This window comes from Amaricoccus macauensis, from assembly GCF_014201905.1.
In the GTDB taxonomy this organism is placed as follows: Bacteria; Pseudomonadota; Alphaproteobacteria; order Rhodobacterales; family Rhodobacteraceae; genus Amaricoccus; species Amaricoccus macauensis.
Map to the genome: position 1 here is coordinate 1179994 of NZ_JACHFM010000001.1, position 55291 is coordinate 1235284.

Genomic DNA, 55291 nt, shown 5'->3' on the forward strand with positions numbered 1-55291 from the left:
GCCTTCACGCTCGTGGTCTGGCCACTGCTGACGCCGGAACTGCTCCGCACCGATCCCGCGCGGCCGTTCCTCGCCATGCTGATCATCGAAGCGACGATCGGCCTGATGCTCGGCCTCGCGATCCGGCTGATGGTCATGGCCCTGCAGATCGCGGGCGTCATCGCGGCACAGTCGACATCGCTGTCGCAGATGTTCGGCAGCAGCCTGACGCCGGAGCCGATGCCGGCGATCGGCAACATCCTGATGCTCGCGGGCGTCACCCTCGCGCTCGCCATGGGGCTGCACGTCAAGATCGCCGTCACCGTGGCGCGGAGCTACGAGATCCTGCCCATTGGCCTGCCGGTCCCGGCGGAAGACGTGGCGCGCTGGGGCACGGCGCGCATCGCCGAGGCGTTTGCCCTCGGCTTCTCGCTCGCCGCGCCGTTCGTGATCGCGGCCTTCGCCTACAACCTCGCGCTCGGCGTCATCAACCGGGCGATGCCGCAGCTCATGGTCTCCTTCATCGGCGCGCCCGCGATCACCGCGGGCGGCATCCTGCTGCTCATGCTCGCCGCGCCGGTCATCCTGCACTTCTGGGGGCACCGGCTGGACCTCACGCTCGCCGATCCGCTGGTGGCGCCGCGATGAGCGAGGGCAGCGAGGGCGCCGGCGAGAAGACCCACGACCCGACACCGCAACGGCTGACCGAGGCGCGCAAGCGCGGCGACATCCCGCGCTCGGCCGACGTGAACGTTGCCGTGACCTATCTCGGGCTCCTCGCCGTGGTGATGACGGTCGGCGCCTACGCCGTCGATCATGCGGGCTCGATCCTCATGTTCTTCATCGACCAGCCGGACCGGCTCGAAGGGCGCATCCTCGGCCCGGGTGGCCCGGGCCTGCTCGGCGCGATCCTCGGTGAGACCGCCTTCGCGCTCGGCCCGTTCTTTCTCGCCCCGATTGCCGCCGTTCTCGTCGGCCTCTTCGCGCAGCAGGCGATCACCTTCTCGGCCGAGAAGATCCAGCCGAAGCTCTCGCGGCTCTCGATCCTCGACAACGCCAGGAACAAGTTCGGCGTCTCGGGGATCGTCGAGTTCGGCAAGGCGGTGGTGAAGCTCGCGGCCGTCACCGCCGCGCTCACCCTCTACCTCAGCCATGACGCGGACCGGATGATCGGCGCGGCCACCGCCGAGGCGGGCGTGGTCGGAGCCATCATGCTGCAATCGCTCGTCGTCCTGCTGTCGGTCACCTGCATCATCGCCGTCGTCATCGCCGGCATCGATCTCGTCTGGCAGCGCTTCGAGTTCCAGAGGCGCAACCGCATGACCTTTCAGGAACTGCGCGAGGAGACAAAGCAGAGCGAGGGCGACCCGCACGTGAAGTCGCAGCGGCGCAGCCGCGCGCACGCGATCGCCACGAACCGGATGCTGCTCGACGTGCCCAAGGCCGATGTGGTGATCGTGAACCCGACCCATGTCGCCGTGGCGCTGAAGTGGAGCCGCGCCCGCGGATCGGCACCGATCTGCGTCGCCAAGGGCGAGGACGAGGTGGCGCTGCGCATCCGCGAGGTGGCGGCGACGGCAAACATCCCCCTGCATTCGGATCCGCCCACCGCGCGCGCCGTCAACGCGACCGTGCAGATCGGCCAGGAGATCCGGCCCGAGCAGTACCGCGCGGTGGCCGCCGCGATTCGTTTCGCCGACCGGATGCGGCGGCTGGCAAAGGAGCGTGGTCGATGACACCCGCAGAACTGCGTGACCTCGGGCACCTGATGGAGGCGCGGCGCGCGCGCGACCTCGCGCGGCTTGAGCGTCTGATGACCGAGGCCCGGACGCTCGACGCCGAGCTCGCGACCCTCGCCGCAACCGCGGCTTCGGACGTGGCAAGCGGCGAGACCCTGCCACCCGACCGACAGGCGGCGCGCCTTGCCTGGATCGACCGGCAACTCACCATCGTCCGGCGCCGGCGCGCGGAACTCGCAGGCGAAATCGACCGGGCGCGGGCGGCGGCGGTGCAAAGCCTTGGCCGGGAGAAGGCGCTCGACCGGGTGGCCGAGGTCGCCATCCGCACCGAGGCGTCTCGCAAGACGGCCCGGACCGAGCGCGAAGCCCCGCCCGCACCCGCCGGGAAAGAGTCGCCAGATGTTGCCTGATTGGCACATGTCAACTGTTTGCGAACAGAGCTCTTGGCAGGCGGCGAAAATTCGCCTATTGCTTCGGACGTACTGATTGAGGGGTGTCCCCGCGGGACTACAGTTCAGAGCGTAACGGGTGTCGTGTAAACTGGTTCGAAGGGTGTAATCGCGGGGGGTTGGGGATGGCCGGGGCCGCCAGCACGTGAGGGTGCTGGCGGCCCCGGCTTTTTGGGGACCATTCGCCTCTCAGGCACTCGTTTCTATTCGTATTCCGTCCAGATCTATTCCTTCGAGTTCAGTCGACCATGTTTCGCCCGCTACAATCGGGTGCCCGTCGGTCAGCGTGCCGGTGGTGACGGTCTCGCCCGCCCGCAGTGGCGGCGACCCGGGGTAACGTTGAAGCTCCTCGACCAGGAAGCCGAGCGCCCGCAGCGGCCCCCCGAGCACATCGCGTGCATGACCCGTGGCAAACGGCACGCCATCTTTCGAAAGGCTTATGGCAAAGTTTTCCAGTGCCACGTCCCACCCGCTTCCGGGCCGGACCGCATGAACCGGACCGATTCGCAGCGCCCCGTGCAGCCCGAAGGCCGCAGCTGATTCGGCGCCGGTGAAACGCCATCCCGGGAAAACCGACTGCACCACCTCGAAACCGTGCGCCACCCAGGCGATGCACCCGAGAAGCTCTCGTGGTTCCATCCCCGGCCGGGGCGCGGCCGCCAGATGCAGCACGATCTCGGGCTCTATGCGCGGCTCGGAAAAGCCCGCCACCGACATCACCGGCTCGTCTTCGAGATCGGCGACCGTGCTCGCCCACATGTAATTCCACATCGGCCCGCTGATGCCGTAGAGCGGCCATATCGTCGTGTTGGTGAAGCCGATCTTGCGCCCCACAACCCGCTCGCCACGCGCCTCCCGCATCTCGCGGACCCGCTCGGCGATCCGGTAGGCCGTGTCCATGTCGAGATCGGGGATGCGCTCCGCCGGTACGCCGGTGCCAAGCGAATGCAGCAACGCCTCGGCGATGTCCGCAATCCTGCGATCGTCCATCCTGACCTCCCGTTTTCACGCGAGGATGGGACGGCCGACTCCGACAGGCAAGTCAGCTCTCCTGACGGGCGATCTCGGTGATGAGCACCGCATCGACCGGGGCGCCGGGGACCACCTCGCGCGCCGCGCCGAGCAAGGCGGACTTCAGATCCTCGATCTTGCGCCCGGTGGTATAGCTGCCGTCGAAGCCGCCGGAGTTCGCGTGACGGAACATCACCTTCAGGAAGCTGTCGCGCAAGCGGGGCTCGACCGCCTCGAACTCGGTCGCGGCCTTCGGGCCCTCGGCCGCGATCGAGACGGACATGACCACCATCGCCACGGTCTTGTTGCCGGCGAAGATCGGGACGACGAAAGGCTTCTCGATCGGCACGTAGGAGACCTCGGCCGCCTTCCCGCTGCCCGCCTCGGCCACCTCGGGCGCAAACGCGTCCGGCGCGGCACAGGCGGCCGCGTCGTCCTCCGCCACGTCGCCGACCGGCGCGACGCAAACGTCGGCCATGGCCTCGGGAACAGGCTTCAGGGCCATGCCGCCGCCGATCCCGACACCGAGACCAAGGACCGCGATCAGGACCGGGACCAGCTTCTTCACGGACACATCTCCTTCAGTAGGGCATGTACCGGTCGACCACCTGCTGCCCGTAGCGCGGCTGCTGCGCGCTCGAGACCTGGCCACGGCCGCCGTAGATGATGCGCGCCCCGGCGATGCGATCGTACTCGACCTCATTGTGGCGCGAGATGTCCTCGGTCCGCACGATGCCGGTGACCTGAAGGTCGCGCAGCTCGTAGTTCACCCGGACCTCCTGATCGCCCTGGATGACGAGCTGGCCGTTCGGCAGAACCTGCACCACCGTCGCCGCGACCCGGAGCTCCAGCTTTTCGTTGCGCTTGATCGAGCCCGAGCCGTTGAACTGCGACTCCGAGTTGATGCCGACGTTCGGATTGAGCTTCATCGCACCGGGCGGCAGGATGTTGCCCACCCCGAGGAAAGCTCCGACGCCGGCGTCCTCGCTGCCGCTGCGCTGCCGGTCGGTGGTGTTCTTCATCTCGGCCTTGTCGTCGATCTCGATGACGACGGTGAGCAGGTCGCCGACGTTCCTCGCCCGCTTGTCGCCAAGCAGCCCCGACGGGCCGGTGTTCCAGAGCGACCCCTGCTGATAGGCGTAGCGCGCCGCCTGTGGCGGCGGCACCGCAAGGGCGGCGCGGTCGGGCGTCAGGATCGGCTGCGCGTCCTCCGCCGCCTGGCCGATCGACGTCATCCGCGGTTCCTTGCCGATCGAGCCGATGTCGCAAGCGGCAAGCCCGATCAGCGCCGCAAGAGCGAGTTTCCGCTTCATTGTCCGACCTCGACGCTGCCGTCCGCCGCGACCGTGCCGGTGACCGTCTGGCGCGACTGGAGGTTCATCACCCGGACCGCCTCGCCCAGCCCCGCCCGGTCGAGCGCCCGGCCTTCGGTGACGATGGAGAGCGGCCCCTTCAGGTAGCCGAGTCGGACCAGCGCATTGCGCTCGACCAGCGCCGGCGTGCCGATCTGGCTCGCGAGGATCGGCCGGCCGGGATAGAGCGCCACCTTTGCCTCCATCCCCACCGCCGCCTCGATCGCGTCGATCCCGCCCGGCGTCGCACCCACCGTCAGCACCAGATCGTCCGCCTCGATGACGCTCTGGCTCCGCAGCGCGCGCACCACCGTCACCGACTGGCCCTCCGGCACGAGGTCGGCGAGCGTCGGCTCGGGCGGCGCGACGGGCGCGGGCGCGGGCGCAGCGGCCCGCCGGCCGATCTCGCCGAGGGTCTGGGCAAACACCGTCCCGGCGGACAGCAGCGCGACGAAGAGCAGGAATAGCGTGGCGGCGCGGGCCATCCCGAAACGCATCTCAGCGGATCTGCACCGTGGCGGCCAGCATCTGGTCGGCCGCAGTGATGACCTTCGCGTTCATCTCGTAGCCGCGCTGCGCCTCGATCAGCCCGGTGATCTCGTGCACCGCGTCGACGCTCGACGCCTCGAGATAGCCCTGACGGAAGGTGCCCCGCCCGTCCTCGGCCGGAGCGCCGACGTTCGGCGCGCCGGAGGCCTCGGTCTCCTTGTAGAGGTTCGAGCCCAGCGCCTCGAGACCCTTGTCGTTCGAGAACGTCGTGAGGCTGAACTGCCCGAGCAACTGCGCCTGCACCTGCCCGTCGAAATAGGCGTAGACCTCGCCAACGGCGTTGATCTCGATGGTCTTGGCGTCCTCGGGAATGGTGATCCCCGGCGCCACCGCGAAGCCCTCGGACGTGACGATGAGCCCGTCGCCATTCCGCTTCAGCGCGCCGTCGCGGGTATACGCCGGCTCGCCGTTCGGCAGCGTCACCTCCAGATATCCCTTGCCGTCGATGGCGAGGTCGAGCGAGCCGCCGGTCTCGGTGAGCGAGCCCTCGGCGACCTGCACCGACACCGCCGCGGTCCGCACGCCGAGGCCGAGCTGCACGCCCGCCGGCAGCACGGTGCCGTCCGCCGAGCTGATCGTCCCCGGCCGCGCCGCCTGCTGGTAGTGCAGGTCGGCGAACTCCGCCCGGCGGGCGTTGTAGGCCGTGGTGCTCATGTTCGCGAGATTGTGCGAGATCACCTCGACGCGCATGTTCTGCGCCGCCATGCCGGTCGCGGCAATGTTCAGGGCACGCATAGACGGGTTACTCCTTAACCGAGCTGGCCGAGCGTCTTCACCACCAGGCGGATCCGCTCGTCCTCCTGATCCATCAGCTTCTGGCCGTACTCGTAGGCCCGCTGCACCTCGATCATCCGCGCCATCTCGGCGATCGGATTGACGTTCGACTGTTCGAGAAAGCCCTGCACCACACGGGGCGCCTCCACCGGCTCGGTCGCCGCCGCCCTGAAGAGCGTCCCAGCCTCGCGCGAGACCTTCGCCGGATCGACCGGCGTCACCAGCCCGATCTTCGCCACCGGCGCGCCATCGGCCGACAGCGTGCCGTCCGCCGCGACACCGATCGCCTTCGCCTCGGGCGGAATCGCGATCTCGCCGCCGCCCTCGTCGAGGAGCGCGTGGCCGTCCATGGTGACGATGGTGCCCTCGCCATTGCGCGTGAAGGCGCCCGCCCGCGTCAGCCGCTCGCCCTGAGGCGTCATCACGGTGAAATAGCCGCCCCCCTCAATCGCCAGATCGAGCGAGCCGCCGGTCTCTTCCAGCGCGCCCTGCATGTCATCGGTGAACCGCGCCCGGGCGGCAGTCATCGCGACACTGCCCCCCTCGATCGGCAGCGCCCGCACCTCTTCCGCAAAGATCACGCCCTCACGGCGATACCCCGTGGTCCCGAGGTTCGCGATGTTGTTGGCGACGGACTGCATCTCCTTCGCCAGCCCCGAAGCCCGGGTAAGAGCGACATAACCAGCCAGATCCATCCGTCCCTCTCCCGCGCTTCTCGCGTTGCCCGCGTCAGAGACGCGCGAGGGGACACTGCGCCGGGGAGGGTAAAGGAAGGGTCAATGGGGGAGGAGAGGGCGGGGGGATTTTGGCATTCACGGGGGTGGCACAATGTGCGCACATCGTTTGCGCCGCGCACCCCAAGCCTATATGCAGAACTCATGATATATTTCACAAACTGACGAAGGCGCCAGGAGTCAATGAAGGTGGACAGACCGCCCTCGCGTCGGCGACAATCTGCCCATCCACCAGCAAATAGCCGTCCGCGACGTGCATCGGAGGCGGCGGATCGAGAGGCATGCCGCAATTCTCCAGCGCAGATGCGCGACAGGGAGAACAGCACCTCTCGAAGCTGAAATGACGATAAGGACGGCACCCAGACAGGCAAGAATCAAGTGAAACGTCGTCTTGATTGGTTCCAGATTTCTTCATACGCTGTGGGGACGGCCTAAAGGGTAGCCTTGGATGCTCGAACTTTTAAAGAAGAACTGGGGCAGAGCGTGCAGTGAAGTACTATCTTCAGTAGTAGGATCTTTAGGCTTCATCTATGTTATAGCAATAATACTGTCTATACAAAATCCCCCCTCTTCTATTGGAAATCAATTTAGCAAATACTTTGCAGGTGGTCAGATCACAATGTCCATACTTCCAGTTGCGGGAGTAGCATTTATGGCATTGCTGCGCCACAAGGCCACACATCAAGTTTTAGCATTAATTTTGCTTATTACGCTGGTATTCCCGATCGTAGCCACTTCTTTTATAATCGGTCTTAATCCGGGATTTGAGACGGGAGGGCTAAAATCCCCATTGTTAACGTGGCTATGGGTTCAATTTTTTGGGCTGCACGTGCTTTGGTTTATTATCCTACTATTAGAGCCAAAAATACCAACAGCCCAGCAAGCCGGGGAAGATCAAGAAAACCGCGTAAACAGCATCAAGCTCGGAGCCAATCGCCGTGCAGAATAGTATCCATCTGCCAATTAACATTCCTGTATCAAAAGTATCTCAGCCAATAGGTGATTTCTACGTTGGATGCATTGACGCGCGGACCCTGGTTGGTATCTCATATACGGAGATCCGCGCCTTTATTAGCGGAACGCAAGGCAAGATTGCAGGGATACAGCGAGAGAGATCCGAGAAAAGAATAAAGAGCATCGAGAAGTATGTAAACTTGGACTATGCTACATTCCCAACCTCAGTTATTATTGCTGTTGCAGCAGAATGCGTCGAGTTGACACCATATTGTACCAATGCCACAAAGAGCAACTCTAAGGGTATATTCAATCTAGAGCTCACGACGTATGGCTCGCCCGGAGACAATGATTACATTCCCGTAGAGAAAATTGCATTCATTATCGATGGTCAGCATCGAGTTGCTGGACTCGAAGGCTTAGACAATCATCGAAATTTTGACGTTAATATTTCAATCTTCGTTGGCGCCTCCGAAGCGGACAAAGCCGAGATCTTCGCGCGAGTAAACCAAGCTCAGACGAAGGTGAATCAAAGCCTAGTGGTGGACTTGGCATCGTACTATGAGGAGAGAGGCCCAGTAAAATTCGCTCATGAGGTAGTATTAGCCATGAACAGAGATGTTGAAGGCCCGCTTCATGATAAGATAAAGCGACTTGGAAAGGCTGAGCCCGGCAAAGGCATGGTTCAGACGCTCGCTCAGGCAACGGTAGTGAAGCCAATCGTGGAGTACATCACGCCTGATCCAGAGTCTGAGAGGAACAAGCGCTACAAAGGACTCTTTGGACTGAAGAGGAATCCAGATGATTGGAGAACATTTATCTTCCAGCCCTTCTTTGACAAAAATGATGATAGCGGACTGTTCTTATGTCTGACAAACTTCTTTAACGCTGTGAAGTATAAATGGCCTAGTTGTTGGGATAACGCTCCAACAGGATCTATCTTGAATCGAACAACCGGCTATGTCGCACTGATGCGATTTTTTCGCCCCCTCTACTTGAAACACTGTGAGCGCGGAGAAGTTCTGCCGTTTGAAGTTTGTAGAAAGACATTTGAGCGCATCAGTATTGAAGACGGGGAGCTTACGCGTGATTTATTCGTTCCGGGTAGTTCTGGGATCTCGGCGCTTTATCGTCGACTGATCATCGACGCAGGGCTCGAGCAGTAAGGTAATTGAAGCGCCACCCCTGAATGCCTCGCGTCACCCCCGCGTCCGCGTCTTCAGCCACCGGTCGAACGCCACCGCGAGGATCAGGATCAGGCCAATGACGATCTGTTGGGTGTAGGAGGAGACGTTGTTGAGGACGAGGCCGTTCACCAGCACGCCGATCAGCGCGGCGCCGACCACCGTGCCGCCGACGCTGCCCACGCCGCCGAAGAGCGAGGTGCCTCCGATGACCACGGCGGAGATGACGGTGAGCTCGTAGCCCATGCCGGCGACGGCTTCCGCCGAGTTCAGGCGCGCGGCGAGGACGAAGGCGGCGAGGCCGCAGAAGAAGCCGACGATCACGTAGACCGAGACGAGGATGCGGTCGACGCGGAGCCCTGAGAGCCGCGCCGCCTCGGCGTTGCCGCCGACCGCGTAGACCGAGCGGCCGTAGCGGGTGTAGCGCAGCACGAGGTGGCAGAGGAGTGCCGCGCCGAGGAAGATGATGACCGGCACCGGCACCGGGCCGACGAGCCCCGTCCCCCACCAGCGCATGTCGGCAGTGAAGCCCGAGATCGGCCCGCCGTTCGAGATGGTGAGCGTCAGGCCCCGGAAGATCGTGAGACCGCCCAGCGTCACCACGAAGGGCGGCACCTTCAGCCGGGTGATCGTCAGCCCCTGGATGAGGCCGGCGAGGCAGCCGGTGGCGATCGCCGCGAGGAGTGCCGCGAACCAGCCGTAGCCCGCGCCCGCCGCGGACTCGAGCGCCAGCGTGTTCGCCGTGCCGCCTTTCGCCACCACCGCCGCGATCATGCCGCAGAGCGCGAGCAGCGAGCCGACCGAGAGGTCGATCCCCGCCGTCAGGATCACGAACGTCATGCCGAGCGCGATCAGCCCGGTGATCGAGATCTGCCGGAGCACGTTGAAGAGGTTGATCGGGTTCAGGAAGTTCGGGTTCATGATCGTGAAGATCACCATCAGCACCGCGAGGAACAGCAGCGGCCCGAACCGCTTTAGGAGGCCAAAGGCGTTCACGCCGGGGCGGGTGTCGTCGGAGGTGGTCATGCGGTGGCTTCCTCGCGGGTCTCGAGCGCCATCAGCGCCATCAGCTTCTCTTCGGTGGCCTCGGAGGCGGGCATCTCGCCGGTGATGCGGCCCTGGCGCATGGTGACGATGCGGTCGGAGACCGCGAGGATCTCGGGCAGCTCCGAGGAGATGACCAGAACGGCGATGCCGCGCGAGGCGAGCTGCACGAGGATCTGGTGCACCTCGGCCTTGGCGCCCACGTCCACGCCCCGGGTCGGCTCGTCGACGATCAGCACCTTCGGATCGCGCGCCAGCCAGCGGGCGACGATCACCTTCTGCTGGTTGCCGCCCGACAGCCCGTCGATGCGCTGCTCCGGGCTCGCCATGCGGATCGAGAGGGCCTTGCGGTATTCCGCGAGGACGCGGCGCTCCTCGCGCTCGCGCATGATCCCGAGCGGCCCGGCGAAGCGCGACAGCGCCGCCACGGAGAAGTTCGTGAGGATGCCGAGGGCGGCGAAGATCGCCTGATGCTTGCGGTCCTCCGGCACGAGGCCGATGCCGCGCGCGATCGCGTCATGCGGCGAGCTCGGCGCATAGGCCGCGCCGTCGAGGGTCATGCTGCCCGACGCCACCGGATCGGCGCCGAAGACCGCCCGGGCAAGCTCGGTGCGGCCGGAGCCCACGAGGCCGGCGAGGCCGAGGATCTCGCCGGCGCGGATGTCGAGATCGACGCCGCCGAGGGTGATGGCGTTCGGCGCCTCGGGGTTTCGCGGCGTCGTCAGCCCCCGGATCGCCAGCCGGGTGTCGCCGGGCGCATGGCGCTCGGTCGGACGGGCGTAGAGCTCGGAGGCGGCGCGGCCGACCATGCGCTCGATGATCGCCGGGATCGGGATCGGCCCCGCGTCGCGCGCCATGTGTCCGGCGAGGCGCCCGTCGCGCAGCACGGTGACGCGGTCGCAGATCTGCGAGGCTTCCTCCAGGCGGTGCGTCACGAACATGATGGCGACGCCCTCGCCCCGCAGCCGGCTCATGATCGCCAGCAGCCGCGCGACCTCGGCCTCGGTCAGTGCCGACGTCGGCTCGTCCATGATGATGAGCCGCGACGAGAGCGAGAGGGCGCGGGCGATCTCCACCAGCTGCTGCTCGGCGACCGAGAGTGCCGAGACCGGCGTCTCCGGGTCGGTGGTGAGCCCGACGCGAGCGATGATCGCCCTGGTCTCGCGGCGCATGGCCCGCCAGTCGACGAGACCGAGCCCGCTGAGCGGCGCGCGGCCGATGAAGATGTTCTCCGCCACGCTCAGCGTCGGGATGAGCGAGAGTTCCTGATAGATCGTGACGATGCCGCGCGCCTTGGCCTCGATCGGCGAGGCCGGCGCGTAGGGCGCGCCGTCGAAGGTGATCGTGCCGGAACTCGGCGGCTGGGCGCCGGAGAGGATTTTCAGGAGCGTCGACTTGCCGGCGCCGTTCTCGCCGAGCAGGCCCAGCACCTCGCCGGCGCGGACGTCGAGCGAGACGCCGTCGAGGGCGGTGACGCCGACGAAGCGCTTGCCGAGATTGTCGATGACGAGCAACGGCTCTGCCGACGCCGCTGGGGAGGCGGTGGGAGCAACCAAGGCGGTGTCCTCCGGGAAGGGATCCGGGCGGCCCGTCGGGGACCGCCCGGCCAGCGTCAGCCGGTCTCGCCGATGCGTTCGGCCTTGTCGAGATTTTCCTTGGTGAGGACGATCGGGGTCAGGAGCACCAGCGCCTGCTCCGGGTCCTTGCCATCGCGGGCCTTGGCGACGGCGATGCGGACCGCGGTGCGCGCCTGCTCGCCCGGGAACTGCTCGACCGTTCCCGCGAGCACGCCGTCCCGCACGGCGACCAGCGCCTCGGGCAGCGCGTCGAAGCCGTAGATCTTCACGTCCTTCATCCCGGCGGAGGCCACCGCCTCGGCGGCACCGAGCGCCATGTCGTCGTTGGCGCAGACGATGACGTCAGGCTTGCCGTTCGCGGTGAGGCCCGCCTCGGTGACCGAGAGCGCCTCGGCACGGGCGAAGTTCGCGGTCTGCTCGAAGACGATCTGGTACTTGTCCTTGAGCGGATCGAGGATGTCGTGGACGCCCTTGTTGCGGTCGATCGCCGGGCCGGCGCCGGGCTGGCCCTGCAGGTGGAAGATCTTCGCGCCGTCCGGGAAGGCCGCGATGATCGCGTTGGCCTGCGCCTCGCCGCCCTTGGTGTTGTCCGCGCCCACGTGCGCGAGGATCCCTTCGACGCCGTCGACTCGGCGGTCGATGGTCACGACCGGGACGCCCGCCTGCACCGCCTGCTCGACCGCCGGGGCGAGCGCGTTGACGTCGAGCGGCGAGATGACGATCGCCTTCACGCCCTGCACGAGCGCCGCCTCGATGTCGCCGGTCTGCTTCGGCGCGGAGTTCTGGCCGTCGCTCTCGATCAGCCCGACCTTCTGCGCCTCGGCCTCGACCTTGATCTGGTTCAGCATGTGGACGAAGAACGGGAAACTGAGGCTCGGCACCGATCCGAGAATAGTGATGTCGGCAGCAAACGCCCCGCTCGGCACGATCGCCAGCGCGCCCACGGCCACCGTCGATTTCAGGAAGCTGCGTCTGTTCATCGGTCCCTCCCCTGGGATGTCTTCGCGGCTGCATGTTTGCTCTGACGGCTGCAACCTCCTCCACGCTAGCCAGTCGCGGAGCGTCTCACAACGGGGAAGTCGCGAGATTTTCCGGGGGCGTCCGGGGGATACCAACCGGTCGCGGGAGCGGGGACGGCTGGCGGCCCGGGGACCGCCGGCACGCCGCGCCGCGGCCACCGGCGATGCCTCGTCAGTGTGGCACGGACTGCCCGAGGGTTGCGGAATTCTCCTCCTCCTGCCGATCGTCGCCCTCGTCCGGCGCCTTGTCGCCGGTGATCGCCGAGGCGACGTCGGCGGCGAGTTCGTTCAGGAGTTCGATCTCCTCGTCCGCGAGCTCGCGCGGGCTCGTATCAAGGATACAGAGCGCGCCGAGGACCTTGCCGTCCGAAGTCCTGATCGGTGCCCCGGCGTAGAAGCGCGTATCCCAGAGCCCGATCGCGGGGTTGTCGGCGAAGCGCGGGTCGCGCTTGGTATCCTCGATGACCAGCGTCTCGTCGCCGGAGACCACATGATCACAGACCGCGTCCTCGCGCGGCATCACGATCATGTCGGTGCCGTCACGGGTGCGCTCGCCCGGCAGGTCGCGGCTCTGGCCAACGATGAACTCCCGGTCGCCGGCAATCGCGGAAATCACGGCGAACTCGACGTTGAAGACATCCGCCGCGCGGGCCGCAAAGGCGTCGAGGTCCTCGCGCGCATGGCCATCCAGAACCCTGGTCTCCTCAAGGGCGGCGACACGCTCGGCATCGTTCTCCGGCCGCTCGGCGACGAGGTGCTCGCTCGCCTGGGCGGGCGAAAGCATCTGCCCGATCCGGTGCACCGCCTCATGGATCGACGTGACGATGGAGTCCGCGCCGAGATCGGCCTCGGCGTCGGCTTCGGCCAGTGCCTCCGGCGCGTTCCAGAGCGCCAGCACGATCCGCACGTCCGGCCAGCGCTGCCGCAGGCGACGGCAGAAGCCCCGCGCCGACAACTCCGGCTCGCGGCTGAAGTAGCTGAGGCAGACGATTTCGATGCCGTCGAGATCGAGCTTGTCGAGATAGCGCGCGGTCACCGCACCGGACGGACGCTCGACGGCGGCCACACCGGCGAAGCCGAGCGCATGGACCAACATCTCGCAGGCAACCGAATCGATCTCCCACTTGCCGCCGATGCAGGCGACGCGGGGCTCGCCCGCGACCACCGGCGCGGGATGATCCTCGCGCAGGTCCGCCAGCATGATGTCCATGCCGTTCACCACGCGCAGGCGATGCTCCGCGCGAGCGGTGGTGAGGAAGTCCTCGCTCGCCTGCCGCAGGACCTCGATCCCGTATTCGTCGTAGAACTCGGTGACCGAGGTCGCCTCGATCGACTCATCTGCGATCTCTATCGCCTCGTCGGGATCGTCCGCGATCAGCCGCTGATAGATGCGCGTCGGTATGTCGAGAACCGGTGTCGATCCGAGCAGCGTATCGAAGAACTGGAGCTGCGGCAGGTTGCGCCCGACCACCAGCAGGCAGACGGTCAGCGGCGTCGACAAGATAAGCCCGACCGGCCCCCAGAGCGCCGTCCAGAACGTCGCGGCGGCGATCAGCGACAGGGCTGACAGTCCGGTGCTCGACCCGTAGAGCAGCGGCTCGACAATGTTGTTGCTGATGAGCTCGAGGAAGATGATGAGCCCGCCCGTCATCAGCACCATGTGCCATCCCGGATCGACGGCGAACGCCAGCGCCAGCGGGAAGACCGACGACAGGACCGGCCCGACGTAGGGGATGAAGCGCATGAGCGCCGCGAGCGTGCCCCAGAGGATCCAGCCCGGCACCCCGATCGCCCAGAGACCGAGCGCCATGGGGATGCCGTAGGACCTCCTCCATCGCGTCGGTGGAGCGGTGCAGGTTGCCGCCCAGCAGCCGGATCAGCCGGTCGCGCAGGTCGCCGCGGTCGAGCAACGCCAGGAAGACGAAGACGAGGACGATACCGGCCGTGGCAACCGGGGCGAGCGCCGGCACGACCCACTCGGTCGCCGTCTTGAAGGGCGAGGTGGGTTCCGGGACGACTTCGACCTTCGTGGCGGGCGGCCCCTGATCGCTGCCCACCGCCTGCTGGACCTCGTCCTGCACCGCGGTCACCGTCTTCCACGCACCGTCGAACACCCCGGGCCCGGACATGCTCTGCCCGAGGTCGGCGATCTTGGTGCGGATCGTGCTCTGGTAGGTCGGGATCTCGGCACCGAGCGTGCGCACCTGCGAGCCGATGACGAGCCCGAGCATCAGCACGAAGGTCACGACGACGATGAGCACCGCAATGACCGAGAGGACGCGCGGCAGGCCGCGCCGCGCAAGCCAGGTGACGAGCGGGCTGAGGGCGAAGCTGATGAGAAACGCAATCGCCAGCGGGATCAGGATGTCCTTGCCGACGTAGAGGCCGAGCAGGACGAGCGCACCGACCGTCAGCCACGCCGCAAGCCTCACGACGTCGGGCTGCTGCCCCGGGTGCTCCGGGTTGTCCATGTCGTGCCCCCCTTGCCGGCACCACTCGCATCGCGAGCCGCCGTCGCGACTTCAACTGGTGACTAACGCCGCAGGGCAGGAAGGTTCCATCCGAAGGCGGGGAACAGCGCGGGCCGGGAGCGCGGGCGCAAGAAACGGGGGCGCAATGAACGGGGGTGTAAAAATGAACACGGCTCCCCGAAGGGAGCCGTGTCCGAAGTCGGTCGGACGCGTTCGATCAGGCGAGCGCGAGGTTCGCAGCCGATTCGCGGCCGTCGCGGCCACGCTCGATGTCGAAGGTGACCTTCTGGCCGTCCGGCAGGCCCGAGAGGCCCGCACGCTCGACGGCGGAGATGTGGACGAAGACGTCCTTGGAGCCGCCATCGGGCTGGATGAAGCCGAAGCCCTTGGTAGCATTGAACCATTTCACGGTGCCGGTGGCCATCGTGTTGTCTCCTCAAGTAGTGCCGCCCGCAGGATGCGGCGGCCCGGCGCAGTCAGCGAACGGTCGAAGCTGAGGCCGATGGGAAACAGCAGGTCGAGCGCGTAACGTAGCCGACACAGACATGGGCAATTAACGGCGATAAAGCAAGGAAATTGCCACAGAGGGGAGAAACCGGCGATGGACGAGGAGACGTTCAACATGTCGATGCGGCAGTACCTCAAGCAGGTCGGGGTGACCTCGCAGCAGGCAATCGAGCGCCACGTACGCGAACACGGCGACCGCTCCGGCCCGCTGAAGGTCCGCACCGTCCTCACCCTCCCGGGCCACGACATGGAACACGTGGTCGAGGGCGAGATCGACCTCGGGTAACCGGTGGCGCCGCGCGCCGGTGAAGAAGAACTACGGCCGAAGCGCACGCCCCAACGCTGACGCGAGACGGATCCGGCAAGTGACAAAACCGTCCGCGACTGCCCCACCCGGGGCGCACACAGCCGGATGGCGCCCTCCCGCGGAAATCTGCGGCCCCTCACGGGCCTCCGCGCGTCCCGCGCTCCAGTCCGCGGCCCGGCAAACGCAGTGCGTCCGCTTGTCGGGCCGGGGAGGGCCGCACCCGTGCAGCCGCGACAGGAAGCCGGACGAGGCGGGAAACAAGGGGTCTTCCCGACAAGCAGTGCTGGCGGCCCCGGCTGGCCCCCTACCCGTCCATCTTCAGTGCGTTGATGAAGGCTTCCTGCGGGATTTCCACCCGGCCGAACTGGCGCATCTTCTTCTTGCCGGCCTTCTGCTTGTCGAGCAGCTTCCGCTTGCGCGAGATGTCGCCGCCGTAGCACTTCGCCGTCACGTCCTTGCGCAAGGCCGAGATCGTCTCGCGGGCGATGATGCGCCCGCCGATCGCCGCCTGGATCGGGATCTTGAAGAGATGCTGCGGGATCAGCTCCTTCAGCTTCTCCACCATCGCCCGGCCCCGGGCGTCGGCGCGGGCGCGGTGGACCATCGTCGAGAGCGCGTCGACCGGCTCGTCATTGACGAGGATCTGCATCTTCACGAGGTCGTCTTCCTGATACCCCGTCACCGTGTAGTCGAACGAGGCATAGCCCTTCGTCACCGACTTCAGCCGGTCATAGAAGTCGAACACCACCTCGTTCAGCGGCAGGTCATAGACCACCATCGCGCGGGCGCCGGCGTAGGTCAGGTCGAGCTGCACGCCGCGCCGGTCCTGACAGAGCTTCAGCACGTCGCCGAGGTACTCGTCCGGCACGAGGATCGTCGCCTTGATCCGCGGCTCCTCGATGTGGTCGATGCGCACCGGATCGGGCATGTCTGCCGGGTTGTGCAGCTCGACCATCGTGCCGTCGTTCTTGAAGACGTGGTAGACGACCGAGGGCGCCGTGGTGATGAGATCGAGGTCGAACTCACGCTCCAGCCGCTCGCGGATCACCTCGAGATGCAGCAGCCCGAGAAAGCCGCAGCGGAAGCCGAAGCCGAGCGCCGCGGAGGTCTCCATCTCGGCGGAGAAGCTCGCGTCGTTCAGCTGCAGTTTCTCGATGGCGTCGCGCAGCGTCTCGAAGTCGTTGGCGTCCACCGGGAAGAGACCGCAGAACACCACCGGGATCGACGGCTGGAAGCCCGGCAGCGGCTCGGTCGCGCCCTTGCGCTCATGGGTGATGGTGTCACCGACGCGGGTGTCGCGCACCTGCTTGATGGAGGCGGTCAGGAACCCGAGCTCGCCCGGCCCGAGATCGTCCGCCGGCAACATGCCCGGGCGGAAGGTGCCGATGCGGTCCACCGGATAGAGCGCGCCGGTCTGCATCATCCTGATGCGGTCGCCCTTCCTCAGCACGCCGTCGAAGATGCGCACGAGCACGACGACGCCGAGATAGGGATCGTACCACGAATCGACCAGCATCGCCTTCAGCGGCGCGTTGCGATCCCCGCCGGGCGGCGGCAGGCGGGTGACGATCGCCTCCAGCACATCCGGGATGCCGAGGCCGGTCTTGGCCGAAATCTCGACCGCGTGGGAGGCGTCGATGCCGATCACATCCTCGATCTGCTCCTTCACCCGCTCGGGTTCCGCGGCGGGCAGGTCGATCTTGTTCAGGACCGGCACGATCTCGTGGCCGGCGTCGATTGCCTGATAGACGTTGGCGAGCGTCTGCGCCTCGACGCCCTGGCTGGCATCGACCACCAGCAGCGAGCCCTCGACGGCCCGCATGGAGCGCGAGACCTCGTAGGCGAAGTCCACGTGGCCCGGCGTGTCGATGAGGTTCAGCACATAGGTCTGGCCATCCTTCGCCTTGTACTCGAGGCGGACGGTCTGGGCCTTGATGGTGATGCCGCGCTCGCGCTCGATGTCCATCGAGTCGAGGAGCTGCGCCTTCATGTCGCGATCGGCGACGGTTCCGGTCCCCTGGATCAGGCGGTCGGCGAGCGTGGACTTCCCATGGTCGATGTGAGCGACGATCGAGAAGTTGCGGATGAGGCGCGTATCGGTCATGCGCCCGCGTATGGGGCGGGTTGCGTCGCCGGTCAAGCGGGTCTCCCCGAAGCCGGCGACCAGATAACGAGGCTCCCGGCGGCCGCCCGCCCACGGAGGCTGCCGCGCCCGATCGGGACGAGGCTTCCGAGCGCGCGCCCCGCCGCATTCAGAAGCTGGCGGAGACGCTCAGCATCGCGTTCAGCGGCTCGCCGTAGAACGACTGGTCGAGCGCCTGCTGGTAATAGGTCTTGTCGAAGAGGTTGTTTACGTTGAGCTGGGCCGACCAGCGCTCGTCGAAGTCATAGCGCGCCATCGCGTCCACCACCGTGTAGCTCGGCTGGGTGAAGCGGTGGGTCTCGTCGTTGCCGTTCGTCACGTCGACCCATGTCTTGCTCTGCCAGCGAAGACCGCCGCCGAGCGTCCACTTCGACCACGCCCCCGGAAGGGTGTAGGCGGTGAAGACCTTCAGCGTGTTGCGCGGCTGATCAGGCGCGAACTCGCCCCCGTCCGCAGCCTTGAGCGACATCGCCTGACCGCCGACGTAGACGCTCCAGCCGGGGGTGATCTCGCCGGAGAACTCGAACTCGCCGCCCTCGGCCTTCACGCCCTTCGCCCCGCGATACGCATGGTTGATCGTGCCGGGGACCATGTGATTGCCGTCCTGCTCGGCGACGTTGTCGAGGTAGCTCCGGAACAGGGCGAATGAGGCGTTCATCCGGCCCTCGAAGATCTCGCCCTTCGCGCCGACCTCCCGACTGCGGCCGATCACCGGGTCGAGGAAGTTGCCGTTCCGGTCCTGATAGTCCTGCGGGTTGAAGACTTCGGTGTAGCTCGCATAGAGCGACCAGTCGTCGGTCGCGTCGTAGACGACGCCGGCGAAGGGGGTGAACTTGTCGAACTCGCGGAAGCCCTCGCCGTACTCGAAGACCATGTTGCCCTTCCAGCTGGTCTGCCGCCCTCCGAGCACCAGATGCAGGTCGTCGGTCAGGTTGAACCGCCCGGAGGCGAGCGCCGAGAACTTGGTCCGGTTCTCCTCGAAGTCTGCCTCCGCCGTGCCCCACGCCGGCTTCGGATAGGCGCCGGTCCACACGAAGATGTTGCCAATGGGCGCCGGCGTCGTCTCCTCCTCCGGCCAGTCGCGCTTCATCCAGTCGCGGTCCGCGTGCAACGAGAAGTTCAGCGTGTGCTCACGCCCGAAAAGGCTGACGGGTCCGGTCAGGTTCGCGTCGAAGGCGACGAGCCGGTCGTGATCGGAGCCCTTCCACGCCCCAGGGATGAGGCCGAGGCCAGTGGCCTGATCGAGATCGCCGTGCATGTAGAGGAGTTCGGCGTCGTACTTGCGGTCAACGCCGCTCAGGATCAGGTTGCCGCTCCAGCCGTTGTCGAACCTGTGGTCGAGACGCACCATCGCCGACGACTGGTAGCTCGACCAGTGCGACCAGTCGGGGGCGTTCGAGAAGCTGCGCGGGAAGTGGGTCGGCTCGCCGCTCGCGAACATCAGTGGCAGACCGCCCCAGGTCGACGCGCGCGGGTCGTGGTTGCGGTGCTCGAGGCTGAAGGTGAGGCGCGTGGCGTCGGTCAGGTCGGCCTCGACGGTGCCATAGTACGTCTGCTTCTTCACGCTGTAGCGGTCGACGTAGGACTCCTCGCTCGCCGCGTCCATGATGAAGCGGCTGCGCACCGAGCCGTCGGCATTCAGCGGGGTCGAGACGTCGAGGGTGCCGCCGATGCGGTTCCAGTTGCCGTAACGCAGCGCCGCCGTGCCGCCGAAAACCGGGCTCGACGCCCGCTTGCGGGTGATCGCGACCGCCGCGCCCGGCTCGCCGGTGCCGGTCAGCAGGCCGGTCGCGCCTCGCAGCACCTCGACGCGATCGACCGTCGCCGTCGAGGACTGCATCGAGACCCCGCTGAACCAGCCCTGATAGGTCGGGATGTTCATGCCGTCGACGAGGTAGTTCGACACCCAGAAGCCGCGGGAATAGGTGCTGTCACGGTCGGTCTCGGAACCGTAGGCGTTGACGCCGGTGGTGTAGGACAGGACGTCGAGCACTGTCCCGAGGTTCTGGTCCTCGATGCGCTGTTCGGTGACGACGCTGACGGACTGCGGCGTCTCGCGAAGCGTGAGCGGGAGGCCCGTGGCGCTGGTCGCCTGAGGCGCGGCGAAGGTGCCGGTGCCCTCTGTCGCGCCGTCGGCCTCGGCCTCGACGTTGATCGGCTGGAGCATCAGGCCGGGTTTCGCCTCTCGCCCGCCCGCCTCTGCGGCCGTCTCCGGCGCAGGGGCCTCCTGCGCCGCGGCAAGGCCGGTCGTGGCGAGCACGAGGGCAAGCGCCGAAGCGGATGAAAGCCCCGCCGCCCGGCGGAGTCTGGTTGTATCTGGGATCACACGAGCGCCCTCTTTGTCCCCGATGAGACATTTCCGGCTGGCGGGGGGGGGCTCGCTTGCGGCACGTCTCCTGCAATCCGGCGGTACTCGCAAGAGGCGCGCAGTGATCGCGGAAGTCGATGTGGCTGAAATGCTTCAGCGACTCGGGCGCGGCTCAGGCGAGCCCCAGCCACCCCGGCAGCGCCTCGACCGAGGGCAGCACCACGTCGGCGTGCGGCGCGAGATCGGGTTCCGTCGCGATCCCGGTCAGGACGGCCACCGCGGTCATGCCGGCGGCGCGGCCGCTCTCGAGATCATGCGTGCTGTCGCCGATCATCGCGCAGTTCGCCGGCGCGATGCCGGTGGCGGCGCAGAACGCGGTCAGCATGCCCGGCATCGGCTTCGCGCCGTGGCCACTGTCGTAGCCCGCGACGAAGGCGAAGCGCCCGAGCACGCCGGCCCGCTCCAGATGGGCGCGCGCCGGTTCCTCGCTGTCGTTCGTGGCGAGGCCGAGCGTCATGCCGCCGGCAATCAGCCGGTCGAGCAGCGGCCCGAGCGGCGCCACCTCGACCTGCTCCGCGGCGGCGGTGCTCGCGAGGATCATCCGCCGGAGCGGCGCCTCCTCCAGCGCCGGCAGCGTCGAGCGGATCGCGTCGATCACCACCTCCATCGTGCCGGCGATGACCGCGCTCTGCGGCAGGAAGCGCCGGGTGGCACGGTCGAAGCCCAGCCGGTCGGCAAGCCCCTCGGCCAGCAACTCGGCCTTGGACGGATCGACGCCGCTCAGCCGGTCGATGAGCCCGTTCGCCCAGACCGACCAGGTCGCGTGAAAGTCGAAGAGCGTGCCGTCCTTGTCGAAGATCAGGCCCCGGATCGTCCGGGGATCGACCACTGCTGACATCCGGTTTCTCCCCCTCATGCCGGTGGACCCGGTTTCCCCGATGCCGGCGCTGGACGCAAGGGGCCGGACCTTGCGCATCCGTCAGGGGAGGGCCAATCTCCCGCCAGTCCCGCGCCTTCCCCGCCCCGAAGCCCGGAGGCCCCATGCGCCCGCTTCCCCTGTTCGTCGCCCTCGCCGGCCTCGCGGCCTGCACCCCCGCGGCGGCCCCGCCCACTGTCCCGTCAGGAGGCAACCTGACCCCGACGCGGGCAGAGGCTTCCTGCACCCGCGCCGTCGCAGGCCAGACCGGAGGGGCCGGCGGGACGGGGCGCGCGCCGGAAACCACAGGACAGGCGACGCGGGTAACGCCCGACGCGCCCGGCGCGGCCGCCCCGTGGGAATGCGTCGCCGACCTGAGCGGCGAAACCCGGCGCGTCCACTCTTCCGGCACAATCGCCAGCGGCGCGGCGGACTGACCGTTGCAACGCCGCCCCCCGCCAACCCGCGCGGCGTTCCGCCGTTTCGTGCGCTACGCCACCCGCTGGCGCGACAATGACGTCTACCGGCACATGAACAACGCCGTCTTCTACGAGTACGCCGACAGCGCGGTCGGAAGCTGGCTCATCGGCCCGGGCGGCCTCGCGGTCCCGGACGGGCCGGTGGTCTGCCTCGTCGCCGAGACCGCCTGCACCTACCACGCGAGCCTCGGATACCCCGACCCGGTCGACGTCGGACTGGTGCTTGACCGGCTGGGCGAGCGGTCGATGACCTGGCGGATCGGGCTCTTCCGCGGTGACGCCGACGCGGCCGCCGGCGACATCCGCTTCGTCCACGTCTGCGTCGACGCCCGCACCCACCGCCCGACTACCCTGCCCGAGTCCCTCCGCCGCGCGGCGGAGGAGATGCTCGCCTAGGTCCAGTGCGGCAGACCGCCGTCGAGGACGGCGCGCGCGCGGGCCACGTCCTCCGGTCGGAGACCCGCTTCGGCGGCGAAGTCCTCGACCCAGGCATCGCTCTGCAGCAGGAACTCCAGCAGGAAGCCAAGGAACGCCGGCTCGCTGGCACGGCCCCGCAGCTCGTCCGGGGCAAGCCCGCTCTGTACCAGACAGGCGTCGAGCAATTCGGCCCGGCCGGCGAGAAAGATCAGCGCGTCCTGTCCGATGCGCGTGGCCTGATCGAGATGCATTCCGGTGGTCCCGCCGATGGCACCCGATTGTCGGGCCGGCCGAGACTAACCCGGCATGCCACCACGCGACAGTCCCGCAGGTCCGCACACCCGCGCGATCGGACGGCCTCACCCCGCGCGAGTCCCCTTGCTTCAGCAGCCGGGCGCCCCTATAAGCCCGCGTTCTGAACCACCGCAGCGGCCGGCCGATCAGGGCTGCCGAGTCGCTGTCTGAACGCGGACCCGCGAAGGAGACCCGAAATGCCCAAGATGAAGACCAAGTCGGGCGCCAAGAAGCGCTTCAAGGTGACGGCCACCGGCCGCATCCTCACTGCCCAGGCCGGCAAGCGGCACGGGATGATCAAGCGGTCGACCAAGTTCATCCGCCAGGCCCGCGGCACCACGACCCTCTCGGCACCGGACGAGAAGATCGTGAAGTCGTACATGCCCTACGCCCGCTGAGGAGGCCTGACAGATGTCCCGAGTCAAGGGTGGCGCCACCAGCCACGCCCGTCACCGCAAGATCATCAAGCAGGCCGCCGGCTACTATGGCGCCCGCTCGACCAACTACCGCACCGCCAAGCAGGCCGTCGACAAGGCCCTGCAGTACGCGACGCGCGACCGCAAGGTCCGCAAGCGGAACTTCCGCGCCCTCTGGATCCAGCGCATCAACGCCGCGGTCCGCGAGTACGACGCGACGCTCACCTACTCGCGCCTGATCGCCGGGCTCGCGAAGGCCGGGATCGAGGTCGATCGCAAGGTCCTCGCCGACCTCGCCGTCCACGAGCCGGCCGCGTTCAACTCGATCGTCGATCAGGCGAAGTCCGCGCTCGCCTGAGCGCCGCCACCGACACCGACACCTGATTCTGGAAGGCTCGCCCCCGGGGCGAGCCTTTTTTTCGTCTCGCCGGCCGTCAGTCGTCGGCCGTCAGTCGCCGATGTCCATCAGGATGATGCGATACTTGCCATCGATCTTGAAGTCGTACTGGCCAGCGGTGCACGTGGCATCGTTGATCTCGAAGCGGTTGTCAGTCTCCTTGTTCACCTCGGTGAAGGTGCAGCCGAGCGGCGCGACCGCCTCCTGAAGCCCCTTCAGTTCGTTGGCTCTCGGGGGTCCGCAAACGTGCCGCAATCATCCGGCCCGCGAGGCGCCCATGCGGACCCGTCGGGTCGTCACCCCCGATCGACGGGCCTTGCCCCCGTCATGAGCCGTGCGACGGTCGCACCGGGGATCGCGTCGGCCGCATAGGTGAAGGTGCCCGCCGTCCGCACCTCCTCCGCCGCGCGCATCAGCCCGCCGAGCGCGGCGCGCGCGAACGAGCCGCCGACGCTGATGCGCCGCACGCCCGCGGCCGTGAGCTCCGCCACCGAATACGTCGGCCCCGACAACCCCATGACGACGTTCACCGGGCGATCGACGGCGCCGCATACCGCCCGGATCGCCTCGATGTCCGGCAGGCCCGGCGCATAGAGCACGTCGGCTCCGGCCCCGGAAAACGCCTGAAGCCGCCGGATCGTGTCGTCGAGATCCGGACGCCCCCAGAGAAAGTTCTCCGCCCGCGCCGTCAGCACGAATGGCAGGTCACGCGCGGCCTCCGCCGCCGCGTGAACGCGCTCCACCGCCAGCGCGATGTCATGGATCGGCGCGGCCGGATCGCCCGTCGCATCCTCGATCGACCCGCCGACGAGGCCCACCTCACAGGCCATGCGGATCGTCTCGGCGCAGGTCTCGGGCGCTACGCCAAAGCCGTCCTCGAGATCGGCCGAGACCGGCAAGTCCGTCGCCCCGACGATCTCGGCGGCATTGGCGAGGATGTCCCCGCGCCCGAGGGTCGAGTCCCGCCTGCCCTTCGAGAAGGCGTAGCCCGCGCTCGTGGTCGCAAGCGCCTCGAACCCGAGGCTGGCGAGCAGCCGCGCCGACCCCGCGTCCCACGGATTCGGGATGACGAAGGCCCGATCTCCGAAGTGCAGCGCCTTCAGCCGTTCGAACCTGCTCTGCTGGTCGGTCATGCGCTTCCCTTTCGCGTTCGCCCCCATCCCCTGCCGGTAACGATAGCGCCCGGCGCACCGGAACCAACTTTCGCCGGAACGGTGCCGGAACCACCCCGACACCGGGCCGTTGCCATTCTTTGCTCGCGAGGAACCCCGATGCCCGCTCCGCTGGTCCATGCCCTCCTGCTCACCATGGGCCTGCTCACGGCCAGCCTCGTCCCCGCCACTGCCGCCGACGCGCCCGCGTCTCCCTCGACCGCCGCGCCCTCTCCGGCGGACACCGAGGCCGCGGCGCGCGAAGCCTGCGAGGCTGCGGCTCTGGCCGAGATGCAGGCGCGCCAGCCGAACGCTGTCGAGGTGCAGGCGCTCGAGGATCAGATGTCGGTCACCGGGACCCCGGGCGGACAGACCGAGGTCAGGGGCAACGGCCAGTTCGCCCCCGATATCGGCGAGTGGACGCCCTTCACCTACACCTGCGCCTTCAGCGCGACCACCGGACAGGTGACGAGCCTGCGCATCCCGTGAGCGGCTCCCACACCCGGCCGTTCACCTTGCCATGAACTTCCCGATTGCGAAGTGAACGGCCGCGTGCAAGCCTCTCTCCAAGACGCATTGGAGAGGTCCATGGCACCCAGTCCGCAGACGCCGGGCATCGTCGCCGGGCGGCTGACCGAAGACGCGCTTCGGGAGAATTTCGCCGATATCGCGCCGCCCCTCACCGCGCACGAGGCGCTTGTCGCCGCCGATCGCTGCTATTTCTGCTACGATGCGCCTTGCACCGAGGCGTGTCCCACCTCGATCGACGTGCCGCTCTTCATCCGGCAGATCCAGTCGGGCCAGCCGGAGGCTTCGGCCCGCACCATCCTCTCCCAGAACATCCTCGGCGGCATGTGCGCCCGGGTCTGCCCCACCGAAACGCTCTGTGAAGAGGCCTGCGTCCGCGAGGCGGCGGAGGGCAAGCCGGTGGAGATCGGCCGGCTGCAACGCTTCGCCACCGACGCGGCCATGGGCCGCGCCCAACCCTTCCGGCGCGCGGCCCCGACCGGCCGGCGCATCGCCGTGGTCGGCGCCGGTCCGGCCGGGCTCGCCTGCGCCCACCGCCTCGCGCTCCTCGGCAACGAGGTGACGCTCTTCGACGCCCGGCCAAAGCCCGGCGGCCTCAACGAATTCGGCATCGCCGCCTACAAGAGCGTCGACAACTTCGCCCAGGCGGAAGTCGACTGGCTCCTCGACGTCGGTGGCATCACCCTGCGCTGCGGCGAGCGCCTCGGCGAGACCGTGAGCCTCGAAACCCTCCGCGCCGGGCATGACGCGGTCTTCCTCGGCATCGGCCTCTCCGGCGTCCGCGCGCTCGGGCTCACGCCGGCCGGCGCGCGCATCCGCCCGGCCGTCGAGTTCATCGCCGAGGTGCGGCAGGCGGACGACCTTGGCGGCGTGCCGGTCGGCCGGCGCGTCGTGGTGATCGGCGGCGGCATGACCGCGATCGACGCGGGCGTGCAGGCGAAGAAGCTCGGCGCCGACGAGGTGACGATCGCCTACCGCCGCGGCCGGGAGAAGATGTCCGCCAGCAGCTATGAACAGGAACTCGCCGCCACCGAGGGCGTGCGCATCCTCACCGACTCCGTGCCCGTGGGGGTGAAGCTCAACGGCACCGGCAGCCTCGTGGAGTTCGCCCGGCCGGACGGCGAAACCTTCACGCTCCACGCCGACGAAGTCCTGACCGCCATCGGCCAGACCCTCGGCGCGACCCCCGAGGCGCTCGCGCTCTCGGGCGGCAAGATCGCCGTCACCGGCGCGGGACGCACCAGCCTGCCCGGCGTCTGGGCCGGCGGCGACTGCGCCGAGGGCGGCGACGACCTGACCGTCACCGCCGTGGCCGAGGGCCGCGACGCAGCCCTCGACATTCATGCGAGCTTTGGCGATGCGGGCCTCAGCGGAAGCTGACCGATCAGACCCGAAACCGGCACGCCGCGATTGCGCGGCGCCGCCACCATCCTTATGTGTCGCGGTGCCCACCGCAGGGGAGTACCGTGTTCGAGAGTATCGTCCAGTTCGCGACCGATTTCGTCGCGACCCACAGCCATTGGGCACCCGTCCTCGCCTTCCTTCTCGCCTTCTTCGAGACGCTCGCCTTCATCTCGCTGCTGGTGCCATCGACGGTGATCCTCGTCGCGGTCGGCACGCTGATCGCCGCCGGGGCGCTCGACATGCTGCCGATCTGGATCGGTGCCTCGGCCGGCGCGCTCACCGGCTCGACCCTGTCCTTCGCCCTCGGCCGGCGCTTCGGCCCGGCGGTCCTCTCCGCGTGGCCGATGAACCGCGATCCCTCGCTCGTGGAGCGCGGCCGCGCCGCCTTCGCCCGCTGGGGGACACCCGCCGTCCTCGTGTCGCATTTCTTCGGGCCGCTGCGCTCGGTTGCGTTCATCATTGCCGGCGCCTCGGCGATGCGGCTGCTCGCCTTCCAGCTGGTGAACGTGCCGGGCTCGCTTGCCTGGGCCTACCTCACGCCCAAGTCCGGCGAGATCGGCGGCGAGATCGTCGGTGCGGTCTGGCGAGCCGTATCCGGCGGGAGCTGACCATCACCCCATCCGAGCCCTGATCGAGGAGGACCGACCCCCATGGCTGATCTTCGCAGCGACTTCGTCGGCATCCGCTCCCCGAACCCGTTCTGGCTCGCCTCCGCGCCGCCTACCGACAAGGAGGTGAACGTCCGTCGCGCCTTCGCCGCCGGCTGGGGTGGCGTGGTCTGGAAGACGCTGGGGCTCGACCCGCACATCGTCAACGTCAACGGCCCGCGGTATGGCGCGATCTGGGGCGCCGACCGGCGCCTTCTCGGCCTCAACAACATCGAGCTCATCACCGACCGGCCGCTCGACGTGAACCTGCGCGAGATCAAGGCGGTGAAGCGCGACTGGCCCGACCGGGCGATGGTCGTCTCGCTCATGGTGCCCTGCGACGAAGAGAGCTGGCGCTCGATCCTGCCGCTGGTGGAGGAAACCGGCGCAGATGGCGTGGAGCTCAACTTCGGCTGCCCGCACGGCATGAGCGAGCGCGGCATGGGCTCGGCGGTCGGGCAGGTGCCCGAATACATCGAAATGGTCGCCCGCTGGTGCAAGGCCGCGACCCGGATGCCGGTCATCGTCAAGCTCACGCCCAACATCACCGACATTCGCCAGCCGGCCGGCGCCGCGAAGGCCGGCGGCGCCGACGCGGTCAGCCTCATCAACACGGTAAGCTCCATCACCAGCGTCAACCTCGACAACTTCAGCCCCGAGCCCTCCATCGACGGCAAGGGCAGCCACGGCGGCTACTGCGGCCCGGCGGTGAAGCCGATCGCGCTCAACATGGTGGCCGAGATCGCCCGCGACCCCGCGACCCGCGGCCTGCCGATCTCCGGCATCGGCGGCGTCACCACGTGGCGCGACGCGGCCGAGTTCATGGCGCTCGGCTCGGGAACCGTGCAGGTCTGCACCGCGGCGATGACCTACGGCTTCCGCATCGTCGAGGAACTCGTCGCCGGGCTTGCGACCTGGATGGACGAGAAGGGCCACGCCGACCTCGACGACTTCCGCGGCCGCGCGGTGCCGAACATCACCGACTGGCAGTACCTGAACCTCAACTACGTGGCCAAGGCCCGGATCGACCAGTCGCTCTGCATCCACTGCGGCCGCTGCTACGCCGCCTGCGAGGACACCTCGCATCAGGCCATCGCCATGAAACCCGGCCGGGTCTTCGAGGTGAAGGACGACGAATGCGTGGCCTGCAACCTCTGCGTCAACGTCTGCCCGGTGGAAGACTGCATCTCCATGGTTGAGCTCGCGCCAGGCGAGATCGACGCGCGCACCGGCAAGGTGGTGAGCCCGGACTACGCCAACTGGACGAGCCACCCCAACAACCCGGCGGCAAAGGCGGCGGAATAGCGTCGTGCCTGCGCTTCCGTTGGGAACTTGCAGCAATCCGCCGTAATCAGCGGGAAGCACCCGCCACGGGGGCAATGCTCCGCGCCACCTTGCTGAGCGACACCGATCAGGCTCCCGGATGTGCCGGAAGGACACACTGATCCCCTTCAGCGACGCCCCCTGGTCGGCGGACCCTTGCTCGGCGGAAATCCGCCGAATATACCCGTCCCGTGTAGGGAGAGTATCGGGGGAAGCCCTTTGGCAATCATCAATGGAAATCCGCGCGACAACCGGCTGATCGGGACATCGTCCGCCGATCAGATCCTGGGGTTCGCGGGAAATGACACGCTCATGGGTCTCAGGGGCGCTGACCGGCTTTTCGGCGGCGCGGGCGACGACCTGCTTGATGGTGGCCCCGGCCTCGATGTGCTGAACGGCGGCGCCGGCCACGATATGGTGACCTACGCCGGCACCGCGCGGCCGATCGCTGCCGACCTCGCACTCGGAGTCATCGAGTACCGAAGCGGGAACCGCATCGCGGACCGTATCCACTCCATCGAAGGGGTGATCGGCAGTTCCGGCGACGACTACATCATGGGCAACGCCGAGCGGAACGAACTGCACGGCGGAGACGGGAACGACGACCTTGACGGGCGCGTCGGTGCCGATCTGCTGTTCGGCGGTGCCGGAGACGACTGGCTGGCTGGCGGCCTCGGGTCGGACACCATCGACGGAGGCGCGGGCAGCGACAGTCTCAATGGCGACGGCGGCGAGACGGACGTCGACGGGTCCTCGAACGCGGTGGCCATCGGGCGTGCGAAGCCGGACACGGTGAGCTTCGCCAGCGGCACGGCGGGGGTGACGCTGACCCTCGGCGAAGGCGACGAAGAGACAACCGCCACGCACGCCGGCTCCGAAGACGTCGACTCGCTTCAGGGCTTTGACAACGTGATCGGCAGCAGTGGCGCCGACCGCATCACCGGCAACAGCGGCGACAACCTCCTCATCGGCGGCCGTGGCAACGACATCCTCATCGGTGGCGCGGGCGACGATACGCTGGCGGGCGGTGCCGGCACCGACAGGCTCGACGGCGGCGCTGGCCGCGACACGATCGACTACTCCGAGAACACCAACGCCCTGCGCCTCGATCTCGCCACCCAGACCGTCACCTTCCCGGGCAAGACCTGGACCCCGGAGGTGTTCAAGTCCATCGAGAACGCGACGACGGGCAGCGGCAACGACACGCTCCTCGGCGACTCGGGCGCCAACGTCCTCGACGGCGGCCTCGGGTCCGACCTGATCAGGGGCGGCGCCGGCCACGACACCGTGTCCTACGCCTCGCACGATGTGGCCGTCTCGGTCAGCCTGCTCACCGGCGTGGGCACCATCATCGGCAGCAACGTCCGCGACAGGCTCATCGGCATCGAGAACATCACCGGCGGCGACGGCAACGACCTGCTGCGCGGCAGCGCCGGGGCCAACGTGCTCGACGGCGGCGATGGCAATGACACCGTGATCGCCGGTGCCGGGAACGACACGATCCATCTGACCGCGGGGTCGGACATCATCAACGGCGGCGCGGGCTCGGACACCGTGGTGGTCGATCTCGGGTATGACGCCTACCCGGATCTCGACTTCAGCGAGTGGTGGGACGAATCGAACGGCCTCGCGACGGTTACCTACGATGGCGGCACCGAGGTGGATCTGCTGGCGGATCTCGCGAACGGCAGGATCATCTCCTACACTGGCCCGGCGGTGCGCGGCAGGCTGACGAACGTCGAGAACGTCACGACCGGCGCCGGCAACGACATCGTCATCGGCTCGGACGCGGCCAACGTGATCTCGGTCGGCCACGGCGCCAATGTGGTGGACGCCGGGCGCGGCAACGACCTCATCCTCGGCAGCAACACTCAGACCGAATGGTCGGCGTGGGGCGACTATGAGGAGAAGCCTGACCTGACCGACGCGCGGGATGCCGGCGAAGTCCTGCGCGGCGGGATGGGCGCCGATACGATCGTCGGCGGCATGAGCATGTTCGGACAGGGCGGTGACGACCGGCTCGTCGCCGCACTCGTCGACGGCGAGACCCGCATGAGCGGCGGCCGCGGCGCCGACAGCTTCGTCTTCTCCGACAAGGTGGAAAGCGTCGGCTGGCACGAGACCTATCTCCGGGTCCAGCATGTCACGATCACCGACTTCGACGGCGGCGAGGGCGACCGTATCATCATCGAGCGGGCCGACCCCGACTCTCCCGACCCGGTCTTCGTCGGCACTGTCACCGACCGGAACGACATCGACGTCGGCGAGTGGGGTTTCCACGACGACAAGCTCTTCATCGGTCTGGCGTACGAGGCCTTCTCCGGCAACGACTACGAGCAGACCCCCGGCGGGTTGGATATCACCATCCTGGGCGGCAACATCAGCGAGAGCGACGTCCTCTTCGTGTGACGGCGAAAACCCCGTTCACCAGTTCTGAGAACTGGTGAACGGGATCCAACCTGTCCCTTTTATTTCAACACCTTGTCAAAGCCGCGCAACCTGCGCACCCCGGCTCAGAGGATGAAGTCGATCGCCGCGTAGTCGCTGGCCGTGACGCCCGCGCCGTCATGGATCGCGAGATCGAACTCGGGCCCGCCGCCGCCGGTGGTATTGCCCCGGATATGGGTCACATCCCCCACGTCCATCGCCCAGAGATCACCAACGCCGCGCGTGGTGCCAAAGCTGAAGTGCTGTTGCCCGGCCGCCGCCGTGTCCGCATCGATCGCCGAGACATCAACCCGGTCGCCCCCGGCAACGCCCGCGCCGGCAAAGGCGACCACACCCGCAGCGCCAATGATCCTGTCCCCCGCGGCGTCGCTTGCCACGGCAAAGCGGAACACGTCGGCTCCGGCGCCACCCACCATCCGGTCGGCTCCTCCCGCCCCGGTCAGCGTATCGGCCCCGCCGCCGCCCAGCAGCGTGTCGTTTCCGCTGCCACCGCCAAGGACGTCGGCAGAGTTGCCGCCCGCGAGAAGGTCGCGACCGCTGTTGCCCCAGACCGGCCCAGTGACCCGGCCGAGCTCGCCGTGATAGACGTCATTACCTCCTCCAAGGAGCACGCCACCCTCCAGAAGGCCATCGTTCGTCACCGAATCCGCGCCCCGGGAAAGCGACAGGGCGCCCCTTGCCCCCGAGATCGTGCCGTCGTTGCCGATGTCGAGCGACGCCGCTCCCTCGCCGATCACTCCCCAGTAGCGGCTCGACCCGATCGTCCCGGTGTTCTGGATCGAAGCCGACCCGTCGACGATCATGACACCGGCGCCCACCCTGTCGGCCGCGTGAATCGTACCTGCGTTGACGATCGTCGTCGTTTCCACCTGGCTGTAGACGGCCTGGTTCTGGCCCGAGCCGAGAACGCCGTCGTCCGAACCGCCGCCGGCCTCCAGCGTGCCATGGTTCACGACCGTCGCCGCGCTGCCCGGAAACCTGTCGGGGACGAATTCGATTGCGCCGACCTCGCCGAAGATCGTGCCCCAGTTCTGGACAGTGGCGTCCGTGACGTCGGTCAGGACCACTCCGAAGCCGCGCCCAGCGTGCAGCACGCCGTGGTTCGCGAGACTGCTCCCGTAGCTCGCCTCGAACGCCATGGCCCCGGTGCTCTCGAGCCGGCCAGTGGCACCCACGGTCAGGTCGATCGAGGCGGTGAAGGCGTCGACCGCGGCCCATCCCGGCGCGGAGACCGTGCCGTTGATGTGCGCTGTCAGGTCGCGCAACTCGCCTTCCCCGCGTCCGTCGACCGCCCAGTCGCCCTGGTTCGCGAGGGTGACACCGGCCCTGACGATCAGCATGTCGCCGGACTCTGCGAAAGAGAATATCGGGTCGTAGCCATCCGTGATGACGGACTTGGTGAAGATCGTGGTGGTCATGAGCGCTCCCCCCAGGATGGGTGGGAAACGCGCGAGCCCGGACATTGGCTGCACGGGGCCGGACGTAAAACGCCTCTCCCTCCGTGCAGATCGCCAGCTTTAGCGGCTCAGCCCCGCCACGAGCGTCGGCAGGTCGAGGGAGGCGAAGCCGTAGTGGCGGAGCCAGCGCAGGTCGCTCTCGAAGAACGAGCGCAGGTCGGGGATGCCGTACTTCAACATGGCGATCCGGTCGATGCCCATGCCGAAGGCGAAGCCCTGCCACTTCTCCGGGTCGACGCCGGCGGCGGCCAGCACCTTCGGGTGGACCATGCCGGAGCCGAGGATCTCGAGCCAGTCGTCGCCCTCGCCGATCTTGAGCTGCCCGCCGGCCCATGAACAGCGGATGTCGACCTCCGCCGAGGGCTCGGTGAACGGGAAGTGGCTGGCGCGGAACTTCAGCTCCACCCCGTCCACCTCGAAGAATGCCCGGCAGAACTCTTCCAGCACCCACTTCAGGTTCGCCATCGACACATCGCGGTCGATGCAGAGACCCTCGATCTGATGGAACATCGGCGTGTGGGTCTGATCGTAGTCGGCGCGGTAGACCCGGCCGGGCGCGATGACGCGGATCGGCACGCCACGCGCTTCCATGGCGCGGATCTGCACCGGCGAGGTGTGGGTCCGCAGCACGTGGGGCGGGCGATTGTCGCCGCCGGAGCGCGCCATGTAGAAGGTATCGTGATCCTGCCGCGCCGGATGCTCGGCCGGAATGTTGAGCGCGTCGAAGTTGTACCAGTCGCTTTCGACCTGCGGCCCTTCGGCGACGGCGAAGCCGAGGTCGGCGAAGATCGCCGCGACCTCCTCCATCACCTGGCTGACCGGGTGGATCGTGCCTTCCCGCTCGGGCCGGGGGGCGAGCGTCACATCGGCCCATTCGGACGCGAGGCGCGCATCGAGCGCCGCGTCGGCAAGGCGGCCCTTGGCCTCGGTGAGCGCGTCGGCGATCTCGTCGCGCAGGCCGTTCAGCGCCGGGCCCGCGACCTGACGCTCCTCGGGTGACATGGCGCCGAGGCCGCGCATCAGCAGCGAGACTTCGCCCTTCTTGCCGAGGGCGGCGAGGCGCACGGCCTCGAGGCCCGCCTCGTCGGGCGCATCGGCGATCGCCGCCAGATACCGCGTCTTGATGTCGCTGATGCCGTCCATTGCCGTCCCCTCGGGCGCCGCCGCGGCTGGCCTAGCCTTGCGGCCGGGGAAATTCAAGGCTTCCGGCTGGCCCGGCGCGGCCAGCGTTGCTATGCGGGACGCATGGCACACGATTTCCTCGATCTGCCCGGCGGCCGGCGCATCGCCTACGCGCTCCGGGAGGGCGGAAGCCCGACAGTGGTCTTTCTCGGCGGCTTCCGCTCGGACATGACCGGCACCAAGGCGAGCTTTCTCGACGGCTGGGCCTCCGGCGCCGGCCTCGGGTTCCTGAGGTTCGACTACACCGGGCACGGCGCATCGTCCGGGCGCTTCGAGGACGGGGCGATCGGCGACTGGGTGCAGGACGCCGCCGAGACGATCGGCGCGCTGACCCGCGGGCCGCTGATCCTTGTCGGATCGAGCATGGGCGGGTGGATCGCGCTCCGTCTGGTGGCGCTGCTCGGCGAGCGCGTCGCCGGCCTCATCGGCATCGCCGCGGCGCCGGATTTCACCGAAGATTCCATGTGGGCCGAGATGGACGAGCCGACGCGGGCGCGCCTCATCACCGAGGGACAGGTCGAGGTGCCATCGGACTATGAGGCGCCGTACCCGATCACCCGGCGGCTGATCGAGGACGGGCGGGAGAACCTCGTCCTGCGCACGCCGCTCCGCCTGCCGTTTCCGGTCCGCCTGCTGCACGGGACGGCGGACACCGACGTGGAACAGGCGGTGGCGCTCAGGCTGCTCGACCACGCGGAAGGGCCGGACATCCGCCTGACGCTGGTGAAGGACGCCGACCACCGCTTCAGCAGCGAGGCGACGCTCGCGCTGCTCGCATCGACGCTGGCGGAAGTCGTTTCGGACGCTGCGGACCGGACGTAGATCCAACCTCATAGCCCGTGCCCGAGCTCGGGGGGGAGCTCCGGGCACGGGCCCTCGCGGCGGCCTGCGCAGCACCACGGGCCCCGGCCTCCCGGAGGAGGCCATGAGGCCGCGGGTTTCAGCTGCGCAGGCTCACGAGATTGTGGACGTGGACGTGATCGCCCGCCGACGCCGCGGCCGTCATCCGGCCGATCACCTCGCCGTACTTTCGCACCGGTTCCCCCTCCCCCAGCGCGCGAACCGCGACCTTGTGCCCGAGCGGCAGCGCCTCCGCGGCGGTCAGGCTCAGGGTGCCGTGGGCGCCGATGAGCATGATCTCGGCCCCGGAGGCCACCGCTTCGACGAGCACCGCCACGTCGTCGCGCGGGTCGAGGAGAACCGCGCGACTCACGCGGCCTCGCCTGCGCCGAGCCGGATGCTGACGCCCGCGGCATCCTCGCGCAGCTTCAGGACCGCGCCCACGTCGGCACCGGCGAGCCCGCGATCCATCGCCTCCTGAAGCGTCGCGACGGTCGCCGCCCCGATCGGCGCATCAAGGCCAAGCGCCGCGTTCATCGCCATGGCGAGCCGGCAGTCCTTGTGCGCGAGCTTGACCATGAAGCCCGGCTCGAAGTCGCCCTTGAGCGCGCGGTTGTGCATGGCGACGGCGAGTTGCTGGTTCCACGCCATCGTCGTCTTCAGCACGCTGATCATCGTATCGAGCGTCAATCCGGCCTTCGCGCCAGCGACCAGCGCCTCGGAGCTTGCGGCGATGAGCACGCTCGCGAGGAGGTTGTTCGTGAGCTTCATCGCCTGGCCCATGCCAAGATCGCCGCAGCGGATGAGGTCGCTGCCCATGCAGGCGAGGACCGGGCGCGCCGTCTCGATCGCCTCCGGATCGCCGCCGAGCATCAGGGTCGAGGTCCCGGCGATCGCGTGCTCCACGGTCTTGCCAACCGGGCTGTCGATCATCGCGGCGCCCCTGGCCGCCACCTTCGCGCCGACGCGCTTCGTGGTCTCCGGGTCGATGGTGCTGAGGTCCACGTAGATCGCGCCCGGCCGGAGCCCGGCGACGATTCCGTCGGGTCCATCCGCCGTCGCCTCGACATCGGGTGCGTCCGGCAGGCTGGTGATGACGATGTCCGACGCCTCCGCCACCGCGCGCGGGCTCGCGGCCGCAACGGCGCCCGCCGCGACGAGGGCCTCCACCGCCTGCGTGTTGAGATCATAAACGGTGAGCGAGTGCCCACCCTTCATCACGTTGCGCGCCATGGGAGCGCCCATGGTTCCCAGCCCTATGAAACCGACCGATGCCATTTTTCTTCTTCCTTCGAGGTCTTTGCCGGCCCCCGGACGGGGCCGGCGTCAGGTGTTCAGCCCGCCGGCTTCCAGCCGTCCATCTTCCAGACCGGCAGGCCGCGCAGGTCGGTCGCCGCCGGGTCGGTGAAGTCCGCGTCAGGGGGAAGCGCGCCGGACGCGGCATAAGCCTTCTCGGCGATCGGCGCTGCCTTGGCGAACGCGCCCTTCACCTGCTCGTCGCTGAGCGGCGCGGGAATGAGCTTGCCCGCGACCATGTAGTCCGAGATCTGCCGGATCGCCGCCGCGTCGCCCTCGGTCGGCCAGGCCCAGCCGCGCTGGATCAGCACCTCGTCCGCCACGATCTTCGCGCCAAGCTCGGGCGGCAGCTCCCAGTACGTCTTCGCCAGGTCCGACACCGCTTCCGGCGCCTCGGCCTTCAGCGCCACGACGGCGCGCTGGCTCGCGATCAGGAAGGCCTGCCCCACCGCGGCGTTTTCGCCGACGATGTCGTCCGTGCAGATCCAGAACGAGCGGTGCAGGTAGTAGCCGTCCGGGTAGAAGGCCGACTTCTTCACGCCGGGCAGCAGATGGCCCGCCCCCTCGCCCGCCGGCCCGGAATAGCCGTCCTCGGTGTAGCCGAAGGAGTTCATGATCCCCTTCACCCCGATCTCCGCCTGCGCCTTCAGGAAGGCCGGGTAGCCCGCGATAGCCGCGTCCATGCCGGTGGGCACCGAAGCCGCCTGCGCCTGCGTCGGCGTGTTGACGACGGTGATGCCGTGCGCCTTCGGATCGGCGTCCCCGAGTTCCAGCGCCAGCATCTGCGACAGGGCGTTGGCCGGGTCACCGCCGACGAGCGCGCCCACCGTCTTGCCCTTCAGGTCGTCGATCGTCCTGATGGGCGAGTCCTTCGGCACCGTCAGGACGAAGCGCATGTGCCCCTCGCCGAGGGTCAGCACATTCAGCGGCTGCTCCTGCGAGAGAAGGCGCACGATCGGGGTATTGCCCCACATCCCGATGTCGAGATCGCCCGCGAGGAACGCCTCGACCTGCGGCAGCGCTGAAGGGTAGTCGCGCCAGTCGACGGTAAGATCGACGCCGAGTTCCTTCGCCGCCGCCTCGAAGAGGCCGTCGTTCATCATCTTCTGGGTGATCGGCGAGTTGCCCGCCGCCCACGGCTGGCGCCCGACCGAGACCTTCACGGAAGAGCCCTGCGCCCGCACCAGCGCCGGAGCAAACAGCGCCCCGGCCGCTGCCGCCGCGACGAAGCCGCGACGGCCCATCTGCGGGCCTTTCCAGCCAGACATTCCGGTCTTTCTCATTGGTTCCCCTCCCTGTTGCGCCATCGTTGCCGGCGTCTCATTCCACCGTCGCCCGGATGGCCTCGTCGCGGATCAGTTCCCAGATCGAGCGCGAGAGATCGGCGAAGGCCGCCGTCGCGCGCGTCGCCTCGTTGCGCGGTCGCGGCAGATCGACATCGACGATCGCCTTCAGCCGGCCCGGCCGGCTGCCGAGGACCACCACCCGGTCGGCGAGATAGACCGCCTCGTCGATGCCATGGGTGATGAAGACCACCGTCCGCCGCTCCGCCGCCGGCTGGTCCTGCCGCCAGATGCGCAGGATCTCGTCCTGCAGCACCAGCCGGGTCTGGGCGTCGAGTGCGGCAAGCGGCTCGTCCATCAGCAGGACTTCCGGCTCGTTGGCGATGAGCCGCCCCAGCGCCACGCGCTGGCGCATTCCGCCCGAGAGCTGGTGCGGGTAGCGCTCTTCCGCGCCACCGAGGTTCACGAGATCGATCACCCGCGCCACCCGCGCCTCGCGCGCGGCGCGGTCGAGCCCGGCGCCCGCCGGCCCGTGGGTGAGCCCGAAGCCGACGTTGCCGCGCACCGTCTGCCACGGGAAGAGCGCGTAGTCCTGAAACATCACCCCCCGGTCCGGGCCGGGGCCGGCGATCGGCTTGCCGTCGAGCAGGATCGTGCCCGAGCTTTGCCGGTCGAGCCCGGCGAGCATGTTGAGGACGGTCGTCTTGCCCGAGCCGGACGGCCCGACGATGGCGAGGAACTCGCCCGGGCGGATGTCGAGGCTCAGGTCATCGAGGGCGACGAAGCTGTCGAACATCTTGCCCACATGCTCGAGGCGGATCTTCGGCTCGTTCGGGACGGTCATCATGGGTGGCTCCACGGAAAGGCCCGCGCGAGCAGCGCACGGAGGCCGCGGTCTAGGAGCATCGCGACGAGGCCGACGGCGGCCATGCAGACGACGATGCCCGAAAGCTGGATGGAATAGGCGTAGAAGACGAACATCATCTGCCCGATGCCACCGGAGGTGCCGGCCTTGGCGCCGACCGCGAGCTCGGCGGCGATGATCGCCGTCCAGGCGATCCCGAGACCGATCCGCATTCCCACGAGGATCGAGGGGAGCGCCGCCGGCAGGACCACGGTGCGGAGCCGGGTGAGCGGCGAGATGCCCATGGTTCGCGCCGCCCGGATGAGGCTCCGGTCGATACGCTTCACGCCCGCGATCGTGTTGATCAGGATCGGGAAGAACGCCGCGTAGGCGACAATCGTCACCGCCGCGAGGTTGCCGGTGCCGATCCAGAGGATGACGAGCGGCAGGATGGCGATGGCGGCGATCGGCCGGAAGCTCTCGACCAGCGGATCGAGGTTGCGCTCGACCACCGGCAGCGTCCCCATGGCGAGCCCGAGCGGCACCGCGAGCAGGGTGGCGAGGACGAAGCCGCCGAAGACCCGGCCGAGGCTCGTCGCGAGCGCCGCGAGGAGCGTGCCGTCCGCCAGCATCTCGACCGCCTTCAGTGCCGTCGTCGACGGGCGCGGCGCGCGCGGCGAGCCCGACAGGGCCACGAGAATTTCCCAGAGCACGATCAGCGCCAGCGGCAGCGCGAGTTGCCGAAGCGTCCTCATGGCCGGATGTCCTTCGCCCACGGCATGAGGCGCGCCTCGAGCGCGCGGAGGCCGGCGTCGGTCAGGAAGCCCAGCACGCCGATCATCGCGATGAATGCCATCACCGTCGGCGTTGCGAGCATCGAGCGGTAGTATTCGATCGCGTAGCCGAGACCGCTCGGCGCACCGACGAGCTCCGCCGCGACCACCGCCGTCCAGGACGCCGCCACCGCGAGGCGGAGCGAGACCATGATCGCCGGCAGTGCCGCCGGCAGCACCACATGGCGGATGCGCGTGACCCCGGTGACACCCATGGTGGCGGACGCCGCGAGAAGCCTCGCGTCAACGTTGCGCACGCCGGCGGCGGTGCCGATCACCAGCGGAAAGAACGCCGAATAGAACATGATGAAGATCGGCAGGCGGCTGCCGATGCCGAAGATGAAGAGCGCGAGCGGGATCCAGGCGATGCCGGCGACCGGCCGGAGCATCTCGACGAGCAGGTCGAAGGCATCGCGCCACGCCCGGCTGAGGCCCATGGCGATGCCGAGCGGGATCGCCGTCAGCGCCGCCACCGCGACCGCCAGCACGAGGCGCAGCAGGCTGATCCCGGCGTTGCGAAGGAGCTCACCGTCGAGCGCCGACTGGCGGACCGCGTCGAGCACGAGGAGCGGCGAGGGCAGGAGCAACCGGCTCCCGACGAGGAGCGAAAGCCCGTACCAGGCGAGGGCGAAGATCGCCATCGTCCTCAGGTAGACGAGAAGGCCACCGACCCGTGCCATCAGAGCGCCCCCCTGAGCCGCGTCGGGACTTCCAGCCCCTCGCCCAGCGCCTCGCCCCAGGTGAGCGTGCCGCCCGCGATCTCGCCGGCGAGCCCCAGCAGCCGCCCGGCCGCCGCCTCTGCCGTCTCGGTCCCGGAAAAGACCGGGCTCGCGTCGAAGTCGATCTGCTCGGGCAGCCGCGCCGCCGTCCCGGCGTTCGCGGTGAGCTTGATCGTCGGTGCGATCGCGCTCGCGTAGCTGTTGCCCGGTCCGGTGGAGAAGACCATGAGCTGCGCCCCGACCGCCGCGAACGCGGTCATGGAGACCGGCGAGAACGACGGCCCGTCCATCAGCCAGAGCCCGGGCCGCCCCGGCCGCTCGGTCAGCCCGACCAGCCCCTCGATCGGCCGCGACCCGGCCTTCGCCACGGCGCCGAGCGCCTTTTCCTCGATGGTCGAGAGGCCGCCGCGGATGTTCTCCTCGCCCGGGTTGTTGCCGGTGAGGCTCGCGCCGCTGGCCGCGACCATAGCCTGCCGCGCCGCCACGGCGCCGACGATCGCGGCCCCGGTCCCGGGCGTCCGGGCGCGGGCGGCGAGCAGGTGTTCGGCACCCAGCCACTCGACCGTCTCGCCCACGAGCACGGTGGCTCCCATGTCGACCAGCCGGTCGACCAGCGCGCCGATCACCCGGTTCCCCGCGATCCCCGAGGTTGCGTCCGAATGCCCGCACTCGACGCCCACGGTCAGCGCCGACAGCTGCACCGGCCCGCGCCGTGCCGCCGATGCCGCGCGCGCCAGCGTCGCGAGGCGGCGGCAGCCGAGGTCCATCACCGCGAACGCGTCCTCACCGGTCTCGGCGAAGCTCACCGCATCGACCGGCCGCCCGGCCCTCGCGATCGCGTCGCGATAGCCCTCGGTCGCCTCTTCGTCGACACCGACGATGAGCACCCCGCCAACGTTCGGGTTGAGTGCGAGGCCGAGCATCTGGGCCCGGTGGCTCGCGATGTCCGGCTCGATCTGCCCGCGCCCGTCCCGCGAGGCAACGCAGACGACGCCGGGCAGCGCGGCGGCGATCCGCTCCGCGACCCGTGCCGCCAGCCCGTTCACCCCGAGCACCAGCACGCGGTTGCGGATGCCGACGCCGCCGTCGGCCCGCGTGAAGCCGCCGAACCCTCCGGCGATTCCGTCTCCGACCCCGACCATCAATCCTCCTCGCCGAGCGCAAGCGGCGGCGCGCCCCGCCATGCGCGCCACGCCGAAAGGAGGATCACCGCAACGATGAACGCCATCACCGTGGCGCTGATCGGCCGCTCGAAGAACGTCAGGAGATCGCCGCGCGACAGCATCAGGGCCCGGCGGAAGTGCTCCTCCATCATCGGCCCGAGCACGAAGCCGAGCAGCATCGGCGCCGCCGGCAACTCGACGAGCCGCGCCAGCCAGCCGAAAGCCCCGATCACCACCACCATCCAGACGTCGAAGATGCTGTTGTCGACGGCGTAGACCCCGATGCAGATGAACATGAGGATCGCCGGATAGAGCAGCCCGAACGGGATCGTCAGCAGCCGCACCCAGATGCCGATGAGCGGCGCGGACATCGCGAAGAGGATCAGGTTGCCGATCCAGAAGCTCATGACGAGCCCCCAGAACAGCGTCGGCGCCTGCGTCATGATCGTCGGCCCGGGCGCGATCCCCTGGATCATCAGCATGGCGATCATGATCGCCATCGCCGCGCTTCCCGGGATGCCGAGCATCAGGGTCGGGATGAACGCGGTCTGCACCGCGGCGTTGTTCGCGGCCTCCGGGCTCGCGACGCCCTCGATCGCCCCGCGCCCGAAACGCGAGGGATCGCGCGCCACCCGCTTCTCCGCCGCATAGGCGAAGAACGTCGAGATCGCCGGCCCGGTGCCCGGCAGCGTCCCGAAGAACGAGCCGATGGCCGACCCGCGCAGCGTCGGCCAGAGGCTCTGCCGCAGGTCGTCCCGCGTCGGCCACATCGAGCGCAGGGTGATCCCCTTCGCGCTCACGGTGGCCGCCCCGGCGACGCGCACGCTCATGATGATCTCGGCGACCCCGAAGAGGCCCATGGCGAGCGCGGCGATGTCGATGCCGTCGGCCAAGCTCGGCACCCCGAAGACGAAGCGGTAGGCGCCGGTGGAGAGGTCGGTCCCGACGGTCCCGAGCAGCACCCCGAAGGCGACCATGGCGAGGCCTTTCGCGAGCGACCCCGCCGACATCGACGCCGCCGCGACGAGCCCGAGCAGCATGAGCGAGAAGTATTCCGTCGGCCCGAAGGCGATGGCGTAGGTGGCGATCGCCGGCGCGAAGGCCATCAGCACCACGATGCCGATGCTGCCGCCGACCAGCGAGGACAGCGCCGCGACGAAAAGCGCCACACCCGCGCGCCCCTGCTTCGCCATGGGATAGCCGTCGAGGCTCGTCACCGCCGACGACGCCTCGCCCGGCACGTTGAGCAGGATCGCCGCGGTCGAACTGCCGTAGGCGGTGCCGTACCAGATGCCCGCGAGCATGATCAGCGCCTGCGTCGCATCGAGGTGGAAGGTGAAGGGAAAGAGCATCGACAGCGCCGCGAGTGGCCCGATGCCCGGCAGCACACCGACGAGCATCCCGAGCGTCACGCCGACGAAACAGTAGAGCAGGCTCATTCCCGAGGTGGCGATGGCGAGCCCTGCGAGCACGTTCTCCATCACGGCCACCTGAACGCGGTGAGGGGCACGCCAAGCGCCAGCACGAAGACGCCCCATGCCAGCGCGCTGAGGCCCGCGGCCAGCGCCAGCGTCCCCCACGGCCGTGCCCGCCGGTCGGCGAGCCGCGAGACCACGACAAGCACCACCGTCGCCGGCACCAGCCCGAGGAGCGGGAGCGCCACGGCGAAGGCCGCGACGGAGGCGAGCACCGCGGCGGCGACGTCGAACTCCACCACGGGGCGCTTCCCCGCCCGACCGAGCGCCGGCGCGAGGATCGCGAGGCCGAGCACCGCGACGACGATCCCGGCTCCGGTCGGGAACATGCCCGGCCCGATGTTGCGCAGGCTCCCCATGGCATAGTGCGTCATGGCGTAGAGAGCCGCGGCCCCGCCGACGACGAGGAAGAACCCTCCGGCCGCGATGTCGCGATAGTCGCGCTTCCACATCGGATCAGGCCGGGACCGGGTCGCGCCGCGCCCGCGCAGCGTTCCCGGCAAGCTGCGCGCGCAGCCGCGCCGCGACCTCCGGCTGCTCGCCCGCCAGGTCCCGCCCCTCGCAAGGATCGCGTGCCGGATCGACCAGCGGTGCCGTGCGGATCGTGGCCGGATCGAACCGCGCGTCCTCCATCTCGCGCCGCGCCACGCCCGGATCCCAGCCCGCGACGAGCTTGAGCTTGCCGTCGAAGGCGATCCGCCACTGGCCGAGCCCCGAGAAGACCACCTCGCGCGGCCGGATGCCCGGATCGGCGAGTGCCGGCACCAGCGACACGCTGTCGGTGCCCGGGATCGCCTCGGCCCCGGCGAGTTCGAGCACCGTCGCGTGCAGGTCGAGCAGGCTGACCGGCCCGGTGCATTCCCCTGTCGCCACGCCCGGACCCGCGATGATCAGCGGCACCCCGATCGAGGACTGGTAGGGCACGAACTTTTCCCAGCGGCCGCAGTCGCCGAGCATCTCGCCGTGATCGCTCGTCATCACGATCACCGTCCGCTCGAGCTGGCCGGTCTCGGCGAGCGCCGCGACGAAGCGGCCGAAAATCTCGTCAAGCCGCTCGACCATCGCGGTGTAGATCCGCCGGATCCCGGTGTGCGGCGCCTCCGGGTCGGCGTTGCCCACGGGCGGCGGCATCTCGCGCCCGGCGACCGAGGCCGCCATCGCCTCGGTGATGTTCATCGGCTCATGCGGCCCGGCGAGGTTCACCTGCAGGAACCACGGACGTTCCCCCTGCCCCGCCTCGCGCACGAGATCGAGCCCGCAGTCACCGATCCAGTCGTCCTGATACGCGTCATCCGGCAGCGGCGACGCCGCGAGGTTGCGGAAGTTCGGTCCCGCACCCGGGTGGCTTTCCGCGGCCACCCCGAGCGCCGGGTTGCGACGTTCGGCAAAATCCGCCACATGCGCCTCGGCGAGCCCGCGTTCGCGCAGGAAATCGAGGTAGGGCTCCGGCGCACCGGCCCTGTGCGCGATCAGGACCGCGTGCTTGCCGCCACTGTCGAGCCCGCCGGTGAAGCCGAGTTCGCCAAGACGCCCATCATGCTGTCCGTCCGTGCCCCAGTCGAGTTCGCCCTTCAGCAGGTCGAGCTTGCCGCAGGTCAGCACCTGATATCCCGACGCGGCGAGCTGGCGATAGAAGTTCGGCTCTTCGATCCCGACACTGAAGCGATTGTTCGGCACCGTGCAGCGATCGTACTCGTAGCCGGTGGCGAGCGAGGCCCGCGACGGCCCGCAGATCGGCGACGGGCAGATCGCCGACGAGAAGCTCACGCCGCGCGCGGCGAGGGCGTCGATATTCGGCGTGCGCGCGCCCCCACGATTCGCCGGGCCAACCCAGTCAGGCCGCAGCTGATCGGGCATGAAGATCAGGACATTTGGCCGCATCGCACTGGGGCCTCCATGGTTGACAGGAATCTTTGATCATATAGTCAGGAATAGCGCAAGGCTGCGGCACGCAAACCTGCATGATTTGATCAAGGACCATGGAATGAAACGCAATCGGCTCGGCGGCACGTCGGTCGAGGTCTCGGCTCTCGGGCTCGGCTGCGGGCCGCTCGGCGGGCTGTTCGGGCGGATCGACGACGACACGGCCAGCGCCACCGTCACCGCCGCACTCGACGCCGGCATCAGCTATTTCGATACCTCGCCCCTCTACGGCCACGGTCTCTCCGAGCACCGCCTCGGCACCGGCCTGCGCCACACCCGCGACCGGGCGGTGATCTCGACCAAGGTCGGCCGCCTCCTCCGCCCTGCCGGTCCCGCCGGGCCGGAGCCCAGCATGTTCCGCGAAAAGCTGCCCTTCGACGTCGTCTGCGACTACAGCCGCGACGGTGTCCTGCGCTCGTTCGAGGACAGTCTTCAGCGCCTCGGCACCGATCGCGTCGAAATCCTCTATGTCCACGACCTCAGCCGGCAGTGGCTCGGTGACGCGGTCGAAGACCGCTTTCGCGAGCTGATGGACGGCGGCTATCCGGCGCTGGTCGAACTGCGCGCCGCGGGTGTCATCGGCGCGATCGGCGTCGGCATGAACGACACCGCCATGCTGACGCGCTTCGCGGCGGCCGGCGACTTCGATGTCTTCATGCTGGCCGGCCGGTACACGCTGCTCGACCAGTCGGCCCTCGACGAGCTGTTCCCGGCCTGTACCGCCCGCGGCGTCTCGATCGTTGCCGCCGGGCCCTTCAACTCCGGGATCCTCGCGACGGGCGCGACGGCGGGCGCGAAGTTCTTCTATTCCGACGCCCCGGCTGAGGTCCTCGAGCGCACCCGTCGCATCGAGGCGATCTGCGCAGACAATCGCGTGCCGCTTGCCACCGCCGCGCTCCAGTTCGCGCTCCGTCATCCCGTGGTGGCGAGCGTGGCGACCGGCATGGTCACGCCGGAGGAAGTCGCCCGGAACGTCGCCGCCTTCGCGGCAGCGGTACCCGACGCCCTCTGGACCGATCTCGCGACGTCTGGACTGCTCCATCCCGATACGCCCGTCTGAGCCGCGCCCACCGGCCTGAGCGGCCGCGGGAGTGAGCAACGCGGCCGGCGCACCGGCCGCTTTTCCGCTCAGTTGGTCTCGACGCCGGCCTTTTCGATCACCGCGGCCCAGCGCTTCATCTCGGCCTCGAGGAACGTCCCGAACTCGGCCGGCGACTGCGGCGGCACCACCTGCCAGCCGATCTTCTCGATCTGCTCCACGACCACCGGGTCAGTCACGACCTGCGCCACCGTCGCGTTGATCTTCTCGATCACCGCGTCAGGGGTTCCCGCGGGCACGTTGAACCCGGCCCAGCCATTCGCGACGAGCCCCGGAAACCCGGCCTCGCCGATCGTCGGCACATCCGGGATCACCTTCGAGCGCTCCGCATCGAAGATCGCCAGCGCCTTCAGCTTGCCTTCGTCGACGAGCGGCTTCGCCAGCGAGACCCCGAGCACCATGAACTGGACCCGGTTCGCCAGCAGATCGGCGATCGCCGGGGGCTGGCCGTTGTAGGGGATCATCTGCACGTCGATGCCAGCCTCGAGCTTGAAGAGTTCGCTCACCAGATGCACCAGCGACCCGATTCCCGACCCGGCGTACGAAAGCTCGCCCTCATGCTCCTTCGCGTACGCGACGAACTCCGCGACGCTCGCCACCGGCAGCTCCGCCGGCACCGCGAAGACGAATGACGTCGATCCGAACCGGATCACCGGCGCCAGATCCTTCATGGGATCAAAGCTGAGGCTCGTCGGATACATTGCCGGTGCCGTGGTGAGCGGCACCCCCGAGCTCAGCCACGTGTTCCCGTCCGGCGCGGCCTTTGCCGCCTCGTCGGTGCCGATGTTGCCGCCTGCCCCGGGTTTGGCCTCCACCAGGATCGGCTGGCCGAGGATTGGCGCCATCTTCTCGGTCACGACCCGGGTGACGATGTCGGCCTGCCCGCCGGCCGGGAACGGAATGATCACCCTGATCGGCGACCCCGGCCAGTCCGCGGCGACGGCGAGACCCGGCACCGCGAGCGCCACTGCAAACGCGGCTATCCTCAGACCTTCGAGCATGCGACGTTCTCCCTGCTTGCGCCGGTACGGGCCGGCTCTCCCTGTTTTGCCACGCCCTACCATCGTTGATCAAATCTGCCAAGCTTGATCCCGAACGCACCAGCCTGTAGACCCATGTTTGATCTAAACCCCAAAGGCCCATGACGAGAAACGCCGACATAGAAAGCCGCATCCGCGACGACATCCTCCGTGGCCGCATCGGCTTCGGTGATCGCCTGCGGATCGACGATTTCGCGACCCGCTACGGCGTCAGCCACATGCCCGTGCGCGAAGCACTGCGCGTGCTGGCCGGCGAGGGGCTCATCGTCACCGAGCGGAACCGGGGGGCGCACCTGCGCCCGGTGAACCGGGAGTTCGTCGAGGATCTCTTCGACATCCGCTCGGCCATCGAGATGATGCTGGCGCGGCGCGCAGCCGAGCGCCGGAGCCCGGAACAGCTTCGCCAGCTCGTCGAGATCGAGCAGGAGATCGAAGCCCTCGTGGAGAGGGAAGATTTCGCTGCGATCCCGACAGTCAATCGTGACTTCCATCAGGTGATCAATCAGGCCGCGCGGCACCCGGGCGCCCTGTCGGTCGTCGACGGTCAGGGACTCCTGGTCGCGGCGCTCTGGAACAAGGTCGGCAACCCGCCGGCCCGGTTCCAGTCGGTGATAGACGACCACCGCCACCTGATCATCGCCATCGAGCGCCGCGACGGCGCGGGCGCCGCCGCGCTGATGGGCGCCCACATCGAGAAATCCCGTCAGGACCTGCTGGCCCGCATGGCGATGCTCGACGCCGAGAGCGGCTCGGGATGACATCCGTCGTCCCCCCGGTTGCCGCCGCTTCGATTTCCACGGCTTCGATTTCCACGGCTTCGGTTTTCACGGCCGCGGACGCCGCCGACACGCTCGGGGAGTCGCCCTGGTGGGACGTGGGCTCCGGGCGGCTCTGGTGGATCGACCTGCGTGCCCCGGCCCTGCGCAGCCTCGACGCGGCGACCGGTGACGTCGCGAGCTGGCCGATGCCCTCCCTCGTTGGTGCCGTCGTCGGCCGGCGCGCGGGCGGCGTCGTCCTCGCCCTCACCGATGGCATCCACGGCTTCGATCCGGTGACCGGCAGCCTCGATCGCATCGCCACGGTCGATCTTCCCGGCCCATCCATGCGCCTCAACGACGCCAAGGCCGACACCGACGGCACGCTCTGGTTCGGCGCCATGCGCGACTTCGGTGCGGACGACTCCGGCGGGCTCTGGCGCCTCGTGCCGGGAGGCGTCCCCGAGCGGGTCCGAAGCGGCGTGCGGGTGCCGAATGCCATCGCCTTCGCGCCCGATGGCAACCTCTTCTTCTGCGACACGAAGGCCGGGACCATCGAGCGGGCCGCGCCTGCCACCGGGCGCCTCGACTGGGCGCCGTTCGCGGCACCGGACGTGGCGCCGGGCGCGCCGGACGGGGCGGCGGTCGACGCCGAGGGGTTCCTCTGGAATGCCCGCTGGGGCGGCGGCGCGCTGGCGCGCATCGCGCTTGACGGCACGCTCGACCGCCTCGTCCCGCTGCCGGTGACAAACCCGACGTCCTGCGCCTTTGGCGGCGCGGAGCTCGCAACGCTTTACGTGACCACCGCCCGACAGGGCCTCTGCCCGGAACGCCTCGCCCGGGAGCCGCTCGCGGGCGCGCTGCTGGCCCTCGACGTCGGCGTTCGCGGGGTGCCCGAGCCGGCCTTCGCGGGATGAGGAGACATGCGTGACTGACCGCCCCAACATCGTCTGGATCATGGGAGACGAGTTCCGCACCGACTCGCTCTCGTGCTACGGCACTCCGTTCCCGGAGGTGGTGACCCCGCACATCGACCGCATCGCGGCGTCCGGCGTCCGGTTCACCAACTGCTACTGCAATTCCCCCATCTGCGTGCCGGCGCGCACCAGCTTCATGACCGCGACCCTGCCCGAGACCAACGGCGTCTATGGCAACGAAGGCTCATGGGCGTCCTTCCCGTGGGACCGCGACCTCGTGACCCTGCCGGAAGTCTTCACCGCCGCGGGATATCGCACGATCAACTTCGGCAAGACCCACCTGCCGCGGGCGCTCCACGCCTGGGAGACCGACGAGCACGACGGGGCAGACCTCGGCAACTTCTATGTCGGAACCGATCCGTCGCTTCGCGATGACGAAATCTACACCCCGACGCTGAAAGCCGCGATCGGCGGCACATTCCGCGGGCCGGCCGAGTTTCCCGGCAACCGCGTCACGCGCAATGCCGTGCGCTGGCTCGGGGAGGAGGCGCGGGCGGGCGAGCCGTTCTTCCTCGGCGTCGGCTATCTGCAACCGCACAGCCCCGTGGTGCCGCCCGCGCCCTATGCCGGCCTCTACGACGCGCTGCCGTGGCCCGAGGGCGTGGGCGACGCGCCGCCGGGCTCGGACTACGAGCGTGTCTTCGCCGGTGAGCTTCGCACCGACGCGCTCTCGCCGGACGAGTTCCGCCGCATTCATGCGGACTATCACGCGCTGGTCCGTTGGCTCGATGATCAGGTTGGCGCCGTGCTCGATGCGCTGGAGGCGAGCGGCCTCGCGGAGAATACCATCGTCGTGCTCGAAGCCGACCACGGGGTGTCGCTGGGCGAGAGCGGACGGCTGCAGAAGCACACCTTCTCTCCCGAGGTGCACCGCATCCCGCGCCTGATCGCGTGGCCGGGCAGGCTTCCGGCGGGCCAGGTGCGGGGCGATCTCGTGCAGTCCCTCGACCTCGCGCGCACCCTCTGCGGTCTCGCCGGAGTGGAGCCGGCGCCGACCTTTCAGGGGCGCGACCTCTTCGGCGCGGAGACTCCGCCGGAGATGATCTTCTCGACCATCGGCTTCGGCGAGCCGGAGAGCCGCGCCCTGCCGAACCAGGTCGTCGGCACATGGAGCGACGGCACCGGCTGGCCGCGCCGATCCTGCGTGCGCACCGCGCGCTACCGCCTCGACATGACCGTCCGGCGCAATGGCGCGATGGTTTCGCCGGAGGAGGAAGACCCCTGCCTCGTCGACCTCGCCCTCGACCCCCGCGAGACCGTGAACCGCGCTGGCGATCCGCACTATGCGGGGGTGCTCGAAACCCTCCGCGCCGCGCTCCGGGCCCACGCCGCGACCGCGCACGCCCCCGCGTACGTTCCGACCTATTCCGCCGTGGAACGCGGAGTGAACTGACGGCTCACCCGACGAAGACTTCGCGCGGCACTTCCATCACCGGCTCGGCGCCGTCCTTCGTGACGATGACGGTTTCCGAGATGATGAGCCCGAAGCGGCGGGGCAGGTAGATGCCGGGGACGAGGTGGAAGACCATGCCTTCCGCCAGTTCCCGGGTCTCGCCGGCCTGAATCGACAAAAGATCGCCCTCGCCCCAGTCCGGCGCGTAGTTGACCCCGACCGAGTATCCCGTCCGGTGAGCAAGCTCGAAGCCATGCCGGGCGAAGTTTGCGACGTTCAGGCGGTGGATCTCGTCGAGGCGCACGCCGGGGCGCATGGCGTCGATCACGAGATCGAGCGACGAGAGACAGGCCGCCTCGATCGCCAGCATCTCCGGCGACGGATCGCCGATCGAGCCGGTGCGGAAGAGCGGCGCCACGTAGCGCGCGACCACACCGGGGATCTCGAAATTCACCGCATCGCCCACCTCGAAACGCCGGCCGCTCCAGGTGGCATGCCCGAGGCTGCTGCGCGGACCGCTGACGATGAAGGGCGGCAGACCGGGGAATTCGCCGCCGTTGCTGACCAGTGCGGCCCAGACCGCGGCGGCAATGTCGTTCTCGCTCGTCCCCTCGGCGGTGCAGTGCATCGCGGCCTGCATCGCCCGCTCGGTGATCCGGCCGGCGGCGCGGATCACCGCGATCTCCTCGGCCGACTTGACGAGGCGCAGCGGCTCCACCAACTGGGCGGCGACCAGCGTGTAACCCGCCGCCGCCAGCCCCGCCGCAAGCTCGGCATATCTCCGCGGCGTCACGAAGAATGCCCGATCCTCCGCACCGATACGTGCGGGTGGTGGAATTAGTTCCCTCAGTGATGATATAACAGTCTGCACCGGATCATCATGGTCGGCGTAGATCACGGCCCGTCGTGACCATGACCGCAGCAGCGTGTTGCTGGCGTCGATCGAGCGCAGGACGGTGACCGGCGCACCGTCGTGCGTAACGATCGACGCCTGAAGATACTGATACGCTGGAGTGTCGTGGCCTGTCAGATAGTTGATGTTCTCCGGCCCGAACGCGACGAACGCATCGAGCCCCGCAGCGGTCATCTCGCCACGCAGTGCTGCCAGCCGGCGGGCATACTCTCCTTCAGTGAACGGAAGCGCGGCGACAAGCGGCCCCGTGCCTTCTACAACCTCGACTGACATCACCGCCCCCTCGCTCCTGTCGAAGCCATAGACACCATCGACAGTCAGGCGCAACCGTTTCGCAGCGAGAACGCACCTCCGCTCCCCGCTCAGTCTCAGTGCGACGCGCGGGCGCCGTCATCCGGCAGGAGGGCGTCAGGCGATGGCCACGGGACGGACAGCGTCATCGACGGTGACGATCTCGAAGCGGCCGGCGATCGCAGGGGGTCGCCTGCCGGTCTTGAACTCCTCGGCGGTCGCGGTGACGCTGACCGTCACCGATGTGCGGCCAACGCGCTCGACACGGGCCATCAGGTCGAGGATCTCGCCGAGGCGCGCCGGCACGTCGAATCGACGCGCTCGGTGGCCGCCATCACGACCGACCGGCGCGAACGGCGCGTCGCGGTGGCGAAGGCAGCCCTGGCCATCGACGCCGGCCCGTTGCCGCCGAAGAGCGCCCCGTAGTGGTTGGTCTGCTCGGGAACGATCATCTCGACGAAGCGGGTCTCGGCCGTGTCCATCGTCAGGCGCTCTGGTCCGGCATGGTGGCGCGGATCGTCGGCACCACCTGATCACCCCAGTGGCCGGTCCCGTCGTGGTGGCGTGAGACGCGGACGAGTTCGACCGAGACCCCGGCGGCGACCGCGCGCTGTACGGCCTCGTTCAGGCGGTGGGTCGCTTCGGCGACGCGGTGGATGGCGCGGTCGATCTGGGCATTCTCCGGCAGGTCGACGCGGCGGAACTCGGGCTGGGCGGTCATGGCTTCGCTTTCTCTCTCAGGTGGAGCCGCCGCGCGGGACGGCGCGGCGGCGGATGCTTCACTCGGTCAGATCACTCGGCCGCGAACTGGTTCATGGTGTTGGCGTGGCCGCCGGCCTTCAGCGCCCGGTCGCCGGAAACCATCTCCTTGAACGTGTCGCCAAGATCCGAGCCCACCTCGTGCTGGTGCCTGACCGCCGAGACGCCGCGCCGGATCTCCTCACGCTGCACCGTGGCGACATAGGCGAGCATCTTGTCCTCGCCGAAATAGCCGCGGCTGAGCTCGTCCATCGACTTCGCCGTCAGGTGGAAGGTCGGCAGCGTGATGAGGTTGTGGAACACCCCCGCCCGCGCGGCGATGTCGGTCTGGAACGCCTTGAGGCGACGGTCGGCCTCCTGCCCGAGTTCGGTCAGGTCGAGATCAGCCGACATGAGACCGGCCCCGTCGGGATAATCGGCCTCCGCGATCCGGCCCTCCCCGATCCACTGGGCGCGGACCTGCTTGCGCAGGTTCAGCGTCCAGTTGAACGACGGCGAGTTGTTGTAGGTGAGCTTCGCCTTCGGTGCCGCCTTGCGGATCTCCGCGACCATCGAGGCGATCTCGTCGACGTTCGGCGTGTCGGTCTCGATCCACACGAGATCGGCGCCGCCCTCGTTCAGCGACGAAATGCAGTCCTCGATGACCCGCGCGCGCCCGGTGCCTTCCCGGAACGCGAAGAGGCCGTTCGGCATCCGCACCGGGCGGACGAACGCGCCGTCCTTCCAGATCGCCAGCTCGCCCTCGGCCGGCGCCCCCATCGGCTCGGTCTTCAGCCACTTGATGTAGTCGGACGCGAGATCGCCGGGGCGCTGGCTGACCGGCACCTTCTGGGTGAGGCCGGCGCCGAGCGAGTCGGTGCGGGCGACGATGACGCCATCGTCGACACCCAGCTCCTCGAAGGCGAGGCGGCAGGCGCGCAGCTTCTCGATGAAGTCCTCTCGCGGGACGGTGACCTTGCCGTCCTGATGGCCGCACTGCTTGGCGTCCGAGACCTGGTTCTCGATCTGCAACGCACAGGCACCGGCCTTGATGAGCTCCTTCGCGAGCAGGTAGGTCGCGTGCTCGTTGCCGAAGCCCGCGTCGATATCGGCGATGATCGGCACCACGTGGCTCTCGAAACCGTCGATCTCGGCGATCGCCGCCGCCTCCGCCGCCGCGTCGCCGGCCGCCCGCGCCGCCTTGAGCTTCGCGAAGAGATCGTTCAGCGCCACCTCGTCGGCCTGCCGCAGCGAGACGTAGATCTCCTCGATCAGATCGGCGACGGCGGTCTTCTCGTGCATCGACTGGTCGGGCAGATGGCCCCAGCGGTTGCGAAGCCCCGCGACCATCCAGCCGGACAGATAGACATACGTCCCCTTCGCCGTGCCGCGCAGCCGCTTCACGGCCTTGATCATCTGCTGGGCGTGGAAGCCCGACCAGCAGCCGAGACTTTGCGTGAACTTCGACACGTCGGCGTCATAAGCCGCCATGTCGGCGCGCATGACCTTCGCCATGGCACGGGCGATGTCGAGATGCGTGTCGTAGGTGTTCTGCACCTTGAGCTGGACGATGTCATCGACGCCGACCCCGCCGGGCGCGGCACCCTTGGGATAGCGGGCAAGCGCCTCGGCACGGAGCGCGGAATAGCTTCTGGTCATGTTCGGTCCTCTCGGTTGCGCCTCGGGGGACACCTCGCCCCACGACGGGTCGGGCCCGAAGGCGGAGAAGTAGACGTCGGGCCGCTCGACAGGCGCGGAGACGGCCGGCTCGACGAGGCTCACCATCTGAAAACCCCTTTGCGACATCGGCGCGTCTCCCTGCTTGCGGTTCGATGAGGGGGACGCTATCCGCAGGCTGGATGCGCCTAAATGGCTGAATTTGCGTAATAATGCGAACGAGGGGGCTCGGGTTTGCGAATGTTGCGAAGGATGTGGCGATGAAGAAGGCCTTCATGGGCGTGCGCCTGCGCCGGCTCCGCGAGGAGCGCGGCCTGACACAGGCGGCGCTGGCGCGCACCCTCGAACTGAGCCCGAGTTATCTGAACCAGATCGAGCAGAACCAGCGGCCGCTGACCGTGCCCGTGCTCCTGAAGCTGAACGCGGTCTTCGGCCTCGACGTCCAGCTCTTCGCCGAGGCCGAGGAAGCGCGGCTCGTGGCCGACCTGCGCGCGGTGCTCTCCGAGCAGGGGCCGGCTGCCGCGCTCGCGGAAGTGCGGGAGATCGCCGGGAACATGCCGGGCATTGCCCGGGCAATCCTCGCGCTGCACCGGGGCGCGCGCGAGGCGAACGAGCGGGCGGACGCGCTCGCGGCGCGGCTCGGCGCCGGCACCGGAACCGGCGTGACGACGCCAGCGCCCTTCGAGGAGGTGCGCGACTTCTTCTTCGCCCGACGCAACTACCTCGCGCCGCTCGACACGGCCGCCGAGCGGCTCGCGGACGAGGCCGCGCTGCCCGTCGGTCGGATGGCCGAGGGCCTCGCGGCGCGGCTCGGCGCGCAGCACGGCGTGCGGATCGAGGAGGCGGTCTCCGGCACGCTCCGCGCCTGGGATCCCGCCTCTCGGGCGCTCAGGCTGTCGCCACGGATTTCCCTCGGTCAGCGGGCCTTTCAGATGGCAACGCAGCTCGCGTTCCTCGAATGCGGCGGGATCATCGACACCCTTGCCGGCGAGGCCGAGTTTCGCAGCGCCGAGGCGGACCGGCTGGTGCGGACCGGCCTCGCCAACTACTTCGCCGGCGCCCTCCTGATGCCGTACGGGGCGTTCCTCGATGCGGCCGAGGCGGTCGGCTATGACATCGACCTGCTCGGCCGCCGCTTCGGCGTCGGCTTCGAGACCACCTGCCACCGGCTCTCGACGCTGCAGCGTCCCGAAGCGCGCGGCGTGCCGTTCTTCTTCATCCGCACCGACCGCGCCGGGAACATCTCCAAGCGGCAGTCGGCAACGGACTTCCATTTCTCCCGGATCGGCGGCAACTGCCCGCTGTGGACGATCTACGCGGCCTTCGCCCGGCCGGGCGAGATCCTGACCCAGATCGCGCAGATGCCGGACGGGCGAAGCTATCTCTGGATCGCCCGCACCGTCAGCCGCAGCACCGGCGGCTTCGGCGCGCCGGAAAAGACCTTCGCCATCGCCATGGGGTGCGATCTGCGCCACGCCGACCGGCTGGTCTATTCCCGCGGCCTCGACCTGCGCGATCCGGCCGCGGCAACGCCGATCGGCGCGGGGTGCCGGATCTGCGACCGGCCGGCGTGCCCGCAACGCGCCTTCCCGCCCTCCGGCCGCCCACTGGCCGCCGACGCAGGCGTCAGCCGCTTCGCACCCTACTCGGCGGGCTGAGCGGTGATCGAGCTCCCGGAGTCCGCAAACGTCGCGCGCAACTGCCGGGCGGCGGCGACCATGTTACGGGTTGCCGCCTCGGCCTCTGCCCATCCACGGGTCTTGAGGCCGCAGTCCGGGTTCACCCAGAGCCGTTCCGCCGGGATGACCGCGAGCGCCTTTCGCAGGAGACCGACGATCTCCTCCTCGTCCGGGACGCGCGGCGAGTGGATGTCCCAGACGCCGGGGCCGATTTCGTTCGGATAGGCAAAATCGGAGAACGCGGCGAGCAGTTCCATGTCCGAGCGCGAGGTCTCGATCGAGATCACGTCGGCGTCCATCCGGGCGATCGCCGGCATGATGTCGTTGAACTCGGAGTAACACATGTGGGTGTGGATCTGCGTCTCGTCCCGCACGCCGGCGGCGCTGAGGCGGAAGGCGTCGACAGCCCAGCCCAGATAGGCCTCCCAGTCGGCGCGCCGAAGCGGCAGCCCCTCGCGCAGCGCCGGCTCGTCGATCTGGATCGCGGGCAGGCCGGCGGCTTCGAGATCGACGACTTCGTCACGGATCGCAAGTGCGATCTGGCGGCAGGTGACGCTCCGCGGCTGGTCATCCCGCACGAACGACCATTGCAGGATGGTGACCGGGCCAGTCAGCATTCCTTTCATCGGCCGGTCGGTCAACGATTGCGCGAACCGCGACCAGCGCACGGTCATTGGTTCGGGGCGCGCGACGTCACCGAAGATCAGCGGCGGCTTCACACAGCGCGAGCCGTAGGACTGGACCCAGCCGTGGCGGGTGAAGGCGAAGCCCGAGAGCTGCTCGCCGAAGCACTCCACCATGTCGTTCCGCTCGAACTCGCCATGCACCAGCATGTCGAGCCCGGCCGCCTCCTGAAAGCGGACGCAGGCCTCGGTCTCGCGTTCGAGGAAGGCGTCGTAGTCGGCGGCGGTGATCCGGCCCTTGCGGGCGTCGGCCCGGGCGCGGCGCACCTCGGCGGTCTGCGGGAAGGAGCCGATGGTGGTGGTTGGCAGGATCGGCAGACCGAGCCGCGCGTCCTGCACCACGGCGCGCGTCGCGTAGGGACTGCGCCGGGCGAGGTCATCGGCTCCGACGCCGGCGACCCGCGCCTTCACCCCTGCGTTGTGGATTCGGCGCGAGGACGCCCGCGCCATGGCGACGACCGCGCTCCGCTCGAACGCCAGTGCGACGGCCGCGCGATCGCCGTTGGCGGC

At 68.6% G+C, this 55291-nt stretch carries 57 protein-coding genes and 1 pseudogene (2 of these 58 running past the window's edge); 21 read left to right on the top strand and 37 right to left on the bottom strand.

Going from position 1 to position 55291, the window contains the following annotated elements; translation table 11 throughout:
* The 3 genes in view from HNP73_RS05650 to HNP73_RS05660 are tightly spaced (each overlapping or abutting the next) and all read left to right on the top strand, a layout consistent with a single transcriptional unit that may run on beyond the window.
* A protein-coding gene (locus HNP73_RS05650) for a flagellar biosynthetic protein FliR (RefSeq protein WP_184147614.1) crosses the window boundary here: on the top strand, positions 1–627 show its 3' portion. Its footprint begins 153 nt before the window's first position; the window shows 627 of its 780 coding nt (coding positions 154–780); its start codon lies off the left edge, out of view; its stop codon occupies positions 625–627.
* Positions 624–1715 (top strand): EscU/YscU/HrcU family type III secretion system export apparatus switch protein, encoded by a 1092-nt coding sequence (locus HNP73_RS05655; protein ID WP_184147615.1) that lies wholly within the window; start codon positions 624–626, stop codon positions 1713–1715. Before HNP73_RS05650 ends, HNP73_RS05655 begins: the two co-directional genes overlap by 4 nt.
* Positions 1712–2128 (top strand): hypothetical protein, encoded by a 417-nt coding sequence (locus HNP73_RS05660; RefSeq protein ID WP_184147616.1) that lies wholly within the window; start codon positions 1712–1714, stop codon positions 2126–2128. Before HNP73_RS05655 ends, HNP73_RS05660 begins: the two co-directional genes overlap by 4 nt.
* A gap of 228 nt (positions 2129–2356) precedes the next feature.
* Here the strand turns inward: HNP73_RS05660 and HNP73_RS05665 are convergent, their stop codons facing one another.
* The 6 genes from HNP73_RS05665 to HNP73_RS05690 are packed head-to-tail and all read right to left on the bottom strand — an operon-like array spanning position 2357 to position 6548.
* A complete protein-coding gene (locus tag HNP73_RS05665) occupies positions 2357–3157 on the bottom strand; it encodes a 2-keto-4-pentenoate hydratase (protein WP_184147617.1) in 801 nt (266 codons plus the stop codon).
* Between the two features lie 52 nt (positions 3158–3209).
* Complete coding sequence (locus tag HNP73_RS05670; RefSeq protein WP_184147618.1) at positions 3210–3746, bottom strand: flagellar basal body-associated FliL family protein; 537 nt, start codon at positions 3744–3746, stop codon at positions 3210–3212.
* Positions 3747–3759: 13 nt separating this feature from the next.
* Entirely contained in the window at positions 3760–4491 is a 732-nt protein-coding gene (flgH, locus tag HNP73_RS05675) for a flagellar basal body L-ring protein FlgH (RefSeq protein ID WP_184147619.1), read from the bottom strand.
* Entirely contained in the window at positions 4488–5027 is a 540-nt protein-coding gene (gene flgA / locus HNP73_RS05680) for a flagellar basal body P-ring formation chaperone FlgA (RefSeq protein ID WP_246399538.1), read from the bottom strand. The genes flgH and flgA overlap by 4 nt, the downstream gene beginning before the upstream one ends.
* Position 5028: 1 nt before the next feature.
* A complete protein-coding gene (gene flgG, locus HNP73_RS05685; RefSeq protein ID WP_184147620.1) occupies positions 5029–5814 on the bottom strand; it encodes a flagellar basal-body rod protein FlgG in 786 nt (261 codons plus the stop codon).
* Positions 5815–5828: 14 nt separating this feature from the next.
* Complete coding sequence (locus tag HNP73_RS05690; protein ID WP_184147621.1) at positions 5829–6548, bottom strand: flagellar hook-basal body complex protein; 720 nt, start codon at positions 6546–6548, stop codon at positions 5829–5831.
* A gap of 487 nt (positions 6549–7035) precedes the next feature.
* Here HNP73_RS05690 and HNP73_RS05695 point away from each other — a divergent pair, with 487 nt between their 5' ends.
* Both HNP73_RS05695 and HNP73_RS05700 read left to right on the top strand, forming a co-directional pair.
* Positions 7036–7536 (top strand): hypothetical protein, encoded by a 501-nt coding sequence (locus HNP73_RS05695; RefSeq protein ID WP_184147622.1) that lies wholly within the window; start codon positions 7036–7038, stop codon positions 7534–7536.
* Positions 7526–8707 carry a DGQHR domain-containing protein gene (locus HNP73_RS05700; protein ID WP_184147623.1) on the top strand — a complete coding sequence of 394 codons (1182 nt, stop codon included), beginning with the start codon at positions 7526–7528 and terminating at the stop codon, positions 8705–8707. Before HNP73_RS05695 ends, HNP73_RS05700 begins: the two co-directional genes overlap by 11 nt.
* 33 nt (positions 8708–8740) lie before the next feature.
* Here the strand turns inward: HNP73_RS05700 and HNP73_RS05705 are convergent, their stop codons facing one another.
* The 6 genes and pseudogenes from HNP73_RS05705 to HNP73_RS05730 all read right to left on the bottom strand — a co-directional run bounded on the left by HNP73_RS05705 (position 8741) and on the right by HNP73_RS05730 (position 15260).
* Positions 8741–9751 (bottom strand): ABC transporter permease, encoded by a 1011-nt coding sequence (locus HNP73_RS05705; RefSeq protein WP_184147624.1) that lies wholly within the window; start codon positions 9749–9751, stop codon positions 8741–8743.
* The gene (locus HNP73_RS05710) at positions 9748–11325 is read right to left on the bottom strand and encodes a sugar ABC transporter ATP-binding protein (RefSeq protein ID WP_184147625.1); all 1578 of its coding nucleotides are present in this window, start codon (positions 11323–11325) and stop codon (positions 9748–9750) included. Before HNP73_RS05710 ends, HNP73_RS05705 begins: the two co-directional genes overlap by 4 nt.
* Positions 11326–11381: 56 nt before the next feature.
* Positions 11382–12326 carry a substrate-binding domain-containing protein gene (locus tag HNP73_RS05715; RefSeq protein WP_184147626.1) on the bottom strand — a complete coding sequence of 315 codons (945 nt, stop codon included), beginning with the start codon at positions 12324–12326 and terminating at the stop codon, positions 11382–11384.
* Between the two features lie 211 nt (positions 12327–12537).
* Positions 12538–14175, bottom strand: a complete 1638-nt coding sequence (locus HNP73_RS23625) for an AI-2E family transporter (protein ID WP_281379171.1) — start codon at positions 14173–14175, stop codon at positions 12538–12540.
* A gap of 97 nt (positions 14176–14272) precedes the next feature.
* Positions 14273–14836, bottom strand: a pseudogene (locus tag HNP73_RS24060) (AI-2E family transporter); the annotation flags it as partial.
* A gap of 217 nt (positions 14837–15053) precedes the next feature.
* On the bottom strand, positions 15054–15260 hold the full coding sequence (locus tag HNP73_RS05730; RefSeq protein ID WP_184147628.1) for a cold-shock protein: 207 nt from the start codon (positions 15258–15260) through the stop codon (positions 15054–15056).
* A 177-nt stretch (positions 15261–15437) separates the two neighbouring features.
* Here HNP73_RS05730 and HNP73_RS05735 point away from each other — a divergent pair, with 177 nt between their 5' ends.
* Complete coding sequence (locus tag HNP73_RS05735; RefSeq protein ID WP_184147629.1) at positions 15438–15629, top strand: DUF6494 family protein; 192 nt, start codon at positions 15438–15440, stop codon at positions 15627–15629.
* Positions 15630–15954: 325 nt separating this feature from the next.
* Here the strand turns inward: HNP73_RS05735 and lepA are convergent, their stop codons facing one another.
* The 3 genes from lepA to HNP73_RS05750 all read right to left on the bottom strand — a co-directional run bounded on the left by lepA (position 15955) and on the right by HNP73_RS05750 (position 20999).
* The gene (gene lepA, locus HNP73_RS05740) at positions 15955–17754 is read right to left on the bottom strand and encodes a translation elongation factor 4 (RefSeq protein ID WP_184147630.1); all 1800 of its coding nucleotides are present in this window, start codon (positions 17752–17754) and stop codon (positions 15955–15957) included.
* Between the two features lie 148 nt (positions 17755–17902).
* Positions 17903–20119 (bottom strand): TonB-dependent siderophore receptor, encoded by a 2217-nt coding sequence (locus HNP73_RS05745; protein ID WP_184147631.1) that lies wholly within the window; start codon positions 20117–20119, stop codon positions 17903–17905.
* A 154-nt stretch (positions 20120–20273) separates the two neighbouring features.
* On the bottom strand, positions 20274–20999 hold the full coding sequence (locus tag HNP73_RS05750) for an HAD family hydrolase (RefSeq protein WP_184147632.1): 726 nt from the start codon (positions 20997–20999) through the stop codon (positions 20274–20276).
* A gap of 143 nt (positions 21000–21142) precedes the next feature.
* On the opposite strand from HNP73_RS05750, the gene HNP73_RS05755 reads away from it, so the two are divergent.
* Positions 21143–21454 (top strand): hypothetical protein, encoded by a 312-nt coding sequence (locus tag HNP73_RS05755; protein WP_184147633.1) that lies wholly within the window; start codon positions 21143–21145, stop codon positions 21452–21454.
* A 3-nt stretch (positions 21455–21457) separates the two neighbouring features.
* Positions 21458–21892, top strand: a complete 435-nt coding sequence (locus HNP73_RS05760; protein WP_184147634.1) for an acyl-CoA thioesterase — start codon at positions 21458–21460, stop codon at positions 21890–21892.
* Here HNP73_RS05760 and HNP73_RS05765 read toward each other — a convergent pair.
* Positions 21889–22164, bottom strand: coding sequence for a DUF3572 family protein (locus HNP73_RS05765; RefSeq protein ID WP_184147635.1), 276 nt, complete (start codon positions 22162–22164; stop codon positions 21889–21891). The two genes, HNP73_RS05760 and HNP73_RS05765, sit on opposite strands and share 4 nt — an antisense overlap.
* Before the next feature lie 240 nt (positions 22165–22404).
* On the opposite strand from HNP73_RS05765, the gene rpmI reads away from it, so the two are divergent.
* Both rpmI and rplT read left to right on the top strand, forming a co-directional pair.
* Positions 22405–22605: a 50S ribosomal protein L35 gene (rpmI, locus tag HNP73_RS05770; protein WP_184147636.1), complete on the top strand. Its 201-nt coding sequence runs from the start codon at positions 22405–22407 to the stop codon at positions 22603–22605.
* Between the two features lie 13 nt (positions 22606–22618).
* Positions 22619–22981, top strand: coding sequence for a 50S ribosomal protein L20 (gene rplT / locus HNP73_RS05775; protein WP_184147637.1), 363 nt, complete (start codon positions 22619–22621; stop codon positions 22979–22981).
* 90 nt (positions 22982–23071) lie between these two features.
* On the opposite strand, the gene HNP73_RS05780 is transcribed toward rplT, so the two are convergent.
* A complete protein-coding gene (locus HNP73_RS05780; protein ID WP_184147638.1) occupies positions 23072–23275 on the bottom strand; it encodes a hypothetical protein in 204 nt (67 codons plus the stop codon).
* Positions 23276–23316: 41 nt separating this feature from the next.
* Positions 23317–24153 (bottom strand): isocitrate lyase/PEP mutase family protein, encoded by an 837-nt coding sequence (locus HNP73_RS05785; RefSeq protein WP_184147639.1) that lies wholly within the window; start codon positions 24151–24153, stop codon positions 23317–23319.
* Positions 24154–24291: 138 nt separating this feature from the next.
* Between HNP73_RS05785 and HNP73_RS05790 the strand changes: the two genes are divergently transcribed.
* The 5 genes from HNP73_RS05790 (at position 24292) to HNP73_RS05810 (ending at position 30482) form a co-directional block, all read left to right on the top strand.
* Complete coding sequence (locus HNP73_RS05790) at positions 24292–24660, top strand: hypothetical protein (protein WP_184147640.1); 369 nt, start codon at positions 24292–24294, stop codon at positions 24658–24660.
* 99 nt (positions 24661–24759) lie between these two features.
* Entirely contained in the window at positions 24760–26079 is a 1320-nt protein-coding gene (locus HNP73_RS05795; RefSeq protein WP_184147641.1) for an NAD(P)-dependent oxidoreductase, read from the top strand.
* Between the two features lie 86 nt (positions 26080–26165).
* Positions 26166–26711 carry a VTT domain-containing protein gene (locus HNP73_RS23185; RefSeq protein ID WP_184147642.1) on the top strand — a complete coding sequence of 182 codons (546 nt, stop codon included), beginning with the start codon at positions 26166–26168 and terminating at the stop codon, positions 26709–26711.
* Positions 26712–26753: 42 nt separating this feature from the next.
* A complete protein-coding gene (gene preA / locus HNP73_RS05805; protein WP_184147643.1) occupies positions 26754–28055 on the top strand; it encodes an NAD-dependent dihydropyrimidine dehydrogenase subunit PreA in 1302 nt (433 codons plus the stop codon).
* Between the two features lie 237 nt (positions 28056–28292).
* On the top strand, positions 28293–30482 hold the full coding sequence (locus HNP73_RS05810; RefSeq protein WP_184147644.1) for a calcium-binding protein: 2190 nt from the start codon (positions 28293–28295) through the stop codon (positions 30480–30482).
* Positions 30483–30586: 104 nt separating this feature from the next.
* Here the strand turns inward: HNP73_RS05810 and HNP73_RS23635 are convergent, their stop codons facing one another.
* Positions 30587–31939, bottom strand: coding sequence for a calcium-binding protein (locus tag HNP73_RS23635; RefSeq protein ID WP_281379173.1), 1353 nt, complete (start codon positions 31937–31939; stop codon positions 30587–30589).
* 99 nt (positions 31940–32038) lie between these two features.
* On the bottom strand, positions 32039–33121 hold the full coding sequence (pheS, locus tag HNP73_RS05820) for a phenylalanine--tRNA ligase subunit alpha (RefSeq protein ID WP_221288207.1): 1083 nt from the start codon (positions 33119–33121) through the stop codon (positions 32039–32041).
* A 102-nt stretch (positions 33122–33223) separates the two neighbouring features.
* Here pheS and HNP73_RS05825 point away from each other — a divergent pair, with 102 nt between their 5' ends.
* Positions 33224–33982: an alpha/beta hydrolase gene (locus HNP73_RS05825; protein ID WP_184147646.1), complete on the top strand. Its 759-nt coding sequence runs from the start codon at positions 33224–33226 to the stop codon at positions 33980–33982.
* 118 nt (positions 33983–34100) lie between these two features.
* On the opposite strand, the gene HNP73_RS05830 is transcribed toward HNP73_RS05825, so the two are convergent.
* From HNP73_RS05830 to HNP73_RS05875, 10 genes are read right to left on the bottom strand one after another with little or no spacing between them, the layout of a single operon-like run.
* A complete protein-coding gene (locus HNP73_RS05830; protein ID WP_184147647.1) occupies positions 34101–34373 on the bottom strand; it encodes a UxaA family hydrolase in 273 nt (90 codons plus the stop codon).
* Complete coding sequence (locus HNP73_RS05835) at positions 34370–35278, bottom strand: NAD(P)-dependent oxidoreductase (RefSeq protein ID WP_184147648.1); 909 nt, start codon at positions 35276–35278, stop codon at positions 34370–34372. Before HNP73_RS05835 ends, HNP73_RS05830 begins: the two co-directional genes overlap by 4 nt.
* 56 nt (positions 35279–35334) lie before the next feature.
* Positions 35335–36579, bottom strand: coding sequence for an ABC transporter substrate-binding protein (locus tag HNP73_RS05840; RefSeq protein WP_221288209.1), 1245 nt, complete (start codon positions 36577–36579; stop codon positions 35335–35337).
* 37 nt (positions 36580–36616) lie between these two features.
* Positions 36617–37426, bottom strand: a complete 810-nt coding sequence (locus HNP73_RS05845; RefSeq protein WP_246399542.1) for an ABC transporter ATP-binding protein — start codon at positions 37424–37426, stop codon at positions 36617–36619.
* A complete protein-coding gene (locus tag HNP73_RS05850) occupies positions 37423–38178 on the bottom strand; it encodes an ABC transporter permease (RefSeq protein WP_184147649.1) in 756 nt (251 codons plus the stop codon). The genes HNP73_RS05845 and HNP73_RS05850 overlap by 4 nt, the downstream gene beginning before the upstream one ends.
* Positions 38175–38936, bottom strand: a complete 762-nt coding sequence (locus HNP73_RS05855) for an ABC transporter permease (protein WP_184147650.1) — start codon at positions 38934–38936, stop codon at positions 38175–38177. Before HNP73_RS05855 ends, HNP73_RS05850 begins: the two co-directional genes overlap by 4 nt.
* Positions 38936–40117, bottom strand: a complete 1182-nt coding sequence (locus HNP73_RS05860; protein ID WP_184147651.1) for a UxaA family hydrolase — start codon at positions 40115–40117, stop codon at positions 38936–38938. The genes HNP73_RS05855 and HNP73_RS05860 overlap by 1 nt, the downstream gene beginning before the upstream one ends.
* Positions 40117–41619: a tripartite tricarboxylate transporter permease gene (locus HNP73_RS05865; RefSeq protein ID WP_246399544.1), complete on the bottom strand. Its 1503-nt coding sequence runs from the start codon at positions 41617–41619 to the stop codon at positions 40117–40119. The genes HNP73_RS05860 and HNP73_RS05865 overlap by 1 nt, the downstream gene beginning before the upstream one ends.
* A complete protein-coding gene (locus HNP73_RS05870; RefSeq protein ID WP_184147653.1) occupies positions 41619–42065 on the bottom strand; it encodes a tripartite tricarboxylate transporter TctB family protein in 447 nt (148 codons plus the stop codon). The genes HNP73_RS05865 and HNP73_RS05870 overlap by 1 nt, the downstream gene beginning before the upstream one ends.
* A 4-nt stretch (positions 42066–42069) precedes the next feature.
* Positions 42070–43494: a sulfatase family protein gene (locus HNP73_RS05875; protein WP_184147654.1), complete on the bottom strand. Its 1425-nt coding sequence runs from the start codon at positions 43492–43494 to the stop codon at positions 42070–42072.
* Positions 43495–43597: 103 nt separating this feature from the next.
* Between HNP73_RS05875 and HNP73_RS05880 the strand changes: the two genes are divergently transcribed.
* On the top strand, positions 43598–44596 hold the full coding sequence (locus HNP73_RS05880; RefSeq protein ID WP_184147655.1) for an aldo/keto reductase: 999 nt from the start codon (positions 43598–43600) through the stop codon (positions 44594–44596).
* Positions 44597–44664: 68 nt separating this feature from the next.
* Here the strand turns inward: HNP73_RS05880 and HNP73_RS05885 are convergent, their stop codons facing one another.
* The gene (locus HNP73_RS05885; RefSeq protein WP_184147656.1) at positions 44665–45636 is read right to left on the bottom strand and encodes a Bug family tripartite tricarboxylate transporter substrate binding protein; all 972 of its coding nucleotides are present in this window, start codon (positions 45634–45636) and stop codon (positions 44665–44667) included.
* A 140-nt stretch (positions 45637–45776) separates the two neighbouring features.
* Between HNP73_RS05885 and HNP73_RS05890 the strand changes: the two genes are divergently transcribed.
* The 3 genes from HNP73_RS05890 to HNP73_RS05900 are packed head-to-tail and all read left to right on the top strand — an operon-like array spanning position 45777 to position 48800.
* Positions 45777–46433: a GntR family transcriptional regulator gene (locus tag HNP73_RS05890; protein WP_184147657.1), complete on the top strand. Its 657-nt coding sequence runs from the start codon at positions 45777–45779 to the stop codon at positions 46431–46433.
* Positions 46430–47347 (top strand): SMP-30/gluconolactonase/LRE family protein, encoded by a 918-nt coding sequence (locus HNP73_RS05895; protein WP_184147658.1) that lies wholly within the window; start codon positions 46430–46432, stop codon positions 47345–47347. The genes HNP73_RS05890 and HNP73_RS05895 overlap by 4 nt, the downstream gene beginning before the upstream one ends.
* Before the next feature lie 10 nt (positions 47348–47357).
* Entirely contained in the window at positions 47358–48800 is a 1443-nt protein-coding gene (locus HNP73_RS05900) for a sulfatase-like hydrolase/transferase (protein ID WP_184147659.1), read from the top strand.
* A gap of 4 nt (positions 48801–48804) precedes the next feature.
* Here the strand turns inward: HNP73_RS05900 and HNP73_RS05905 are convergent, their stop codons facing one another.
* The 5 genes from HNP73_RS05905 to HNP73_RS05920 all read right to left on the bottom strand — a co-directional run bounded on the left by HNP73_RS05905 (position 48805) and on the right by HNP73_RS05920 (position 52401).
* Complete coding sequence (locus HNP73_RS05905; protein ID WP_184147660.1) at positions 48805–49986, bottom strand: M24 family metallopeptidase; 1182 nt, start codon at positions 49984–49986, stop codon at positions 48805–48807.
* 135 nt (positions 49987–50121) lie between these two features.
* The gene (locus HNP73_RS22865; RefSeq protein ID WP_221288222.1) at positions 50122–50277 is read right to left on the bottom strand and encodes a hypothetical protein; all 156 of its coding nucleotides are present in this window, start codon (positions 50275–50277) and stop codon (positions 50122–50124) included.
* Positions 50277–50486: a hypothetical protein gene (locus tag HNP73_RS22870; RefSeq protein ID WP_221288224.1), complete on the bottom strand. Its 210-nt coding sequence runs from the start codon at positions 50484–50486 to the stop codon at positions 50277–50279. The genes HNP73_RS22865 and HNP73_RS22870 overlap by 1 nt, the downstream gene beginning before the upstream one ends.
* Positions 50487–50488: 2 nt before the next feature.
* Positions 50489–50725, bottom strand: coding sequence for a hypothetical protein (locus HNP73_RS05915; protein ID WP_184147661.1), 237 nt, complete (start codon positions 50723–50725; stop codon positions 50489–50491).
* 71 nt (positions 50726–50796) lie between these two features.
* Entirely contained in the window at positions 50797–52401 is a 1605-nt protein-coding gene (locus HNP73_RS05920) for an isocitrate lyase (protein WP_184148054.1), read from the bottom strand.
* A gap of 278 nt (positions 52402–52679) precedes the next feature.
* Between HNP73_RS05920 and HNP73_RS05925 the strand changes: the two genes are divergently transcribed.
* Complete coding sequence (locus HNP73_RS05925; RefSeq protein WP_184147662.1) at positions 52680–54077, top strand: short-chain fatty acyl-CoA regulator family protein; 1398 nt, start codon at positions 52680–52682, stop codon at positions 54075–54077.
* Here HNP73_RS05925 and metE read toward each other — a convergent pair.
* Positions 54062–55291 carry the 3' portion of a 5-methyltetrahydropteroyltriglutamate--homocysteine S-methyltransferase gene (gene metE / locus HNP73_RS05930; protein WP_184147663.1) on the bottom strand. It continues 1080 nt past the right edge of the window, so 1230 of the gene's 2310 nt are visible here — the last part of the coding sequence; its start codon lies off the right edge, out of view; its stop codon occupies positions 54062–54064. The genes HNP73_RS05925 and metE overlap by 16 nt on opposite strands.

Excerpts from the sequence above, each read along its gene's own strand:
- HNP73_RS05655 (WP_184147615.1), top strand. The coding sequence starts at position 624 with ATGAGCGAGGGCAGCGAGGGCGCCGGCGAGAAGACCCACGACCCGACA.
- HNP73_RS05660 (WP_184147616.1), top strand. The coding sequence starts at position 1,712 with ATGACACCCGCAGAACTGCGTGACCTCGGGCACCTGATGGAGGCGCGG.
- HNP73_RS05665 (WP_184147617.1), bottom strand. The coding sequence starts at position 3,157 with ATGGACGATCGCAGGATTGCGGACATCGCCGAGGCGTTGCTGCATTCG.
- flgH (WP_184147619.1), bottom strand. The coding sequence starts at position 4,491 with ATGAAGCGGAAACTCGCTCTTGCGGCGCTGATCGGGCTTGCCGCTTGC.
- flgA (WP_246399538.1), bottom strand. The coding sequence starts at position 5,027 with ATGCGTTTCGGGATGGCCCGCGCCGCCACGCTATTCCTGCTCTTCGTC.
- flgG (WP_184147620.1), bottom strand. The coding sequence starts at position 5,814 with ATGCGTGCCCTGAACATTGCCGCGACCGGCATGGCGGCGCAGAACATG.
- HNP73_RS05690 (WP_184147621.1), bottom strand. The coding sequence starts at position 6,548 with ATGGATCTGGCTGGTTATGTCGCTCTTACCCGGGCTTCGGGGCTGGCG.
- HNP73_RS05695 (WP_184147622.1), top strand. The coding sequence starts at position 7,036 with ATGCTCGAACTTTTAAAGAAGAACTGGGGCAGAGCGTGCAGTGAAGTA.
- HNP73_RS05705 (WP_184147624.1), bottom strand. The coding sequence starts at position 9,751 with ATGACCACCTCCGACGACACCCGCCCCGGCGTGAACGCCTTTGGCCTC.
- HNP73_RS05715 (WP_184147626.1), bottom strand. The coding sequence starts at position 12,326 with ATGAACAGACGCAGCTTCCTGAAATCGACGGTGGCCGTGGGCGCGCTG.
- HNP73_RS23625 (WP_281379171.1), bottom strand. The coding sequence starts at position 14,175 with ATGGCGCTCGGTCTCTGGGCGATCGGGGTGCCGGGCTGGATCCTCTGG.
- HNP73_RS05730 (WP_184147628.1), bottom strand. The coding sequence starts at position 15,260 with ATGGCCACCGGCACCGTGAAATGGTTCAATGCTACCAAGGGCTTCGGC.
- HNP73_RS05735 (WP_184147629.1), top strand. The coding sequence starts at position 15,438 with ATGGACGAGGAGACGTTCAACATGTCGATGCGGCAGTACCTCAAGCAG.
- lepA (WP_184147630.1), bottom strand. The coding sequence starts at position 17,754 with ATGACCGATACGCGCCTCATCCGCAACTTCTCGATCGTCGCTCACATC.
- HNP73_RS05750 (WP_184147632.1), bottom strand. The coding sequence starts at position 20,999 with ATGTCAGCAGTGGTCGATCCCCGGACGATCCGGGGCCTGATCTTCGAC.
- HNP73_RS05755 (WP_184147633.1), top strand. The coding sequence starts at position 21,143 with ATGCGCCCGCTTCCCCTGTTCGTCGCCCTCGCCGGCCTCGCGGCCTGC.
- HNP73_RS05765 (WP_184147635.1), bottom strand. The coding sequence starts at position 22,164 with ATGCATCTCGATCAGGCCACGCGCATCGGACAGGACGCGCTGATCTTT.
- rpmI (WP_184147636.1), top strand. The coding sequence starts at position 22,405 with ATGCCCAAGATGAAGACCAAGTCGGGCGCCAAGAAGCGCTTCAAGGTG.
- rplT (WP_184147637.1), top strand. The coding sequence starts at position 22,619 with ATGTCCCGAGTCAAGGGTGGCGCCACCAGCCACGCCCGTCACCGCAAG.
- HNP73_RS05785 (WP_184147639.1), bottom strand. The coding sequence starts at position 24,153 with ATGACCGACCAGCAGAGCAGGTTCGAACGGCTGAAGGCGCTGCACTTC.
- HNP73_RS05790 (WP_184147640.1), top strand. The coding sequence starts at position 24,292 with ATGCCCGCTCCGCTGGTCCATGCCCTCCTGCTCACCATGGGCCTGCTC.
- HNP73_RS05795 (WP_184147641.1), top strand. The coding sequence starts at position 24,760 with ATGGCACCCAGTCCGCAGACGCCGGGCATCGTCGCCGGGCGGCTGACC.
- preA (WP_184147643.1), top strand. The coding sequence starts at position 26,754 with ATGGCTGATCTTCGCAGCGACTTCGTCGGCATCCGCTCCCCGAACCCG.
- HNP73_RS23635 (WP_281379173.1), bottom strand. The coding sequence starts at position 31,939 with ATGACCACCACGATCTTCACCAAGTCCGTCATCACGGATGGCTACGAC.
- pheS (WP_221288207.1), bottom strand. The coding sequence starts at position 33,121 with ATGGACGGCATCAGCGACATCAAGACGCGGTATCTGGCGGCGATCGCC.
- HNP73_RS05825 (WP_184147646.1), top strand. The coding sequence starts at position 33,224 with ATGGCACACGATTTCCTCGATCTGCCCGGCGGCCGGCGCATCGCCTAC.
- HNP73_RS05835 (WP_184147648.1), bottom strand. The coding sequence starts at position 35,278 with ATGGCATCGGTCGGTTTCATAGGGCTGGGAACCATGGGCGCTCCCATG.
- HNP73_RS05840 (WP_221288209.1), bottom strand. The coding sequence starts at position 36,579 with ATGAGAAAGACCGGAATGTCTGGCTGGAAAGGCCCGCAGATGGGCCGT.
- HNP73_RS05845 (WP_246399542.1), bottom strand. The coding sequence starts at position 37,426 with ATGATGACCGTCCCGAACGAGCCGAAGATCCGCCTCGAGCATGTGGGC.
- HNP73_RS05850 (WP_184147649.1), bottom strand. The coding sequence starts at position 38,178 with ATGAGGACGCTTCGGCAACTCGCGCTGCCGCTGGCGCTGATCGTGCTC.
- HNP73_RS05855 (WP_184147650.1), bottom strand. The coding sequence starts at position 38,936 with ATGGCACGGGTCGGTGGCCTTCTCGTCTACCTGAGGACGATGGCGATC.
- HNP73_RS05860 (WP_184147651.1), bottom strand. The coding sequence starts at position 40,117 with ATGGTCGGGGTCGGAGACGGAATCGCCGGAGGGTTCGGCGGCTTCACG.
- HNP73_RS05865 (WP_246399544.1), bottom strand. The coding sequence starts at position 41,619 with ATGGAGAACGTGCTCGCAGGGCTCGCCATCGCCACCTCGGGAATGAGC.
- HNP73_RS05870 (WP_184147653.1), bottom strand. The coding sequence starts at position 42,065 with ATGTGGAAGCGCGACTATCGCGACATCGCGGCCGGAGGGTTCTTCCTC.
- HNP73_RS05875 (WP_184147654.1), bottom strand. The coding sequence starts at position 43,494 with ATGCGGCCAAATGTCCTGATCTTCATGCCCGATCAGCTGCGGCCTGAC.
- HNP73_RS05880 (WP_184147655.1), top strand. The coding sequence starts at position 43,598 with ATGAAACGCAATCGGCTCGGCGGCACGTCGGTCGAGGTCTCGGCTCTC.
- HNP73_RS05885 (WP_184147656.1), bottom strand. The coding sequence starts at position 45,636 with ATGCTCGAAGGTCTGAGGATAGCCGCGTTTGCAGTGGCGCTCGCGGTG.
- HNP73_RS05890 (WP_184147657.1), top strand. The coding sequence starts at position 45,777 with ATGACGAGAAACGCCGACATAGAAAGCCGCATCCGCGACGACATCCTC.
- HNP73_RS05895 (WP_184147658.1), top strand. The coding sequence starts at position 46,430 with ATGACATCCGTCGTCCCCCCGGTTGCCGCCGCTTCGATTTCCACGGCT.
- HNP73_RS05905 (WP_184147660.1), bottom strand. The coding sequence starts at position 49,986 with ATGTCAGTCGAGGTTGTAGAAGGCACGGGGCCGCTTGTCGCCGCGCTT.
- HNP73_RS22865 (WP_221288222.1), bottom strand. The coding sequence starts at position 50,277 with ATGGCCCGTGTCGAGCGCGTTGGCCGCACATCGGTGACGGTCAGCGTC.
- HNP73_RS22870 (WP_221288224.1), bottom strand. The coding sequence starts at position 50,486 with ATGGACACGGCCGAGACCCGCTTCGTCGAGATGATCGTTCCCGAGCAG.
- HNP73_RS05915 (WP_184147661.1), bottom strand. The coding sequence starts at position 50,725 with ATGACCGCCCAGCCCGAGTTCCGCCGCGTCGACCTGCCGGAGAATGCC.
- HNP73_RS05920 (WP_184148054.1), bottom strand. The coding sequence starts at position 52,401 with ATGACCAGAAGCTATTCCGCGCTCCGTGCCGAGGCGCTTGCCCGCTAT.
- HNP73_RS05925 (WP_184147662.1), top strand. The coding sequence starts at position 52,680 with ATGAAGAAGGCCTTCATGGGCGTGCGCCTGCGCCGGCTCCGCGAGGAG.